The sequence below is a fragment of the Microbacterium sp. NPDC003461 genome (genome assembly GCF_053588335.1).
On record NZ_JBSFPT010000012.1, the window covers coordinates 1 to 56212 of the forward strand.

51 protein-coding genes and 4 tRNA genes (1 of these 55 cut by a window edge) are annotated in these 56212 nt (G+C 72.4%); 29 read left to right on the forward strand and 26 right to left on the reverse strand.

Going from position 1 to position 56212, the window contains the following annotated elements; genetic code table 11:
- The 3 genes from ACWDR7_RS06635 to ACWDR7_RS06645 form a co-directional block, all read right to left on the reverse strand.
- Positions 1 to 415 (reverse strand): biotin/lipoyl-containing protein (locus ACWDR7_RS06635; RefSeq protein ID WP_449854139.1); only part of this gene is annotated, 415 nt, incomplete at its 3' end.
- A gap of 99 nt (positions 416 to 514) precedes the next feature.
- Positions 515 to 1888, reverse strand: coding sequence for a dihydrolipoyl dehydrogenase (gene lpdA / locus ACWDR7_RS06640; RefSeq protein ID WP_449854140.1), 1374 nt, complete (start codon positions 1886 to 1888; stop codon positions 515 to 517).
- Positions 1889 to 1916: 28 nt separating this feature from the next.
- Positions 1917 to 3404, reverse strand: a complete 1488-nt coding sequence (locus ACWDR7_RS06645) for a leucyl aminopeptidase (RefSeq protein ID WP_449854141.1) — start codon at positions 3402 to 3404, stop codon at positions 1917 to 1919.
- A gap of 134 nt (positions 3405 to 3538) precedes the next feature.
- Between ACWDR7_RS06645 and ACWDR7_RS06650 the strand changes: the two genes are divergently transcribed.
- The 3 genes from ACWDR7_RS06650 to ACWDR7_RS06660 all read left to right on the forward strand — a co-directional run bounded on the left by ACWDR7_RS06650 (position 3539) and on the right by ACWDR7_RS06660 (position 6657).
- Positions 3539 to 4477 (forward strand): PAC2 family protein, encoded by a 939-nt coding sequence (locus ACWDR7_RS06650; RefSeq protein ID WP_449854142.1) that lies wholly within the window; start codon positions 3539 to 3541, stop codon positions 4475 to 4477.
- 150 nt (positions 4478 to 4627) lie between these two features.
- Positions 4628 to 5962, forward strand: a complete 1335-nt coding sequence (locus tag ACWDR7_RS06655; RefSeq protein WP_449854143.1) for an RNA polymerase sigma factor — start codon at positions 4628 to 4630, stop codon at positions 5960 to 5962.
- Positions 5959 to 6657 carry a coenzyme F420-0:L-glutamate ligase gene (locus ACWDR7_RS06660; RefSeq protein ID WP_449854144.1) on the forward strand — a complete coding sequence of 233 codons (699 nt, stop codon included), beginning with the start codon at positions 5959 to 5961 and terminating at the stop codon, positions 6655 to 6657. Before ACWDR7_RS06655 ends, ACWDR7_RS06660 begins: the two co-directional genes overlap by 4 nt.
- Before the next feature lie 70 nt (positions 6658 to 6727).
- On the opposite strand, the gene murJ is transcribed toward ACWDR7_RS06660, so the two are convergent.
- Together murJ and ACWDR7_RS06670 are read right to left on the reverse strand one after the other, a co-directional pair.
- Positions 6728 to 8323: a murein biosynthesis integral membrane protein MurJ gene (gene murJ, locus ACWDR7_RS06665; protein WP_449854145.1), complete on the reverse strand. Its 1596-nt coding sequence runs from the start codon at positions 8321 to 8323 to the stop codon at positions 6728 to 6730.
- Positions 8316 to 9371, reverse strand: a complete 1056-nt coding sequence (locus ACWDR7_RS06670) for a sugar-transfer associated ATP-grasp domain-containing protein (RefSeq protein WP_449854146.1) — start codon at positions 9369 to 9371, stop codon at positions 8316 to 8318. Before ACWDR7_RS06670 ends, murJ begins: the two co-directional genes overlap by 8 nt.
- A 128-nt stretch (positions 9372 to 9499) precedes the next feature.
- On the opposite strand from ACWDR7_RS06670, the gene ACWDR7_RS06675 reads away from it, so the two are divergent.
- The gene (locus ACWDR7_RS06675) at positions 9500 to 10534 is read left to right on the forward strand and encodes a sugar-transfer associated ATP-grasp domain-containing protein (RefSeq protein ID WP_449854147.1); all 1035 of its coding nucleotides are present in this window, start codon (positions 9500 to 9502) and stop codon (positions 10532 to 10534) included.
- A 10-nt stretch (positions 10535 to 10544) separates the two neighbouring features.
- Positions 10545 to 11999 carry an alanine racemase gene (locus ACWDR7_RS06680; RefSeq protein WP_449854148.1) on the forward strand — a complete coding sequence of 485 codons (1455 nt, stop codon included), beginning with the start codon at positions 10545 to 10547 and terminating at the stop codon, positions 11997 to 11999.
- A 53-nt stretch (positions 12000 to 12052) separates the two neighbouring features.
- Here ACWDR7_RS06680 and ACWDR7_RS06685 read toward each other — a convergent pair whose 3' ends face one another.
- Positions 12053 to 12259 carry a DUF7455 domain-containing protein gene (locus tag ACWDR7_RS06685; RefSeq protein ID WP_449854149.1) on the reverse strand — a complete coding sequence of 69 codons (207 nt, stop codon included), beginning with the start codon at positions 12257 to 12259 and terminating at the stop codon, positions 12053 to 12055.
- A gap of 194 nt (positions 12260 to 12453) precedes the next feature.
- On the opposite strand from ACWDR7_RS06685, the gene ACWDR7_RS06690 reads away from it, so the two are divergent.
- On the forward strand, positions 12454 to 14532 hold the full coding sequence (locus ACWDR7_RS06690; protein WP_449854150.1) for a DNA gyrase/topoisomerase IV subunit B: 2079 nt from the start codon (positions 12454 to 12456) through the stop codon (positions 14530 to 14532).
- Between the two features lie 103 nt (positions 14533 to 14635).
- Here the strand turns inward: ACWDR7_RS06690 and ACWDR7_RS06695 are convergent, their stop codons facing one another.
- Positions 14636 to 15625: a Clp protease N-terminal domain-containing protein gene (locus ACWDR7_RS06695; RefSeq protein ID WP_449854151.1), complete on the reverse strand. Its 990-nt coding sequence runs from the start codon at positions 15623 to 15625 to the stop codon at positions 14636 to 14638.
- Complete coding sequence (locus ACWDR7_RS06700) at positions 15622 to 15867, reverse strand: hypothetical protein (RefSeq protein ID WP_449854152.1); 246 nt, start codon at positions 15865 to 15867, stop codon at positions 15622 to 15624. Before ACWDR7_RS06700 ends, ACWDR7_RS06695 begins: the two co-directional genes overlap by 4 nt.
- 149 nt (positions 15868 to 16016) lie before the next feature.
- Between ACWDR7_RS06700 and ACWDR7_RS06705 the strand changes: the two genes are divergently transcribed.
- On the forward strand, positions 16017 to 16226 hold the full coding sequence (locus ACWDR7_RS06705; RefSeq protein WP_449854153.1) for a methyltransferase: 210 nt from the start codon (positions 16017 to 16019) through the stop codon (positions 16224 to 16226).
- A gap of 25 nt (positions 16227 to 16251) precedes the next feature.
- Here ACWDR7_RS06705 and ACWDR7_RS06710 read toward each other — a convergent pair whose 3' ends face one another.
- The gene (locus tag ACWDR7_RS06710; RefSeq protein ID WP_449854154.1) at positions 16252 to 18696 is read right to left on the reverse strand and encodes a DNA gyrase/topoisomerase IV subunit A; all 2445 of its coding nucleotides are present in this window, start codon (positions 18694 to 18696) and stop codon (positions 16252 to 16254) included.
- A gap of 136 nt (positions 18697 to 18832) precedes the next feature.
- Here ACWDR7_RS06710 and ACWDR7_RS06715 point away from each other — a divergent pair, with 136 nt between their 5' ends.
- Complete coding sequence (locus tag ACWDR7_RS06715) at positions 18833 to 19915, forward strand: alkaline phosphatase family protein (protein ID WP_449854155.1); 1083 nt, start codon at positions 18833 to 18835, stop codon at positions 19913 to 19915.
- On the opposite strand, the gene sepH is transcribed toward ACWDR7_RS06715, so the two are convergent.
- Complete coding sequence (gene sepH, locus ACWDR7_RS06720) at positions 19912 to 20949, reverse strand: septation protein SepH (RefSeq protein ID WP_449854156.1); 1038 nt, start codon at positions 20947 to 20949, stop codon at positions 19912 to 19914. The two genes, ACWDR7_RS06715 and sepH, sit on opposite strands and share 4 nt — an antisense overlap.
- 225 nt (positions 20950 to 21174) lie before the next feature.
- Here sepH and ACWDR7_RS06725 point away from each other — a divergent pair, with 225 nt between their 5' ends.
- On the forward strand, positions 21175 to 21468 hold the full coding sequence (locus ACWDR7_RS06725) for a DUF4193 domain-containing protein (RefSeq protein WP_449854157.1): 294 nt from the start codon (positions 21175 to 21177) through the stop codon (positions 21466 to 21468).
- Positions 21469 to 21536: 68 nt separating this feature from the next.
- Here the strand turns inward: ACWDR7_RS06725 and ACWDR7_RS06730 are convergent, their stop codons facing one another.
- Positions 21537 to 22013: a DUF3093 domain-containing protein gene (locus ACWDR7_RS06730; RefSeq protein WP_449854158.1), complete on the reverse strand. Its 477-nt coding sequence runs from the start codon at positions 22011 to 22013 to the stop codon at positions 21537 to 21539.
- 12 nt (positions 22014 to 22025) lie between these two features.
- On the opposite strand from ACWDR7_RS06730, the gene dut reads away from it, so the two are divergent.
- From dut to dxs, 5 genes are all read left to right on the forward strand, one after another.
- Positions 22026 to 22475 carry a dUTP diphosphatase gene (gene dut, locus ACWDR7_RS06735; RefSeq protein WP_449854159.1) on the forward strand — a complete coding sequence of 150 codons (450 nt, stop codon included), beginning with the start codon at positions 22026 to 22028 and terminating at the stop codon, positions 22473 to 22475.
- A gap of 32 nt (positions 22476 to 22507) precedes the next feature.
- Complete coding sequence (locus tag ACWDR7_RS06740; protein WP_449854201.1) at positions 22508 to 23101, forward strand: DUF3710 domain-containing protein; 594 nt, start codon at positions 22508 to 22510, stop codon at positions 23099 to 23101.
- A complete protein-coding gene (locus tag ACWDR7_RS06745; RefSeq protein WP_449854160.1) occupies positions 23098 to 23862 on the forward strand; it encodes a DUF3159 domain-containing protein in 765 nt (254 codons plus the stop codon). Before ACWDR7_RS06740 ends, ACWDR7_RS06745 begins: the two co-directional genes overlap by 4 nt.
- A 138-nt stretch (positions 23863 to 24000) precedes the next feature.
- Positions 24001 to 26874 (forward strand): aconitate hydratase, encoded by a 2874-nt coding sequence (locus ACWDR7_RS06750; protein WP_449854161.1) that lies wholly within the window; start codon positions 24001 to 24003, stop codon positions 26872 to 26874.
- Between the two features lie 139 nt (positions 26875 to 27013).
- Complete coding sequence (gene dxs / locus ACWDR7_RS06755) at positions 27014 to 28969, forward strand: 1-deoxy-D-xylulose-5-phosphate synthase (protein ID WP_449854162.1); 1956 nt, start codon at positions 27014 to 27016, stop codon at positions 28967 to 28969.
- A 59-nt stretch (positions 28970 to 29028) separates the two neighbouring features.
- On the opposite strand, the gene ACWDR7_RS06760 is transcribed toward dxs, so the two are convergent.
- The 4 genes from ACWDR7_RS06760 to ACWDR7_RS06775 all read right to left on the reverse strand — a co-directional run bounded on the left by ACWDR7_RS06760 (position 29029) and on the right by ACWDR7_RS06775 (position 34232).
- Complete coding sequence (locus ACWDR7_RS06760) at positions 29029 to 31170, reverse strand: 3-hydroxyacyl-CoA dehydrogenase NAD-binding domain-containing protein (RefSeq protein WP_449854202.1); 2142 nt, start codon at positions 31168 to 31170, stop codon at positions 29029 to 29031.
- 8 nt (positions 31171 to 31178) lie between these two features.
- Entirely contained in the window at positions 31179 to 32384 is a 1206-nt protein-coding gene (locus ACWDR7_RS06765) for a thiolase family protein (protein WP_449854163.1), read from the reverse strand.
- A gap of 74 nt (positions 32385 to 32458) precedes the next feature.
- Positions 32459 to 33658, reverse strand: a complete 1200-nt coding sequence (locus ACWDR7_RS06770; protein ID WP_449854164.1) for an HRDC domain-containing protein — start codon at positions 33656 to 33658, stop codon at positions 32459 to 32461.
- Positions 33651 to 34232 (reverse strand): DUF3000 domain-containing protein, encoded by a 582-nt coding sequence (locus ACWDR7_RS06775; protein ID WP_449854165.1) that lies wholly within the window; start codon positions 34230 to 34232, stop codon positions 33651 to 33653. Before ACWDR7_RS06775 ends, ACWDR7_RS06770 begins: the two co-directional genes overlap by 8 nt.
- 25 nt (positions 34233 to 34257) lie before the next feature.
- On the opposite strand from ACWDR7_RS06775, the gene ACWDR7_RS06780 reads away from it, so the two are divergent.
- The 8 genes from ACWDR7_RS06780 to ACWDR7_RS06815 all read left to right on the forward strand — a co-directional run bounded on the left by ACWDR7_RS06780 (position 34258) and on the right by ACWDR7_RS06815 (position 39297).
- Positions 34258 to 35460 carry an alpha/beta hydrolase gene (locus ACWDR7_RS06780; RefSeq protein ID WP_449854166.1) on the forward strand — a complete coding sequence of 401 codons (1203 nt, stop codon included), beginning with the start codon at positions 34258 to 34260 and terminating at the stop codon, positions 35458 to 35460.
- A 54-nt stretch (positions 35461 to 35514) separates the two neighbouring features.
- Positions 35515 to 36540 (forward strand): cell division protein ZapE, encoded by a 1026-nt coding sequence (zapE, locus tag ACWDR7_RS06785; RefSeq protein WP_449854167.1) that lies wholly within the window; start codon positions 35515 to 35517, stop codon positions 36538 to 36540.
- 191 nt (positions 36541 to 36731) lie between these two features.
- Entirely contained in the window at positions 36732 to 37973 is a 1242-nt protein-coding gene (locus ACWDR7_RS06790) for an ammonium transporter (protein WP_449854168.1), read from the forward strand.
- A 128-nt stretch (positions 37974 to 38101) separates the two neighbouring features.
- A complete protein-coding gene (locus ACWDR7_RS06795; protein WP_449854169.1) occupies positions 38102 to 38659 on the forward strand; it encodes a type II toxin-antitoxin system PemK/MazF family toxin in 558 nt (185 codons plus the stop codon).
- A gap of 106 nt (positions 38660 to 38765) precedes the next feature.
- A tRNA-Val gene (locus tag ACWDR7_RS06800) sits at positions 38766 to 38839 on the forward strand.
- Positions 38840 to 38998: 159 nt separating this feature from the next.
- Positions 38999 to 39071, forward strand: a tRNA-Gly gene (locus ACWDR7_RS06805).
- Positions 39072 to 39129: 58 nt separating this feature from the next.
- Positions 39130 to 39200 (forward strand) — tRNA-Cys (locus ACWDR7_RS06810).
- Between the two features lie 25 nt (positions 39201 to 39225).
- Positions 39226 to 39297 (forward strand) — tRNA-Val (locus tag ACWDR7_RS06815).
- An 84-nt stretch (positions 39298 to 39381) separates the two neighbouring features.
- On the opposite strand, the gene ACWDR7_RS06820 is transcribed toward ACWDR7_RS06815, so the two are convergent.
- The 6 genes from ACWDR7_RS06820 to ACWDR7_RS06845 all read right to left on the reverse strand — a co-directional run bounded on the left by ACWDR7_RS06820 (position 39382) and on the right by ACWDR7_RS06845 (position 44424).
- Positions 39382 to 39864 (reverse strand): DUF4383 domain-containing protein, encoded by a 483-nt coding sequence (locus ACWDR7_RS06820; RefSeq protein ID WP_449854170.1) that lies wholly within the window; start codon positions 39862 to 39864, stop codon positions 39382 to 39384.
- Between the two features lie 105 nt (positions 39865 to 39969).
- Positions 39970 to 41106: a baeRF2 domain-containing protein gene (locus tag ACWDR7_RS06825; protein ID WP_449854171.1), complete on the reverse strand. Its 1137-nt coding sequence runs from the start codon at positions 41104 to 41106 to the stop codon at positions 39970 to 39972.
- Positions 41099 to 41320: a hypothetical protein gene (locus tag ACWDR7_RS06830; RefSeq protein ID WP_449854172.1), complete on the reverse strand. Its 222-nt coding sequence runs from the start codon at positions 41318 to 41320 to the stop codon at positions 41099 to 41101. The genes ACWDR7_RS06825 and ACWDR7_RS06830 overlap by 8 nt, the downstream gene beginning before the upstream one ends.
- A gap of 125 nt (positions 41321 to 41445) precedes the next feature.
- The gene (locus ACWDR7_RS06835) at positions 41446 to 42570 is read right to left on the reverse strand and encodes an FAD-dependent oxidoreductase (protein WP_449854173.1); all 1125 of its coding nucleotides are present in this window, start codon (positions 42568 to 42570) and stop codon (positions 41446 to 41448) included.
- Complete coding sequence (locus ACWDR7_RS06840) at positions 42567 to 43280, reverse strand: methyltransferase domain-containing protein (RefSeq protein WP_449854174.1); 714 nt, start codon at positions 43278 to 43280, stop codon at positions 42567 to 42569. The genes ACWDR7_RS06835 and ACWDR7_RS06840 overlap by 4 nt, the downstream gene beginning before the upstream one ends.
- A 1-nt stretch (position 43281) precedes the next feature.
- Positions 43282 to 44424, reverse strand: coding sequence for a type III polyketide synthase (locus ACWDR7_RS06845; protein ID WP_449854175.1), 1143 nt, complete (start codon positions 44422 to 44424; stop codon positions 43282 to 43284).
- A gap of 188 nt (positions 44425 to 44612) precedes the next feature.
- Between ACWDR7_RS06845 and ACWDR7_RS06850 the strand changes: the two genes are divergently transcribed.
- Entirely contained in the window at positions 44613 to 44999 is a 387-nt protein-coding gene (locus tag ACWDR7_RS06850) for an ankyrin repeat domain-containing protein (protein ID WP_449854176.1), read from the forward strand.
- A gap of 34 nt (positions 45000 to 45033) precedes the next feature.
- On the opposite strand, the gene ACWDR7_RS06855 is transcribed toward ACWDR7_RS06850, so the two are convergent.
- Positions 45034 to 45795, reverse strand: coding sequence for an SDR family oxidoreductase (locus ACWDR7_RS06855; RefSeq protein WP_449854177.1), 762 nt, complete (start codon positions 45793 to 45795; stop codon positions 45034 to 45036).
- Positions 45796 to 45851: 56 nt separating this feature from the next.
- On the opposite strand from ACWDR7_RS06855, the gene ACWDR7_RS06860 reads away from it, so the two are divergent.
- From ACWDR7_RS06860 to ACWDR7_RS06870, 3 genes are read left to right on the forward strand one after another with little or no spacing between them, the layout of a single operon-like run.
- Positions 45852 to 46523, forward strand: coding sequence for an MmyB family transcriptional regulator (locus ACWDR7_RS06860; RefSeq protein WP_449854178.1), 672 nt, complete (start codon positions 45852 to 45854; stop codon positions 46521 to 46523).
- A gap of 54 nt (positions 46524 to 46577) precedes the next feature.
- Complete coding sequence (thrS, locus tag ACWDR7_RS06865; RefSeq protein ID WP_449854203.1) at positions 46578 to 48524, forward strand: threonine--tRNA ligase; 1947 nt, start codon at positions 46578 to 46580, stop codon at positions 48522 to 48524.
- A 23-nt stretch (positions 48525 to 48547) separates the two neighbouring features.
- A complete protein-coding gene (locus ACWDR7_RS06870; protein WP_449854204.1) occupies positions 48548 to 49096 on the forward strand; it encodes an HIT family protein in 549 nt (182 codons plus the stop codon).
- Between the two features lie 4 nt (positions 49097 to 49100).
- Here ACWDR7_RS06870 and ACWDR7_RS06875 read toward each other — a convergent pair whose 3' ends face one another.
- Positions 49101 to 50456: an aminotransferase class I/II-fold pyridoxal phosphate-dependent enzyme gene (locus tag ACWDR7_RS06875; protein ID WP_449854179.1), complete on the reverse strand. Its 1356-nt coding sequence runs from the start codon at positions 50454 to 50456 to the stop codon at positions 49101 to 49103.
- Positions 50457 to 50532: 76 nt separating this feature from the next.
- On the opposite strand from ACWDR7_RS06875, the gene pdxS reads away from it, so the two are divergent.
- Both pdxS and pdxT read left to right on the forward strand, forming a co-directional pair.
- Positions 50533 to 51420: a pyridoxal 5'-phosphate synthase lyase subunit PdxS gene (gene pdxS / locus ACWDR7_RS06880; protein ID WP_449854180.1), complete on the forward strand. Its 888-nt coding sequence runs from the start codon at positions 50533 to 50535 to the stop codon at positions 51418 to 51420.
- Complete coding sequence (gene pdxT, locus ACWDR7_RS06885) at positions 51414 to 52004, forward strand: pyridoxal 5'-phosphate synthase glutaminase subunit PdxT (protein WP_449854181.1); 591 nt, start codon at positions 51414 to 51416, stop codon at positions 52002 to 52004. Before pdxS ends, pdxT begins: the two co-directional genes overlap by 7 nt.
- A 179-nt stretch (positions 52005 to 52183) precedes the next feature.
- On the opposite strand, the gene pdxY is transcribed toward pdxT, so the two are convergent.
- The gene (gene pdxY, locus ACWDR7_RS06890) at positions 52184 to 53035 is read right to left on the reverse strand and encodes a pyridoxal kinase PdxY (RefSeq protein WP_449854182.1); all 852 of its coding nucleotides are present in this window, start codon (positions 53033 to 53035) and stop codon (positions 52184 to 52186) included.
- A gap of 26 nt (positions 53036 to 53061) precedes the next feature.
- On the opposite strand from pdxY, the gene ACWDR7_RS06895 reads away from it, so the two are divergent.
- Complete coding sequence (locus tag ACWDR7_RS06895; protein ID WP_449854183.1) at positions 53062 to 53964, forward strand: L,D-transpeptidase; 903 nt, start codon at positions 53062 to 53064, stop codon at positions 53962 to 53964.
- A gap of 9 nt (positions 53965 to 53973) precedes the next feature.
- Here ACWDR7_RS06895 and ACWDR7_RS06900 read toward each other — a convergent pair whose 3' ends face one another.
- Positions 53974 to 54681, reverse strand: coding sequence for an SOS response-associated peptidase (locus ACWDR7_RS06900; RefSeq protein ID WP_449854184.1), 708 nt, complete (start codon positions 54679 to 54681; stop codon positions 53974 to 53976).
- A gap of 89 nt (positions 54682 to 54770) precedes the next feature.
- Positions 54771 to 56212, reverse strand: partial view of an error-prone DNA polymerase gene (locus ACWDR7_RS06905; RefSeq protein ID WP_449854185.1) — the end only. The gene runs 1972 nt beyond the window's last position; 1442 of the gene's 3414 nt are visible here — the last part of the coding sequence; the start codon falls outside the window, past its right edge; it ends in the stop codon at positions 54771 to 54773.

The window sequence follows — 56212 nt, forward strand, 5'->3', positions numbered from 1 at the left end:
CGCCCAGCTCGGGCAGCACGATGTCGGTCGCGTCACCCGACGCGGCCGGAGCCGGGGCGGCCTCGGCGGCGGGGGAGTCCGCGGCGGGGGCCGTGGACGCCTCGACCGCGGGGGCGGGAGCGGCCTCGGCGGCCGGAGCGGCCTGGGCGGGGGCCTCGGGCGCGGCGGACGCGCCGCTGCCGTCGCCGATCTTGGCCAGGACGGCGCCCACCTCGACGGTGTCGTCCTCCTGGAAGAGGATCTCCTCGATCACGCCGCTCACCGGCGACGGGATCTCCGTGTCGACCTTGTCGGTCGAGACCTCGAGCAGGGCCTCATCCGCCTGCACGGTATCGCCCACCTGCTTCAGCCAGCGGGTGATGGTGCCCTCGGTGACGCTCTCGCCGAGCGCGGGGAGGACTACGGAAGTGCTCATGTCGAAGTCTCCTTCGTAAATGTCGATGACATGCCTAGCTTAGTGATCCGTCCCGCAGGTGCGGCACGCGCACGCGGGCGCGGGGCGGATCGGGGACGTTCAGAGTGTGTGGAGCGGCTTTCCCGCGAGGGCGAGGAACGCCTCGCCGAGGGCCTCGCTCTGCGTGGGATGCGCGTGGATGAGGGGCGCGATGTCCTCCGGATGCGCGTCCCACGCGACGGCCAGCTGCCCCTCGGTGATGAGCTCGCCCACGCGATCGCCCGCGAGGTGCACGCCGACGACGGGGCCGTCGACGCGACGCACGACCTTCACGAGCCCGCGCGTGCCGAGGATCTCGCTGCGCGCGTTGCCCGCCAGGTCGAACTCGGCCACCGCGACGCCCTCGGCGCCGTACCGCTCCTCAGCCGCCGCCTGCGTGAGGCCGACGGAGGCGAGCTCGGGGCTCGAGTACGTGACCCGGGGGATGTGGTTCTCGTCGATCGGCGCCGGCTCGAGGCCCGCGATCCGCTCGGCGACGAAGATGCCCTGCTGGAACCCGCGGTGAGCCAGCTGCAGGCCCGGGGTGATGTCGCCCACCGCCCACACGCCGGGCACGCTGGTGCGCAGCTGCGCGTCGACGGCGACGAAGCCGCGATCGAGCGCGACCCCGGCCTCCTCGAGACCCAGGCCCGACGTCGACGGCCCGCGACCCACGGCGACGAGCAGCACGTCGCCCTCCAGCGTCTCGCCGCCCTCCAGGGTGACGGTGACGCCGGACGCCGACTCGACGGCCGAGGCCACGCGCGCGGCGAGGCGCGACGCGATGCCGCGGCGGCGGAAGGCGCGCCCGAGCGCGGTGCTGAGCGCGGCGTCCTCGTTCGGGACGAGGCGGTCCAGGCCCTCGACGATCGTGACCTCGGCGCCCAGCGAGCGCCAGGCGCTGGCGAACTCGACGCCGATCACGCCGCCGCCCAGCACGACGGCCCGCTCCGGCACGCGGTCGAGCGCGAGGGCGCCCTCGCTCGTGAGGATGCGCTCGCCCGGCTCGATCCCGGGGATCGAGCGGCTGTGCGAGCCCGTGGCGAGCACGACGTCCGTGCCGCGGTACAGGTCGTCGCCCACGGCGACCGCGCGGTCGGCGGTGAGGGTGCCCGATCCCGAGACCACGGTGATGCCGCGCCGCGCGATGAGCCCCTCGAGGCCCTTCGTCTTCTTCTCGACGATCGCGCGGCGGTGCGCGAGCATCGCCGCGCCGTCGACCCCGTCAAGACTCGCGGACACGCCGGACGCCGAGGCCGAGCGCACGGTATCGGCGATCTCGGCGGCGTGCAGCAGGGCCTTGGTCGGGATGCAGCCGCGGTGCAGGCACGTGCCGCCGAGGCGGTCGCGCTCCACGAGCGCCACGGTCTTGCCCAGCTCGGCCGCCCGCAGCGCCGCGGCGTAGCCGCCGCTGCCGCCGCCCAGCACGACGATGTCGAAGGCGTGCTCTGTCATGCGGTCTCCGTCCGAGCGGTCGCGGCGGTCACCGCAGCTCGCCGCCCGCCGCGACGAAGTCGATGAGCGTGCGCACGGTGGCGCCCGTCGGCCCCTTGTCGGTGTAGCCGTAGGCGCTGCCGGCCGACATGGCCGAGCCGGCGATGTCGAGGTGCACCCAGGGGATGCGCGGCGCGTCGTCGCCCTCACCGGTGCGGCCCACGAAGCGCTGCAGGAACAGGCCGGCGAAGAGCGAACCCGCCTCGCGGTTGCCGACGTTCGCGTTCTGCATGTCGGCGATGCGCGAGTCGAGGTGCTCGTTGAGGTACTCCGGCAGCGGCAGCGCCCAGACCGGCTCGCCCGTGCGGTCGGAGGCGCGCAGGAAGGCGTCGACGGCTTCCTGATCGCCCATCACGCCCGTGTAGCGCGTGCCCAGCCCGATGACGATGGCACCGGTCAGGGTGGCGACGTCGACGATGACATCGGGCTGCTCGCGGCTCGCGGCGACGAGGCCGTCCGCCAGCACGAGGCGCCCCTCGGCGTCCGTGTTCGTGACCTCGACCGTCTGGCCGTCGAGCATGCGCAGCACGTCGCCGGGGCGGATCGCGCGCCCCGACGGCATGTTGTCGGCGAGGCACATCCATCCCGTCACCCGCACGGGCAGCTCGAGCTGCGCGGCGGCGCGGACGGCGGCCAGCACCTCCGCGGCGCCGGTCATGTCCTCGTTCATGCCCACCATCGATGCGGCGGGCTTGAGCGAGAGGCCGCCCGTGTCGAACGTGATGCCCTTGCCCACGAGCGCGACGTGGCGCTGCGCGCCCTCCGGCGCCCACTCCAGGCGCACGAGGCGCGGCGGGCGGTCCGATCCCTTGCCGACGCCGAGGATGCCGCCGAAGCCGCCCTCCTCGAGCGCCGCCTCGTCGTACACCGTGACGTCCACGGCCAGGCCCTCGACGGCGGCCACGGCCGACTCCGCCAGCTGTGCGGGGCTCTGCCACTCCGCGGGCGTCGAGACGAGGTCCTTCACGAGCGCCACGGCGTCGGCACCGGCGCGCACCGACGCGAGGTCGCCGTCGCTCGCGCCCTCGGGGGCGTGCACGACGATCCGCTTTGCGCGGCGCTTCTCGGCCGCCTTCTCGGCGTCGCCGGTCTTGTAGGTGTCGAAGCGGTAGGCGCCCAGCGCTGCGCCCTCGGCGGCCGCGCGCCACGCGTCCTCGACGTCCGACAGCACCGCCACGGCCACGGTGTCGAACCCGGTGAGCTGGCGGGCGCCCGCGCCCACGGCCTGCCGGATCGTCTCGAGGTCGGGGGAGGAGCCGAGGCCCACGACGGCGAGCGGCTTGGCCGCGACCTCGGGCACGTAGGCGCGCGCGCAGCTGCGCGCCGCGCCCGTGAATCCGACGGCCTCCAGCGCGTCCGCGAGGCCGGGGTAGGCGCCGAGCTCGGCCTCCTCGAGCGCCGGGATCGCGAGGATCAGCGCGTCGGCGTCATCGGAGGGGAAGGGGGCGTGCGTCAGCGAGAGCTCGGGGTGGGCCATGCGCTCCATCCTAGGTACGCCGCGTGCGCCACGGCCGTCGCCCCCGGGGGTCGCGGTTTTCGCCTCTGGCGTAAGGCGGCTCCCGCGCGGGCCGGGACGGCGACGGCGTCGCGCGCGCCTCGTAGCATGGACGCATGCCCCCCTTCGGTCCCCTGTACGAGCGAGTCGCCAATGCCCCGGTGGTGCCCGCCGGGCTGCCGCTGGTCGTGCTCATGACGGGCTTCACCGACGCGGGAGGCACCGTCTCGGGCGTCATCGAATACGTGCGCGAGGAGCTCGATCCGCGGCCGCTCGTGTCGTTCTCGAACGACGCGCTGCTGGACTACCGCGCCCGGCGGCCGATCGTCACGTTCGATCAGGACCACCTCACGGATTACCGGCCGCAGCGGCTGGAGCTCTCGCTCGTGCGCGACGCGCTCGGCCAGCCGTTCCTCGTGCTGGCCGGGTACGAGCCGGACTTCGGCTGGGACGCCTTCGCGGAGGCCGTGCTCGACCTCGGCGAGGAGTACGACGTGTCGTCGGTCACGTGGGTGCACGCGATCGCGATGCCGGTGCCGCACACGCGCACCCTCGGCGCGACCGTGAGCGGCACGCGCGGCGACCTCATCGAGGCGCACTCCATCTGGCGCCCGCACACGCAGGTGCCCGCCACCGTGGGCCACCTGCTCGAGATCCGGCTGAGCCAGGCCGGCGCGACGGTCACCGGCTTCGTGCTGCTCGTGCCGCACTACCTCGCCGACACCGACTACCCGGGTGCGACCGCGGCCGCGCTCGAGAAGCTCATGTCGGCGACGGGGCTGGTGTTCGCGCTCGACGACCTCCGCGAGGAGGACCGCGACTACGTGGAGCGCGTCGAGGAGCAGATCACCTCGAACGAGGAGCTCGAGCGGATGGTGCGCGGGCTCGAGGAGCGCTACGACGCCTACGCAGCCCGGCTCGCGAGCGGCGCCGCGCCGTCGGGCACGGGCACGTTCGACGAGGCGGCGCTGCCGAGCGCCGACGAGCTGGCCGCCGAGCTGGAGCGCTACCTCGCCTCGCGCCCGGCCGAGGACGACAAGGGCGCCTCCTCCTGACGAGCGGGGAATGTTCTCTAGGGCGCGCGGGTTATAATGTCAAGACGGACCCGATGTCGAGAGGCGCCTGACGCCACTTGACAAGGGTCCTACTAGTGCCCGAGAACATCCGGGGGCGTCGCGCACAGCGCCGTCGGTGAAAGGCGAGACGTGACCACTGCCACGAAGACTCCGCGCAAGAGCGCGGCCAAGACCACGGCGAAGGCGAGCGAGGAGGTCGTCGCCGACGAGACGACCGACGCCGCCGAGGCCGCTCCGAAGAAGGCGCCCGCCAAGCGCGCCGCCAAGAAGACCACCGCGGCGAAGGCGCCGGCGAAGAAGACCGCCGCCAAGAAGACCGCGCAGAAGGACGAGCCCGAGGACGTCGACGACGTCGCGACCGAGGAGGACGTCGTCGACGTCGCCGCCCCCGACACCGCCGCGGTTCCGGTCGTCGCCGAGGGCGAGGCCGACGACGCCGAGGACGACGCCGCCCCGAAGCCGACCACCGAGCCGCTGCCGACGGGCGCGATCGTCATCTCCCAGGCCGACGAGGAGGAGGTGCCGGTCTACTCCACGCAGATCACCGGCGCCACCGCCGACCCCGTCAAGGACTACCTCAAGCAGATCGGCAAGGTCCCGCTGCTGAACGCGGCGGAGGAGGTCGACCTCGCCATGCGCATCGAGGCGGGCCTGTTCGCCGAGGAGAAGCTGTCGAAGATGTCGGCGGCCGAGAAGTCGAGCCAGCTCGGCCTCGACCTGCAGTGGGTGGCCCGCGACGGCCAGCGCGCCAAGAGCCACCTGCTCGGGGCGAACCTGCGACTGGTCGTCTCGCTCGCCAAGCGCTACACGGGCCGCGGCATGCAGTTCCTCGACCTGATCCAGGAGGGCAACCTCGGTCTCATCCGCGCGGTCGAGAAGTTCGACTACACCAAGGGCTTCAAGTTCTCGACGTACGCGACGTGGTGGATCCGCCAGGCGATCACCCGCGCCATGGCCGACCAGGCGCGCACGATCCGCATCCCGGTGCACATGGTCGAGGTCATCAACAAGCTCGCCCGCGTGCAGCGCCAGATGCTGCAGGACCTGGGCCGCGAGCCCACGCCCGAGGAGCTGTCGAAGGAACTCGACATGACGCCCGAGAAGGTCGTCGAGGTGCAGAAGTACGGCCGCGAGCCGATCTCGCTGCACACCCCGCTCGGCGAGGACGGCGACAGCGAGTTCGGCGACCTCATCGAGGACACCGAGGCGGTCGTGCCGGCCGACGCGGTCGGCTTCACGATGCTGCAGCGTCAGCTCGAGAGTCTGCTCGACTCGCTCTCGGAGCGCGAGGCGGGCGTGATCCGCATGCGCTTCGGCCTGGGCGACGGCCAGCCGAAGACCCTCGACCAGATCGGCGACACGTTCGGCGTCACGCGCGAGCGGATCCGCCAGATCGAGTCGAAGACCATGGCCAAGCTGCGTCACCCGAGCCGCTCGCAGTCGCTGCGGGACTACCTCGAGTGAGCACGTCGGCGAACGAGGGCAAGGCCCTCGAGGTCGTCGTCGACGGCACGACGTATCAGCGCATCCCGCTCAAGACCCGGGTCATCATGCCCGGCGACGAGCTCGACGAGGTCATCGCGAGCTACGCCGCGGATCACGTGCGGGACGGCGACATCCTCTTCGTGACGGAGAAGATCGTCGCGATCATGCAGGGCCGCTCGTACCAGATGAGCGAGATCCAGGCGCGCCCGCTCGCGCGGTTCCTGTCGAAGTACGTCACCAAGACCGCGTACGGCATCGGCCTCGGCATCCCCGAGACGATGGAGTTCGCGCTGCGCGAGGTCGGCACGCCCCGCATCCTCTTCGCCGCGGCCGTGTCGGCCGTGACGAAGCTGTTCGGGCGCAGCGGTGACTTCTACCGCATCGCCGGCGACAAGGCGCGCGCGATCGACGGGCCCACGCCCGGCACGATCCCGCCGTACAACACGGCCGTCGTGCTCGGGCCCGAGCGTCCGCGCGAGGTCGCCGCGCACGTGCGCACGCTGCTGAAGGCCGATGCGCACGTCGCCGTGGTCGACATCAACGACCTGGGCGGCAACATCCTCGGCTCCACCCTGGGCCGCGAGGGCGAGAGGCTGCTCGTGCGGATCCTCAAGGACAACCCGCTCGGCCAGGGGCACCAGTCGACGCCGCTGGGCATCATCCGCACGGCGTGATCTTCGACGAAACCGGCCGGCTCCCTCGGGGGCCGGCCGGTTTCGCGTGCGGCGGGTGAGCGCCCTGCTGCTAGCGGCGGACGAGCCTGCGCACCATGTCGAACGCGGGTGTCAGCTCCGGCGTGCGGAACAGCGCGAGGATGGCGAGGTACACGCCGCCGACGACGGCCCCGATCGTGCACGTGCCGAGGACGCCCTGCAGCATGCCGGCCAGCATCCAACCGGACGTGCCGCCGCTGAGCAGGAAGACGCCCACTCCGGCGGCGGCGGCAGGCACGGCCGCGAGGCTGAACCGCACGATGGCCCAGATGGTCTCGGACATGCCGATCGTGCCGAGGCGGCGGTGGAGCAGCCAGCTGGCGAGGACGACCTGCACCATGCTCGACACCGCCTGCGCGAGCGCCACGCCCGCCGCGAGCAGCTCGGCCGGCAGCAGCCACTGGGCGGCGAGCGTCAGCAGGACCGCGACGCTGGCCTGGGCGAGCGTGAAGAAGAAGGGCGTGCGGGTGTCGCCGTACGCGTAGAACGTGCGCTGCACGATGAACTGCACCGCGAGCGGCACGAGGGCGAGGATGAAGGCGATGAGCACGGGCGCGCCCGCCACCGCGTCGGCGCGCGTGTCCGCCACGATCCGGACCGCCGGGATCGAGGCCGCCATCACGACCGCCGCCGACACCACGGCGAAGAGGCTGAGCACGCGGGTGCTGCGGCGGATGTCGTCGCGCACGAGATCGTCCTGACCGGCGGCGGCATGCCCGCTGAGGCGCGTGAAGTACGGTGTCCCGATCGACATGATCACGAGCGAGTACGGGAGCATGTACAGCAGCCAGCCGTTGTACCAGATGGTCGCCGACGCGTGCTGGCCCGAGGCGCCGGAGATCACCATCTGCTGCACCGTCGAGACGCCGAGACCCACGAGCAGCATGAGGAACGTCCAGCTGGCCAGGTGGCCGAGCCGCCCGAGCCCCATGCCGCGCCACCGGAAGTCGGGCCGCAGGTGCAGGCGGGTGCGGCGCCAGAACGCGACAAGGACGACCGTCTGCACGACGATGCCGAGCGTGGCGACGCCGGCGAGGACGGCGATCATCGCCGGGTCCCAGTCGGCCACGTCGTTGCGGCGCGCGCCGAACATCTGGATGAACAGGAGGAACCCGGCGATGGAGACGATGTTGTTCGCGATGGGCGCCCATGCGTACGGGCCGAAGACACCGCGCGCGTTGAGCGTCTCGCCGATCAGCGCGAACATGCCGTAGAAGAACACCTGCGGCAGGCACCAGTAGGAGAAGGCGGTGGCCAGGGCGTGCTGATCGGCCGACCACTGCGCGCCGAACACCTGCACGAGCAGCGGCGCGGCGACGAGCGAGAGCGCCGTGACGGCGAACAGCAGCACCGCCGCCAGCGTGAACAGCTTCGACAGCTGCGCGCGACCGCCGTCCTCGTGACCGCTCCACTGCACCACCTGCGGCACGATCACCGCCGTGAGCACGCCCGCGGAGATCACCTGGAAGACGTAGTTGGGCAGCTGGTTGGCGATCGTGAACGCGTCGGAGGCCTCGCCGATCGCGCCGATCGCCGTCACGAGCACCATGGCGCGCAGCAGCCCGGTGACGCGCGAGACGAGCGTCCCGACGGCGATCAGGGCGCTGGCTCGGCCGAGGCTAGCCATTCGCGTCGGAGCGGGCGCGGCGGGAGTCGACGATGTCGGCCCCGATCGCGTCGCGATAGCGGTGCAGCAGGCCCGTGCGCACGCCCGAGACCGAGGGCTTCATCTGGAACACGCTCGAATTGTGGTTGGCCTCGATGATCGCGGGCCCCTCCGGCGTGATCGCGATGTCCCAGCCGACGTAGGGCACGGTCGGCAGGCGACGGGCGGCGTCGTCGATCATCCGGAGCACCTCGTCGTACTGCGGCACGGCGAAGCCGCGGATCTCGGTGCCCGTCACGGGGTGGCGCTCGAAGACGTTGCTGTTCTTGTCGACGGCGGGGTACAGCGCCACGCCGTCGTCGTCGAGCATCGTGAACATGCCGCCACCGGCGAAGTTGTCGATCACCGAGCCGTTGCCGATCCGCAGCACCGAGGCGATGACGTGGAGCGTGTCCTGCGGGTCGCGGTAGGTGATCAGCCGCACGGTGTTGACGCTCTCGGGGTACAGAGCGGCCATGCGCTCGTCCTGGCGCAGGAACTCCTCGACGAGCGTCTGGCCGCCGCGCACGAGCTCGTCGCGCCAGGCGCCCGCGTCGGCGATTCCGGCCGTGTCGTGCGCCGTGATGCCCGCGCCGCCGAAGCCGTCGGCCGGCTTCGCCAGCACGCGCGCGTGGCGGTCGAGGAACGCGGCCACCTCGTCCGGCGTCGCGGTGCGCAGATCGAGCCAGTCCCGGCGGATGAGGTCGGCGAAGTCGCGGTAGAAGCGCGGCTTGTCCTCGAGCAGCGCGCGGGCCTGCATGCCGTTGAGCGTGCGGTTGAGTCGGAAGCCCTTCGGGTGCGTCATCCACGTCGCGCGCTCGCGCGCATTCAGCGTGCGGATGTCCCACACGGCGTAGTCGCGGAAGCCCATCTCGTAGCGCGCGGCGCACCACAGCATATCGGCGATGATGACCGGCAGCGGGGCGCGCGAGACCTTCTGCGACTGCCGGGCGAACTCGATCAGATTGCCCGGCTTGAGGCGGCGGGCCCGGTTCAGGAGGTAGCCGATCCGCAGGCCCGTCTGACTCATGGATGTCACGGTAACACGGGGCTCTCGGGGATCTTCGGAGCACCTCCTCGGTATAGTTGGCCCTTGCTCGCGTCGGCCGCCCGAGCCGCTCGCGGGGCCGCGAGAACCATCGAAGGAAGGTCATCCGCTTGCCCATCGACATCGCCCTGAAGGCACGTGCCTCCTACTTCGCGCGGCGCATCAAGGCCTTCAGCCCGGCGCGCGTGGCGACGTTCGCGCGACAGATCGCCGAAGAGCAGGGCAAGTGGATGCCGGCCGTGTTCGTCGACATGGTGTGGTGGGCCGCGTTCCACGACACGGCGTTCATCGACTACTACGAGGCCGACTTCGCGCTGCTGACGAAGGCCGAGCGCAAGACGTTCATGACCTCGGTGCTGCAGCACCACCTGGCCGTGGCGCTGAACGACCGCGAGGCCTCCCGCGAGCTCGAGAACAAGATCGCGTTCAACAAGCGCTTCGCGAAGTTCCTCGGGCGCGAGTGGATCGACCTGGGCGAGGTCGGCGCCGACGGGCTGCGCGAGTTCGCCTCGCGGCACCCCGTGATCATCGCCAAGGTGCCGGTGAGCCGCGAGGGCCACGGCGTGTTCCGCTACGACACCGCGGGCACAGACGACTGGGACGCGTTCCACCGGCGCCTGACCGAGGCGGGGCAGGTGCTCATCGAGCAGCCGATCGTGCAGCACCCGTACCTGGCCGGGTACTGCGCCGACACCGTGAACACCACCCGCGTCGCGACGTACTTCGACGGCACCGACGTGCACGTGCTCGTCGCGGTGCAGAAGTTCGGCCGCGGCTCCGTGAGCGACCAGTTCAGCTGGGGCGGCTTCTTCACGATGCTCGACGAGAACGGCCGCTCGCGCGGCCCGGGCTACACGGGCAAGAAGCTGAGCCGCTACGAGGTGCACCCCGACTCGGGCGCCTCGATCGTCGACTTCCAGGTGCCGCTGTGGGACCAGGTCGTCGCGCTCGTCGACGAGGCCGCACGCGTGGTCCCCGGCGTCCACTACGTCGGATGGGACGTCGCCGTGGGGCCCGAGGGACCCGTGCTCATCGAGGGCAACTGGGTGCCCGGCCTGTACGAGAACCGCGTGTCGGCCACCGGCATCCGGCAGGGCACGCGCCCGCGTCACGAGGCGGTCATGCCGGCCGCCCGACGTCGCTGAGAGGACCCGCATGTCGCGATCCGGATCGGGTGCCGGCGCGCACGCCGATGCCGGTGTGTGGCTGAGCGGGCGCGTGCTGCAGACGAAGCCGCTGCTCGCGGGCGAGGGCGTCTCGTACGGCTACCGCTTCCGCGCGACCCGCGACACGCGCGTCGCGCTCGTGACGGGCGGCTACGCCCAGGGCGTCGTGCGGGCACTCGGCGGCCACGCGACCGTGATGATCCGCGGCCGCGAGCTGCCGATCGTCGGGCGGGTGGCGATGGACGTGTGCGTCGTCGAGATCGGCGACGCCGAGGTCGAGGCGGGCGACGAGGCGGTCTTCCTCGGCCCGGGCCACCCGGGAGCGCTGGCCGCGTGGGCGCGCGCCACGGGCCTGACCGAGCACGAGCTCGCGGCGGGGGTGGCGCCGCGCGCGGGCGCGCCGCGCACGGAGGTCGAGCTGCGCGTGGACCTCGGCCGCCTGCGGCGCAACATCCGCGCGGTGCGCGAGCGGATGCTGCCGGCGGAGCTGATGGTGATCGTGAAGGACGACGCCTACGGGCTGGGCGTCGATGCCGTCGTGCCGGCCGCGGCGGACGAGGGCGCGTCGTGGTTCGGCGCCATCGACATCCCGAGCGCGCTGCGCGCCAAGCGGCTGCGGCCGGCCGCGCGCGTCTTCGCGTGGGCGACCGCGACCGACGTCGATGCCGCGCGGGCGCTGGAGGCCGGCCTCGAGCTGGGCGTGGGCGACACCGACTACCTGCAGCGGGTCGCGGCCCTCGCCGGCGGGCGAGGCGCCCCCGCCGCGGTCCACCTCAAGATCGACACGGGGCTGCACCGCAACGGCATCCGCCCCGAGGCCTGGCCCGAGGCCGTCGCCCTCGCGGCGCGCATGGAGGCCGAGGGGCGCATCCGCGTCGCGGGCGTGTGGACCCACATCGCGGAGGCCAGCGACGCGGAGGACGACGCCTCGCGCGCCGCGTTCGAGCGCGCCGTCGCGCAGGCGAGGGAGGCGGGGCTCGCGCCCGAGGTGCGCCACCTCGCCGCCAGCGCCGCCGCCTGGCACCGCCCCGAGTTCCGCTACGACCTCGTCCGCGTCGGCGCGTTCTGCTACGGCGTGCGCTCGGCCGACGGGCCCGAGCTCGAGGGCATCGAGCCCGTCGCGACGCTCGTCGCCCGCGTGACGAGCGTGACCGACGATCGGGTCACGGCGGGCGTCGGCGCGACCGATGGGCTGCTGTCGACGCTGGCCGGCCGCGTGCGTGTCGCGACGCCCGCCGGCCCGCGCGCGCTCCTGACGGTCGGGCCCGCGAGCATCGAGATCGAGGGCTGGGACGGCGCGGCGGTCGGCGACGAGGTGCGGATCTTCGGCGCGCCCGCCGACGGCGTGCCGAGCGCGACCGACCTTGCCGAGGCGATCGACACCGTGGGGGAGGAGCTGCTGCTGCGCATCTCGCCCCTCGTGCCCCGCGTCTACGGGGACTGAGACGAGAAGGCGCCCATCCGGATGATCCGGATGGGCGCCTCGTCTGCCTGGTCTCAGGCCTGAAGTCGCTCGGTCTCGTCGTGCCAGCTGGTGGCGACGGCGCGCAGCTTCTCCTCGTACTTGCGGCCGTGGTGCGCGCAGAACAGCAGCTCGCTGCCGTTGACCTCGGCGGCGATGTACGCCTGGGCGCCGCACGAGTCGCAGCGGTCGGCCGCCGTGAGGCGGTGGAGGACAGGAGCTTCAGCGGTTGCGGTTGTCATTGGTCTGCCTCCTCGTTTCGTGCCTGCACCGATGTTCCGATGCCTCACATATAACCACGCGACCCTGGGGATCCTGCCCGTTCGTCGGCATGTTTCGCTCAGCGCGTACGGGCGCGCGGATCGTGCGTGACGCGCGCGTGACGCGGGGAGTGTCTGCGAGGCCAGAGGGCGCGGCGCGGATAGCATCGAAGATTGTGACAGCCGAGTACTCCGCCCACCATCTGCAGGTCCTCGAAGGGCTGGAGGCCGTCCGGAAGCGCCCCGGAATGTACATCGGCTCGAACGGCTCCCCGGGCCTCATGCACTGCCTGTGGGAGATCATCGACAACTCCGTCGACGAGGCCGTCGCCGGCAACGGCGACCGGATCGACGTGATCCTGCACGCGGACGGCAGCGTCGAGGTGCGCGACCGCGGGCGCGGCGTGCCGGTCGACGTCGAGCCCCGCACGGGGCTGAGCGGCGTCGAGGTCGTGTACACCAAGCTCCACGCGGGCGGGAAGTTCGGCGGCGGCTCGTACGCGGCCTCCGGCGGACTGCACGGCGTCGGCGCCTCGGTGGTCAACGCGCTGAGCGAGCGCCTCGACGTCGAGGTGGACCGCGGCGGCAAGACCTACGCGATGTCGTTCCACCGCGGCGAGCCCGGCGTGTTCGCCGACAAGGGCGAGAAGCGCCCCGACGCCCCGTTCCGCCCGTTCGAGCAGTCGAGCGAGCTGAAGGTCGTGGGCAAGGTCGCCAAGGGCGTGACCGGCACGCGCGTGCGCTACTGGGCCGACCGCCAGATCTTCACGAAGGACGCGGCGTTCCAGCTCGACGACCTCATGACCCGCGCCCGCCAGACGGCGTTCCTCGTGCCGGGCCTCGAGATCGCGATCCGCGATGAGCGCGGCGACGAGCCCGTCGACACGTCGTTCCGGTACGACGGCGGCATCGCCGAGTTCGTCGACTACCTCGCGACCGACGCCCCCGTGACCGACACGTGGCGCCTGGAGGGCGCGGGCACCTTCACCGAGACGGTGCCGATGCTGCAGGCCGACGGATCCCTGCGATCCACCGAGGTGGAGCGCGAGTGCCGCGTCGACATCGCGCTGCGCTGGGGCACGGGCTACGACACGACGATCCGCTCGTTCGTCAACATCATCGCCACGCCCAAGGGCGGCACGCACCAGCAGGGCTTCGAGCAGGAGATGCTCAAGCAGCTGCGCGCCGAGGTGGAGAAGAACGCGCGCCGCCTGAAGGTGGGCAACGACAAGCTCGAGAAGGACGACGTGCTCGCCGGCCTCACGGCCGTGCTCACGGTCGAGCTGCCCGAGCCGCAGTTCGAGGGCCAGACCAAGGAGGTGCTCGGCACGCCCGCCGCGCGCCAGATCGTGGCGAAGGTCGTGCGCGAGTCGCTCAAGCAGCGCTTCGCCTCCACCAAGCGCGACGACAAGAGCCAGGTGTCGATGCTGCTCGACAAGGTCGTCGCGGAGATGAAGGCGCGCATCTCGGCGCGCACGCACAAGGAGACGCAGCGCCGCAAGAACGCGCTGGAGTCGTCGACCCTGCCGACCAAGCTCGTGGACTGCCGCACCAAGGAGACGGAGCGCAGCGAGCTGTTCATCGTCGAGGGCGACTCGGCGCTCGGCACCGCGCGCAAGGCGCGCGACAGCGAGTTCCAGGCGCTGCTGCCGATCCGCGGCAAGATCCTCAACGTGCAGAAGGCCTCGATCAGCGACATGCTCTCGAATGCCGAGTGCGCCTCGATCATCCAGGTCGTCGGCGCGGGATCGGGACGGTCGTTCGACATCGAGGCCGCCCGCTACGGCAAGGTGATCATGATGAGCGACGCCGACGTCGACGGCGCGCACATCCGCACCCTGCTGCTCACGCTCTTCTACCGCTACATGCGCCCGCTCATCGAGCACGGCCGGGTGTTCGCCGCCGTGCCGCCGCTGCACCGGGTGATCGTCATCAACCCCGGCTCCAAGCCGAACGAGACGATCTACACCTACAGCGAGCGCGAGCTGCACGCCCTGCTCGCCAAGCTCCGCAAGGCCGGCAAGCGGTGGCAGGAGCCCATCCAGCGCTACAAGGGCCTGGGCGAGATGGACGCGGATCAGCTGGCCGAGACGACGATGCAGAAGGACGGGCGCCTGCTGCGTCGCGTGCGGCTGGAGGACGCCGAGGCCGCCGGCCGCGTCTTCGAGATGCTCATGGGCAACGAGGTGGCCCCGCGGCGCGAGTTCATCGTCGACTCCGCCGACCGCCTGGACCGCGAGGCCATCGACGCTTGACGCGCGGCGGGTCAATGCCGCGCAGCGGCGTTGATGCGCCGCGGGTCAACATCGAGCGGAGCGCCCGCAGGGCGCGGAGTCGAGATGAAGACCGGTGTGGGGATCAGTGCCGCAGGGCGCGGCTGATCCCCGCGGCCGTGTTCTGCGCCTGCTGCCACACGAACAGGCGCGTGAGGGGGCGCAGGAGCACCGGCAGCAGCGGCACGCGCCGCGCTGCCGGGTTGCGCTCCCAGCCCGCCGTGACGCTCAGCTGCGAGCCCGAGGCGGCCGCCTCCACGGCGATCTCGATGCGGCGCGCATTCGCGCGAGGCAGGTCGGGGAAGGTGAAGCGCCACGCGACGCTCTCCGCATCGCGCCCGCCCAGGAACTCCGCGACGACGCGCGCGGTCTCGTGCCGGCGCCGGATCGGACGTCCGTCGGGGTGCTCGGTCGGCGACCACGCCGTCCACCGCGCGCCCGGCGCCGCGGCCGAGCCCTCCGCGCCGTCGACGCGGGCGATCGCGGCGTCCCACTCGGGCAGCCGCGCCGGATCCGTCAGCAGCCGCCGGACCTCCTGGGGCGAGGCGGGCACGAAGGCGGCTACGGTCGCCGCGAGGCGGTCGCGAGCGGCCGGGCGGGCGGCCGGGAGCCGGTCGGCCTCGTCCAGGCGTGCCGCGACCTGGTCCGCCGTCGTGCCCAGTCGCCGCAGCACGGCCGCGATCATGCCGCTCGGCTCGCGCAGGAGCTCGCGCAGCACCGCGCTCGCGTCGCCGCCCCCGCGGGCGCGGGAGGCGCGGTCGATGACGGCCATGGCCCGATCGGACCAGCGGTAGCCTTCGGTCGCGGGGAAGGTGATCCGCCCGGGCCGCGGCGGGGCGGCAGCCACGCCCAGCGAGGCGAGCTGCGCCGCGTGCTGGGCGGCCACCGCCTCGCGCGCGGCGTCGATCGTGATGCCGAGGCCGCGCAGCACCTGCCCGGCGGGCTGTTCGCTGAGCGTGAGGGCGAGCAGCAGGTGGTCGATGTCGGCGTCGCGCAGTCCCTGTCGCGAGGCCTCCTCCATCGCGGCGGTCGTGAGCGACAGGATCGTCGCGGCGGTGGTGGCGAGGCGGGTCATGCGGTCCTCCTGGGCACGTCGATGGACGGATCGATGCGGCGCGCGTACTTCTTGTGCACCGCCTGGCGCGTCACGCCCAGCGCGTCGGCCACGTCCTGCCAGCGCAGGCCGGCGCGCAGCGCCGCCTCCACCTGACGCAGCTCCAGCGCATCGGCCAGGGCGCGCAGCGAGGCGACGGCGCGCAGGCCGGCGCGGGGGTCGCTCGTGTCGGCCGCGACATCGGCGATCTGTCGGGAACCCATGCTGTCAACGTACGTTGCTAACGGGCCCGCTGTCAACCTGAGTTGCTCGTCCTGGCTCGCGTCGCCGCAGGGGTGGATCGGCGCCGCGCGGCGGCGTACCCTCGGGCGTGCGCGGTCGACGAGGACCGCGCGGACGGAAGGGGGAGCGGATGTCCATGACGCAGACCCGGTCGCTGTGGGTGGCCTACGGGCAGGCCGGCGCGGTCGGCACGATCCGGCGCGACGACGAGGGCTTCGTGGTGACGATGGCGGGACAGGACGAGCCGGTCGGCGCCTACCCGACGCTCGACGTCGCCAAGGGCGCCCTGTGCTCGCACCTGAAGCCGGGAACCGCGCGACCGGAGTTCCGCCGCCACTGAGCCCGGGGCGGCGATCCGCGCCGCGTCAGACGACCGTGCGGCCGATCGACGCGACCACGGCCTCGAGCGGCTGACCCGAGGCGTCGCGACGGGCGAGGGTCTCTGGCAGCTTGCGCGCCGAGCCCTGCGCGTCGACCGCGAGCGCCGGATCGGGGCCGACCCACGCGAGCGTGAGCCGGTCCTCGCCCTTCAGGAACGCGTGGGCGCGCACGCCGCCCGTGGCGCGGCCCTTCGCCGGGAACTCCGAGAAGTCGGTGATCTTCGCGCGCCCCGGATCCGTGCCCGCGAGGATCGCATCGGATCCCGACACCGTCACGACCACCGAGTCGTCGCCCGTGACGGCGCCGAAGAACACGACGCTCGACCCGGCGCCCAGCTTGATGCCGGCCATGCCTCCGGCCGCCGCGCCCTGCGGGCGCACGCTCGAGGCGGCGAAGCGCAGCAGCTGCGCGTCCTGGGTCACGAACACGAGCTCGGCCTCGTCCGGCGCGACGCCGGCACCCACGACCGCGTCGCCCGGCTTCAGCCCGATCACCTCGACCTCGGGCTTGGGCGCAAGTGCCGACGGCACGATGCGCTTCACGACGCCCTGCGCGGTGCCGAGCGCCACCGGCGTGTCGGAGTCGAGCGCGAGGATCGACACGATCTGCTCCGACTTGTCGACGAGGCCGATGTAGTCGCGCAGCTTCACGCCGCCGCCCAGCTGGATCGAATTGGTCGGCACGGAGGGGATGTCGATGGGGGAGAAGCGCATGACGCGACCGCGCGAGGTGAGGGCGCCGAGCTCGCCGCGGATCGTGCCCGCCGCGGTCGCGAGGACCGCATCGTGCTTGCTGCGACGGGCCGGTGCCGTGAGCTGCTGCCCGTCGGCCAGATCCAGTCGCACCGCGCGGCCCGTCGTGGACAGCGCCACGAGCGTCGGCCCGTCGGCGATCTGCAGATCGGGCGCCGCCTTCGACGAGCGCGGCGCGGCGGGCTTGGCGTTCATGAGCAGCGTGCGGCGCGGGGTGCCGAGCTTCTCGGCCGTGGCCTCGAGCTCCTCGGCCACCTTGCGGCGCAGCAGCACGTCCGATCCCAGCAGCTCCTCGAGCTGGGCGATCTCGGCCAGCAGCGCGTCGCGCTCCTGCTCCAGCTCGATGCGCGAGAACTTCGTGAGCCGGCGCAGGCGCAGCTCGAGGATGTACTCGGCCTGCACCTCGTCGAGGTCGAACACCTGGCACAGCCGGGTCCTGGCCTGCTCCGAGGTGTCGGACGAGCGGATCACCTGGATGACCTCGTCGATGTCGAGGATCGCGACGAGCAGTCCCCGCACGAGGTGCAGGCGCTCCTGGCGGCGGGCGAGGCGGAAGCGGCTGCGCCGCGTGACCACCTGGAGGCGGTGGTCGATGTAGACGCGCAGCAGCTCCTTCAGGCCGAGGGTGCGCGGTTGCCCGCCGACGAGGGCGACGTTGTTGAAGTTGAACGAGTCCTCGAGCGGGGTGAGCCGGTAGAGCAGCTCGAGCACGGCAGCGGGGTCGAAGCCGGTCTTGACGCTGATGACGAGGCGCAGCCCGTGGTGCCGATCCGTGAGGTCCTGCACATCGGCGACGCCCTGCAGCTTCTTCGACTGCACCGCGTCCTTCATCTTCTCGATGACGCGCTCGGGGCCGACCATGTACGGCAGCTCGGTGATGACGATGCCGGTGCGGCGGGGCCCGATCGGCTCGATCGACGCCTTGGCGCGCACCTTGATGGCGCCGCGGCCGGTCTCGTACGCGTCCCTGACGCCGTCCAGGCCCATGACGACGCCGCCGGAGGGGAAGTCGGGGCCCGGCACGAACTCCATGAGCTCGGCCGTCGTCGCCTCGGGGTTCTCGAGCAGGTGGATGGCGGCGTTCACGACCTCGATCAGGTTGTGCGGCGCCATGTTGGTCGCCATGCCGACCGCGATGCCACTCGCGCCGTTGACGAGCAGGTTCGGATAGGCGGCCGGCAGCACGTCGGGCTGCTGGAACTGGCCGTCGTAGTTGGGGACGAAGTCGACGACGTCCTCGTCGAGGTCCGCGGTGAGGGCGAGGGCCGGGGAGGCCAGGCGCGCCTCGGTGTAACGCGCGGCGGCGGGGCCGTCGTCGAGCGATCCGAAGTTGCCGTGCCCGTCGACGAGCGGCACGCGCATCGCGAAGTCCTGCGCCAGGCGCACGAGCGCGTCGTAGATCGCGGTGTCGCCGTGGGGGTGGAGCTTTCCCATCACCTCGCCGACGACGCGCGCGCTCTTGACGTGGCCGCGGTCGGGGCGCAGGCCCATCTCGGCCATCTGGTAGAGGATGCGGCGCTGCACCGGCTTGAGCCCGTCGCGCGCGTCGGGAAGGGCGCGGGAGTAGATGACGGAATACGCGTACTCGAGGTACGAGCCCTGCATCTCGGTCTCGAGGTCGATGTCCTCGATGCGCTCCTCGACCGGCTCGGCGGCGGGTGCCTGCTTGCGCGCCATTCAGCCCTCTCCTCGTGCGGTGGCGGCCGCGGATGCGCGGCGGGGGCCGGAAGTCCCGTTCGGGTGCTGTGCGAGACTGGCCCGGATGTCATCGATCGTACCTTCGGGTCCCGCGGCAGCCCGGAGCCTCACCGGGGTGGCGCCGGACCTGCTGGCGTCGCTGACCGGCCGCCCGTCGGGGCTGCCGGCGGCGCGATCCGCCGTGCTCTTCGTCGTCGACGGGCTCGGCGCGATCCCGCTGCGCGCGCACCGCGCGCACGCGCGCTTCCTCGCCGGGGCCATGGCGCGGCGCGACGTCGCGCGCACCGTCTTCCCCTCCACGACCGCGGCCGCGCTGACGAGCCTGCTGACGGGAGCCTGGCCGGGCGAGCACGGCCTGGTCGGCTATCGCGTGCTCGATCCCGAGCGCGGTGCGCTCGCGAACCAGCTGAACGGCTACGAGCGCGACGGCCTCGACCCGGATGCGTGGCAGCGCTGCGAGACCGTCTTCGAGGCCGCGGCCGCGGCGGGGCTGCGCCCCTTCGCCGTGAGCCTCGACAAGTACGCAGGCACCGGACTCACGCGCGCGATCATGCGCGGTGCGGAGTTCGTGGGGGAGAAGGACCTCGCCCAGCGGGTGCGCGTGTCCCTCGCGCTGGCCGAGCGCCACGAGGGCGGGCTTGTCTACTGCTACCTGCCGGAGCTCGATCAGGCCGGGCACAAGCACGGCGTCGCCTCGGACCGCTGGGTGGACGCTCTCGAGCGCGTCGACGGCGCGCTGCGTGCGGCCGAGCGGCTGCCGGACGGCATCGGCGCCGTCGTCACCTCCGATCACGGCATGGTCGACGTGCCGCGGCATCGTCACGTGCTGCTGCGCGACGGCGACCCGCGCCTCGACGGCGTGGCGCACCTCGGCGGCGAGCCGCGCATGCTGCACGTCTACGCCGAGCCGGGGCGCGACGTCGCGTCGCTGGCCGAGGCCTGGCGCGCGGGATCGGAGGGGACCGCGGACGTCGCGACGCGCGACGAGGCACTCGCCGCCGGGCTGTTCGGCCCCGCGGTGGCGGATCACGTGCGGGGCCGGATCGGCGACGTGCTCGTCGCGGCGCGCGGCACGTGGGCGTTCTACGACGACCGCCTCGCCGACAAGAAGCCGCAGGACATGATCGGCCAGCACGGATCGACGAGCCCCGAGGAGATGACAGTCCCGTTCATCCGCCTCGGCGCGTTCGCCGGCTAGTCGTCGCTGCGGGCGCCGAAGACGATCTCGTCCCACGACGGCATGGCGGCGCGACCGCGGCGGCGCGGCGACTCGGACTCGCGCTCCGGCTCGGGCTCCGGATCGCGCTTCTCGGGAGCCTCGGCCGGGCGGGTGGCCTCGTCCATGGCCTCGAACAGCGCGACCGGCGCGCTGCCCCTGGCGGGGTGCCGCGCGGCGCTCTCGTCCAGCTCGCTCATGGGGGCCGTCTCGCGCTGGCCGCGGCGGCGGCGCAGCGCCTCGAGCAGGTCGGCCGTCTCGGGCGACGTGCTGTGCTCCTCGGGCGCGCGGCGCGTGGCGGTGTCGCGCACCTCGCGGCTCGAGACGGCCGCGAGCGGCGCCGTTGCCTCGGGCTCGGCGTCGGGCAGGCGGCGCGGGCCGAACGCGTCGGTGTCGAACCGGCTGTCGTCCTTGGAGGGCGTGTCGAGCGCGCGCAGGCGCGGGATCAGTCCCTCGGGCAGCGGGCCCTGCCGCGACAGCTGGGTGGCGTCGGAGTTGAGCGGCGACAGCGCGCTGCGGCGGGGCTCGAACGACCAGCGGGCGTCGTGCTCGACCTCGCCGGCCGTGAACTCCAGCTTCACGATCCAGCCGCTGGGCTCCTTCCAGCTGGTCCAGCGCTCGCCCGTCGCGTGCAGGCTCGCGAGCTTGCCGCGGATCGCGACGCCGAACGTCGGGTTCGCGTCGCCGTCGAGCTCGCTGCCGATGAGCACGGGCACGGCGAGCGCCTGGCTCACGATGTGCTCGCGCTCGGCGACCACGGGTCCCTCGAAGCGCCGCACGTCATCGAGGTCGGCGCCGAGCAGCTCGGCCACCTCCTCGGCCGACATGCCGGCGCGGATGTGCTTCTGGATCTCGCGGGGGCTGGCGGCGGTGCGCGGCGCGGGCCGGGTCGTCGTGCTGGCCCGGCGGATCTCGGAGCGCAGCACGTCGTCGACGGCGACGGTGAAGCGCTCTCCCGACTCGTTCGCGAGGACGAGGGCGCCGTCCTCCGATCCGATGACCGTGAGCTGTTCCATGCGTGCTCCTTCCGCGCTCTGCGGTGACTCACATGCTGTCACGCTGCGGGCCCAACGCCGGGAATACCGTGGGCGTGCCGCGGGTTTCACCGGCAGCGATTGCTGTGGGTCCGCGGGGAGCCGCGTGTGCGTTTGCGAATCCGTTCCCGCTCATGCAGACTATCGCCGCCCCGCCGCACGGTTCGGGGCGCCTGAGCTCCAACGAAAGAAGTGTGACGCCCTCCGATGGCAACCGACTACGACGCCCCCCGCAAGTCCGAAGACGAGAGCAACGAGTCGATCGAGGCGCTCAAGGCCGCGCGGAACAACCCGCAGCCGGGGTCGGCCGACACGGAGGATGCCGACAATCCCGGTTTCGAGCTGGGCGGCGCCGATCTGTCCAACGTCGAGCTCGACGTCGTCGTGCTTCCCCCGCAGGAGGATGAGTTCACGTGCATGAACTGCTTCCTCGTGAAGCACCGCTCGCAGCTCGCCGAGGACGGCCCCAACGGCCTCATCTGCAAGGACTGCGCGGCCTGACCCGCGAACGCGAAGCGCCCGGCGCCTCCTCGGAGGCGGCCGGGCGCTTCGCCGTTGCGGGGACCGGATCAGGCGTGCTGGGCGAGCCGGATCGCGGCGGCCAGGCGCTCGGGCGTGCGCGACGAGATCGTCCACGAGCCCACGGGGTCGTCCGGGTCGGTGTTCGGCACGACGACGAGACCGTCGATCCCGCCGCGGATCAGGTGCCACCCGTGCGCGTCGATGTCGCGGCCGCGCGCCGCCTGGGCATCCGCGCCGGTGAGCGCCACGGGCTCGCCGAGGAAGCGCGCCTCGATGCGGGCGCGGCCCGCGCGCAGCTCGGTGCCGCGCACCTCGACGACGGGGGCGAGCCCCACGAGGAGCGCGACGACCGCGATCGCGACGGCGATGCCGATGCCCAGCGCCAGGGCGCGGTCGATCTGCACGAAGACAAGCGACGCCATCGGCGCGACGACGGCGGCCCCGCCCAGCAGCCGGAGCGAGGGGGAGAGGCGTTCGCGGTACGTCGCGCGCGACGACCGGGTCGGCGTTGATGTGATCTGCATTACCCTCGTTGCGTGACCGAAACCGTGGACGTGCCCATTGTCGCACCCGTGATCCCGGCCTACGCCCACCCCGACGACGCCGGCGCCGATCTGGTCGCCGCCGAGGCGGTGCGGCTGGAGCCGGGCGAGCGCGCGCTCGTGGGCACCGGGGTGCGCATCGCGCTGCCGGAGGGCCACGCGGCGTTCGTCGTGCCGCGCAGCGGGCTGGCGGCCAAGCACGGCATCACGATCGTGAACGCGCCCGGCACCGTCGATGCCGGCTATCGCGGAGAGATCAAGGTCGCGCTGCTGAACACCGACGCCCGCGAGGCGTACGACATCGCCGTGGGCGACCGCATCGCGCAGCTGATCGTGATGCCGGTGCCGCGGGCGCGCTTCGTGCCCGTCGAGGAGCTGCCGGAGAGCGGGCGCGGCGAGGGCGGGTTCGGATCCACCGGCTACCAGACAGGGGAGACCAAGTGAGCGACGACAACGCGGCCGAGGACGTCACGCCGGTGGCGCCGGCCGATGCCGAGGCGAGCGCCAAGTCGGCGCCGGTCGGGCGCGCCCAGAGCGGGCCGTTCGACGAGTCCGAGGCGAACGCGGTGCGGCCGTACATCGACCTGGGAGGGCTGAAGGTGCTGCCCCGCGAGGGCCTGAACCTGCGGCTCGAGGTCGAGGAGAAGACGAAGCGGATCGTCGCCATCGGCCTGGACTACGCGGGCTCGACGCTGCAGGTGCAGCCCTTCGCCGCGCCGCGGTCCACGGGCCTGTGGGGCGAGACGCGCGACCAGATCCGCGAGCAGGTGCGCCAGCAGGGCGGCCGCGTCGAGGAGCGCGGCGGCCCCTTCGGTCCCGAGCTGCTCGCCGAGGTGCCCACGGCCGACGCCGAGGGCGGCAAGGCGATGCGCCTGGCCCGCTTCGTGGGAGTGGACGGGCCGCGCTGGTTCCTGCGCGGCGTGATCGGCGGCGCGGCCGCGAGCGACCCCGCCGCGGCCGAGCAGGTCGAGGACCTCTTCCGCTCGCTCGTCGTGGTGCGCGGCGGCAACCCCATGCCGCCGCGCGACCTCATCCCGCTCAAGATGCCGCAGGCGCCGGGCGCGGCGTGAGCGATCCCGCAGCTCCGCGCGACCGCGACACGGCGGCCGGTCGGGAGTCCGCCGATCTCACCCCGCCGCCTGCCGCCTCGGATCTGCTGGGGCAGGCGTTCGGCGAGGCGGCGCGCCGCGCCGGCATCGACCCCGCCGAGGAAGCCACGGCCGGGGGCGTCGTCTGGAAGGCGATGGGCGGCTTCCGGGGCGTGCTCGAGTCGGTGCTGCCGAGCCTCGCGTTCGTCATCGTCTACACGTTCCGCCCCGAGCCGCTGTGGCTGTCGCTGGCGGTGTCGGTGGGTCTCGCGGCGCTGTTCACGATCGTGCGCTTCGCGCAGCGATCCACGCCGGCCGCGGCCCTCGGCGGGCTCGTCGCGGCGGGCTTCGCGGCCGCGCTGGCCCTGTTCACCGGCCAGGGCGAGCAGAACTTCCTGCCGGGGCTCGTGACCAATGCGGTGTACGGCACCGCCATCCTCGTCTCCGCGCTCGTCGGCTGGTCGGTGATCGGCCTCGCGGGCGGGTTCCTCGTGGGCGAGGGCACGGCGTGGCGCGCCGACCGGCGCAAGCGCCGCGCCTACTTCTGGCTCGCGATCGCGTGGGCGGCGCTGTTCTACGCCCGGCTCGCCGTGCAGCTGCCGCTCTACCTGTCGGGCGCCGTGGTCGAGCTCGGCACGGCGAAGCTGCTCATGGGGCTGCCGCTGTTCGCGCCCCTCGTGGCGGTCACGTGGCTCGCCGTGCGCGCCCTGTATGCGCGTGCCGACCGCGACGATCGTGCATAATGGATTTATCTTGACGTCAAGATAAATCGTCCCCCTCATCCGGCGACGACTGTTAGGTGCTCCTTGCTAGCCGCGGAGCCCTCGCAGGGGCAGGATGGGGAGGGAATTCCGCGGTCGATCCCGAAGGAGACGGAACCGGTGTCCACGGTGAACAGCTTCGGTGCCAAGAGCACCCTGACGGTCGGCAGCACCGACTATGAGATCTACCGCATCGATGCGGTCGAGGGCTACGAGGCGCTGCCCTTCAGCCTCAAGGTCCTCCTCGAGAACCTGCTCCGCACCGAGGACGGTGCGAACATCACCAAGGAGCAGATCAGCGCCCTCGGATCGTGGGATGCCGCGGCCGAGCCGAGCACGGAGATCCAGTTCACGCCCGCCCGCGTCGTGATGCAGGACTTCACGGGCGTGCCCTGCATCGTCGACCTCGCCACCATGCGCGAGGCCGTCACGGAGCTCGGCGGCGACCCCGACAAGATCAACCCGCTCTCGCCGGCCGAGATGGTCATCGACCACTCGGTGATCGCCGATCTGTTCGGCACCGAGAACGCGCTCGAGCGCAACGTCGAGATCGAGTACGAGCGCAACGGCGAGCGCTACCAGTTCCTGCGCTGGGGCCAGACCGCGTTCCAGGACTTCAAGGTCGTTCCCCCGGGCACCGGCATCGTCCACCAGGTGAACATCGAGCACCTGGCCAAGGTCGTCTACGACCGCCAGGTCGACGGCGTGCTGCGCGCCTACCCCGACACGTGCGTCGGCACCGACTCGCACACGACCATGGTCAACGGCCTCGGCGTGCTCGGCTGGGGCGTCGGCGGCATCGAGGCCGAGGCGGCCATGCTGGGCCAGCCCGTGTCGATGCTCATCCCGCGCGTGGTCGGCTTCAAGCTCACGGGCGACATCCCCGCTGGCGTGACCGCGACCGACGTGGTGCTCACGATCACCGACATGCTCCGCCAGCACGGCGTGGTCGGCAAGTTCGTCGAGTTCTACGGCGAGGGCGTCGCATCGGTGCCGCTGGCCAACCGCGCCACCATCGGCAACATGAGCCCCGAGTTCGGCTCGACCGCCGCCATCTTCCCGATCGACGACGTCACGCTCGACTACCTGCGCCTGACCGGCCGCGACGAGCAGACCGTCGCGCTCGTCGAGGCGTACGCCAAGGAGCAGCACCTCTGGCACGACCCGTCGCGCGAGCTCGTCTTCAGCGAGTACATGGAGCTCGACCTCTCGACGGTCGTCCCCTCGATCGCCGGCCCGAAGCGCCCGCAGGACCGCATCCTGCTGTCGGAGGCCAAGTCGCAGTTCGAGAAGGACATCCTCAGCTACGCGGGGATGCCGGACGACTCCGTCGAGGTCGAGGGCACGTTCCCCGCCTCCGACCCCGGCACCACCCCGGGCGTGGAGCACGAGCACATGCCGTCCAACGGCGTCTCCCACCAGCACGACGGCGAGCGCGAGCACCAGCACGTGGAGTCGATGCTCGTCAGCGGCGCGCCGCACGCCGCGTCGAAGCCCGTGAAGGTGACCACGCCCGAGGGCGAGTCGTACCTGCTCGACAACGGCGCCGTCACGCTCGCGGCCATCACCTCGTGCACGAACACGTCGAACCCGTCGGTCATGATCGCCGCCGGCCTCCTCGCCCGCAAGGCGCGCGAGAAGGGCCTGACGCGCAAGCCGTGGGTCAAGACGACGCTCGGCCCCGGCTCGAAGGTCGTCACCGACTACTACGAGAAGTCGGGCCTTGACAAGGACCTCGAGGGCCTCGGCTTCTACACCGTCGGCTACGGCTGCACGATCTGCATCGGCAACTCGGGCCCCCTCATCGAGGAGGTCTCGGAGGCCATCAACGAGAACGACCTGGCCGTCACGGCCGTTCTCTCGGGCAACCGCAACTTCGAGGGCCGCATCAGCCCCGACGTGAAGATGAACTACCTCGCCTCGCCGCCGCTCGTCGTGGCGTACGCGCTGGCCGGCTCGATGAACTTCGACTTCGAGACCGACCCGCTGGGCAAGGACGCGGACGGCAACGACGTGTTCCTCAAGGACGTGTGGCCCGCGCCCGACGAGGTGCAGGAGATCATCGACTCCTCGATCTCGCGCGACCAGTTCATCAAGCAGTACGCCACGGTATTCGACGGCGACGAGCGGTGGAAGTCGCTCGACACCCCGAGCGGCCCGATCTTCGAGTGGGACGAGAACTCGACCTACGTGCGCAAGGCGCCGTACTTCGAGGGCATGACGATGGCCCCGGAGCCCGTCTCCGACATCACCGGTGCCCGCGTGCTCGCGGCTCTCGGCGACTCGGTGACGACCGACCACATCAGCCCCGCGGGCTCGATCAAGGCCGGCACCCCCGCCGCGCAGTACCTCATGGAGCACGGCGTCGCCCAGCGCGACTTCAACTCCTACGGCTCGCGACGCGGCAACCACGAGGTGATGATCCGCGGCACGTTCGCGAACATCCGCCTCAAGAACGCGCTCGTCAAGGCGGTCAACGACGGCCAGCAGATCGAGGGTGGCTACACCCGCGACTTCACGCAGCCCGAGGGCCCGCAGTCGTTCATCTTCGATGCCGCGCAGAACTACGCCGCGCAGGAGACCCCGCTGGTCATCTTCGGCGGCAAGGAGTACGGCTCCGGGTCGTCGCGCGACTGGGCGGCCAAGGGCACGCGCCTGCTCGGCGTGAAGGCGGTCATCACCGAGAGCTTCGAGCGCATCCACCGCTCGAACCTCATCGGCATGGGCGTCGTGCCGCTGCAGTTCCCCGCCGGCGAGAGCTGGGAGTCGCTGGGCCTCGACGGGACCGAGATCGTCTCGATCTCGGGCCTCGAGCAGCTCAACGAGGGCGTCACCCCCAAGACGGTGCACGTCGTCGCCGAGCCGAGCGAGCACTCGCCCGAGGGCAAGCAGACGATCGAGTTCGACGCGATCGTCCGCATCGACACGCCCGGTGAGGCCGACTACTACCGCAACGGCGGCATCCTGCAGTACGTGCTGCGCAGCCTCGTCTGATCGCCCCGCGCGACGCACGCCCCGCTCGGCCTCGGCCGGGCGGGGCGCGCTGCGTCGCGGGAGGATTCGGGTCTGCCCCCTTGCGTTCTCGGCGGCTCCGTTCAGCCTGCGGGGAGGGGCCGCGGCGTAGGCTTTCCGCATGAGTCTTCTCGACGCGATCGGCGGGCCGCGCGATCTCGACGCGCTCTCCGATGCGCAGCTCGCGCAGCTCGCCGGCGAGATCCGCGAGTTCCTCATCGCGAATGTGGCCCGCACCGGCGGACACCTCGGCCCGAACCTCGGCGTGGTCGAGCTGACGATCGCGCTGCACCGCGTGTTCGACTCGCCGGACGATCCGATCATCTTCGACACCGGCCACCAGTCGTACGTGCACAAGCTGCTCACGGGCCGCAAGGACTTCACGAACCTTCGCGCCCGCGGGGGACTGGCGGGCTACCCGCAGCGCTCCGAGAGCCCGCACGACGTCGTGGAGTCGTCGCACGCCTCCAGCTCGCTGAGCTGGGCGGACGGCATCTCCCGCGCCTTCACGCGCACGGGGCGTGCGGATCGCCACGTCGTCGCCGTCGTGGGCGACGGCGCGCTCACGGGCGGCATGACGTGGGAGGCGCTCAACAACATCACCGACGACAACGACCGCAACCTCGTGATCGTCGTCAATGACAACGGCCGCTCCTACGCGCCCACGATCGGCGGGATGGCGCGCTACCTCAACCGCGTGCGCACGGGCGGCGTCTACCGCGACCTGGATGCGAAGTCGAGCCGGCTGGCCGACCGCCTGCTGGGCCCGGCCGGCCGCGCGCTCTACCGGGGCCTGCGCGGCGGCACGCGCGGCTTCCTCTCGCGCTTCACGAACAACCGCGCGCTGTACTCGCAACTCGACATCAAGTACCTCGGGCCCGTCGACGGGCACGACGTGAAGGCGCTGCGCGAGACGCTCGAGCTGGCGAAGTCGTACGGCGCCCCGGTGCTCGTGCACGCCATCACGGAGAAGGGCCGCGGCTACCAGCCGGCGCGCGACGACGAGGCCGACCAGTTCCACGCCGTCGGCCGCATCGACCCGCACACGGGCGAGCCGGTCTCGTCCTCGTCCTCGCAGAGCTGGACCGATGTCTTCGCCGACGAGCTCGTGCGGGTGGGGGAGCAGCGCCCCGAGGTCATCGCGATGACGGCGGCCATGCTGCGGCCGACGGGACTCGCGCCGTTCGCCGAGCGCTTCCCCGATCGCGTGTATGACGTGGGCATCGCCGAGCAGCACGCCGTCGCGTCGGCGGCGGGCCTCGCGTACGGCGGCCTGCATCCCGTCGTCGCGCTGTACTCGACCTTCGTGAACCGGGCGTTCGACCAGGTGCTCATGGACGTCGCGCTGCACAAGGCGGGCGTCACCTTCGTGCTCGACCGCGCCGGCGTGACCGGACCCGACGGGCCGAGCCACCATGGCATGTGGGACCTGGCGCTGCTCCACATCGTGCCGACCATCCGGATCGCCGCCCCGCGCGACGCCGAGCGGCTGCGCGAGGAGCTGCAGGAGGCCGTGGCGGTCTCGGACGCCCCCACCGTCGTCCGGTTCCCCAAGGGAAGCGTGGCGGCCTCGATCCCGGCCCTCGAGCGCCTGGACGACGGCGTGGACGTGCTCGCGCGCGGCACCGCGGAAGACGTGCTCATCGTCGGCATCGGTCCGTTCGCCCAGCTCGGACTGGATGTGGCCACGCGGCTGCGCGCGCAGGGGATCGGCGCGACCGTCGTCGACCCGCGCTGGGTCGTGCCGGTGCCGGACTCGATCGTCGAGCTCGCGGCGCGGCACCGTCTCGTCATCACGCTGGAGGACGGCCTGCGCGTCGGCGGCATCGGCACCCGCGTGCGCCAGGTGCTGCGCGAGGCCGGCGTCGACACAGCAGTGGACGAGCTCGGCCTGCCCGACGCGTTCCTCGACCACGCGTCCCGAGAGGAGATCCTCGAGGACGCCGGCCTGAGCGCGGCGAAGATCGCGCACGATGTCGTCTCGCAGGTGCTGGGCACCCGCATCCCCGTCGCGCGCCCCGAGGGCGCGAGCGGCCTGCCGGCTGTCACGGGCCCGGTCGAGAAGTCCCGGCAGTAGTTTTCTCGGAAACGCGAGACGGGAGGGATCCGTCGATCCCTCCCGTCTCGCGCGTGCGGTCAGCGCGATGCGATGCCGCGGATCGGGGGCGTGTGGAACGTCGAGCCGAAGACGCGCTCCGAGGCGCCGACACGGTCCAGGTAGGCCGTGGCGCCGCCGTCGATGAACGGCCAGCCGGCGCCGAGGATGAGCGCCAGGTCGATGTCCTCGACCTCCGGCACGACCTTCTCCTCGAGCATGATGTGGATCTCGCGGGCCAGCTCGTCCTCCACGCGTCGGAGGATCTCCTCCTCCGACGCCGGGCTCTTGCCGACGGTGAGCGCCTTCTGTGCCTGCTTCGTCCAGCCCGTGACGCGGCCGCCCTTGTCCTTCTCGACGACCTCGTCCAGCTCGGCGAGGGCGTGCAGGTTCGCCGACGCGTGGAAGCGGTCGGGGAAGTGACGCGCCATCGTGTCCTGCACGTGCGCGGCGACCTTCCAGCCCACGAGGTCGATGAGCTGGAACGGCGTCATCGGCAGGCCGAGCGGCGCGAACGCCTTCTCGACCGTCATGAGCGGCGTGCCCTCGTCGATCGCGCGCGCGGCCTCGCCCATGACCTTCGCCAGCAGGCGGTTCACGATGAAGCCCGGCGCGTCCGTGGTGCCGATCGCGTTCTTCTTCAGGTTCTTCGCGACGACGAAGCCCGTGCTGATGGCCTCGTCGCTGGCCTGCGGCGTGCGCACGACCTCGACGAGAGGCATCACGGCCACGGGGTTGAAGAAGTGGAAGCCGATGAGACGCTCGGGGTTGGACAGCACCGAGCCGATCTCCTCGACCGACAGCGACGACGTGTTCGTGGCGAGGATCGCCTCGGGCGAGACGATCGCCTCGATCTCGCGGAAGACGTCCTGCTTGACCTTCGTCTCCTCGAACACCGCCTCGATCACGAAGTCGCAGTCGGCGTACTCGCTCTTGTCGACGGTGCCGCGCACGAGCGCGCGCAGGCGGTTGGCCTCGTCGGCGTCGATGCGGCCCTTGCCCTCGAGCTTGCCGATCTCGTCGCGGATGTACGACAGGCCCCTGTCCACGCGCTCCTGCGACACGTCGGTGATGAGCACGGGCACCTGCAGGCGGCGCACGAACAGCAGCGCGAACTGGCTGGCCATGAGGCCCGCGCCGATGACGCCGACCTTGGTGACCTTGCGCGCGAGCGCCTTGTCGGGCGCGCCCACCGGGCGCTTCGCGCGCTTCTGCACGAGGTCGAAGGCGTACATCGAGGCGGCGAACTGGTCGCCTGTGACGAGGTCGGCGAGCGCCTCGTCCTCGCGGGCGAAGCCGTCCTCCTTCGAGCCCGAGCGCGCCTTGTCGAGCAGGTCCAGCGCCCGGTACGGCGACCGGGGGACGGTGCCGATGCGGCTCTCGAGCATGCCGCGCGCCATCTTGATGGCGATCGGCCACTTCGTGAGCTTCTCCATCTTGCCCGGCACGTTGCGCCGCTCGACCTTGACCGTGCCCTCGAGCACGCCGTCGGCCCAGTTCAGCGAGTCCTCGAGGTAGTTCGCCGGCGAGAACATGGCGTCGAAGATGCCCATCTCGTACGCCTGCGCCGCCTTGAGCGTGCGGTTCTGCTTGAGGGGGTTCGAGATGATCACCTCGAGCGCGTTCTCGATGCCGATGAGGTTCGGCAGCAGGTACGCGCCGCCCCAGCCGGGGATGATCCCGAGGAACACCTCGGGCAGCGCGATCGCCGCGGCGGACGAGTCGACGGTGCGGTACGTGGAGTTCAGCGCGATCTCCACGCCGCCGCCGAGCGCGAGCCCGTTCACGAACGAGAACGAGGGCACGCCCAGGTCGCTGAGCTTGCCGAGCACCTGGTGCCCGCGCTGAGCGATGAGGAGCGCGCTCTCGCGCCCGTCGAGCGCCGTGATCTGCGAGAGGTCGGCGCCGGCGGCGAAGATGTACGGCTTGCCGGTGATGGCGACGGCCTGGATCTCGCCGGCGGCGGCCCGGTGCTTGAGATCCTCCAGCACGCCGTTCAGCTCGGTCAGCGTGCGCGGCCCGAGGGTGTTCGGGCGGGTGTGGTCGCGGCCGTTGTGCAGCGTGATGAGCGCGAGCACGCGTCCGCTGGGAAGGGTCACATCACGCACGAGCGAGTGCGTGACGACCTCGTCCTCGGAGGCGGCGTCGAGCGTCGAGAAGTCGATCGATTCGTAGTCGGTCATGCGTCCGGTCACTTCCGCTTCTTGCCGGTGTAGTGGGGGTTCTCCCAGATCACGGAGCCGCCCTGGCCCAGGCCCACGCACATGGCCGTGAGGCCGTAGCGGACGTCGGGGCGCTCGGCGAACTGGGCCGCGAGCTGGATCATCAGGCGCACGCCGGACGCGGCCAGCGGGTGACCGAGGGCGATCGCGCCCCCCCACTGGTTCACGCGCGGGTCCTCGTCGTCGATCCCGAAGTGATCGAGGAACGACAGCACCTGGATCGCGAAGGCCTCGTTCAGCTCGAACAGGCCGATGTCGTCGATCGTCAGGCCCGCCTTGGCGAGCGCCTTCTCGGTCGAGGGGATCGGGCCGATGCCCATGATCTCGGGCTGCACGCCGGAGAACGCGAACGACACCATGCGCATCTTGGGCGTCAGGCCCAGCTCCTTCACGGCGCTGCCGCCGGCGAGCAGGCTGATCGTGGCGCCGTCGGTGAGGGGCGACGAGGTGCCGGCCGTCACGCGGCCGTGCGGGCGGAACGGCGTCTTGAGGCTCGCGAGACCCTCGAGCGTCGTCTCGGGGCGGCGGCCCTCGTCCTCGGTCGCGAGCGCCCAGGCGCCGTCGGCGCCGGTGGTGGCCACGGGCACGAGGTCGGGCTGGATCTTGCCGGCCTCGTAAGCGGCCTGCACCTTCTGCTGGCTGCGCATGCCGAACCGATCGGCGCGCTCCTTCGTGAGGTGCGGGAAGCGGTCGTGGATCCGCTCGGCCGTGACACCCATGTTGAGCGCGCCCGGGTCGACCATCCGCTCCGCGACGAAGCGCGGGTTGGGGTCGGCGTTGGCGCCGATCGGGTGGCGACCCATGTGCTCGACGCCGCCCGCGAGGGCGAGGTCGTACATGCCGACGCCGATCGAGGCGCCCATGGTCGTGACGGCCGTCATGGCGCCGGCGCACATGCGCTCGATCGCCAGGCCGGGCACGGTCTGGGGGAGACCCGCGAGGATCGCGGTGCTGCGCCCCAGCGTCAGTCCCTGGTCGCCCGTCTGCGACGTCGCGGCGATCGCCACGTCATCGATCCGGTCCTTCGGCACATCCGCGTTGCGCTCCATGAGCCCGATCATCGCCTTCACGACGAGATCGTCCGCGCGGGTGTTCCAGTACATGCCCTTCTCGCCGGCGCGCCCGAAGGGCGTCCTGACACCGTCGACGAAGTAGACATCCGAGAGCTCGGCCACTCTGCCTCCCAAGATTCGAGTGATCCCAGCCTATGGGGATCCTGCAACGCCGGGGCCAACCGGTTGGGGAGTACCTACGAAGCCGCGTCCGCCGGTTCGGGGGCCTCTTGCACCGGATGGACAAACGCCTCCGCGATGATGGGCGCGGTGAGTTCCACCTGCCACGGCCGCGCGCCGAGCGCCCGCAGCGCGTCGGCGACGGCGTCGGCCGTGATCGGCGTCGGCGGCTCCCACGCCACGCGCCGCAGCACCTCGGGCGTGAGCAGGTTCTCGGTGGGCATCTCGATGCGCTCGGCGAGCTCGGCGACGGCCGGGCGGGCCGAGCGCAGCCGCGCGTCGGCCTCCGGGTTGCGGTCGCGCCACGCCTTGGGCGGCGGCAGCGTGTCGGATCCCGGGAGGCGGTCCGGCGGCAGGTCGCTCGTCGTGCGGCCCGCATCGAGCGCCGCCCACCAGCGATCGAGCTGGGTGCGGCTGGCGCGGCCGGTGAAGTCCTTCAGGGCCGCGAGCTGCGCCTTCGAGGTGGGCGCGGCGAGCACCGCGGCCACGAGGGCGCGGTCGGGCACGAGGCGCCCGGGTGCGACGTCCTGCTCCTGCGCCAGCCGCTCGCGCGAGAGCCACAGCTCGCGGGCGATCGCCAGGCCGCGGCGGCCGCGCACCTGGTGCAGGCCGCTGAGGCGCCGCCACGGATCCGCGCGCGGCGGCTTGGGCTCGCGCAGGCGCACCTCCTCGAACTCCTGGCGCGCCCACTCGGTCTTCCCCGACGCCTCGAGAGCCTCGACGAGGACGTCGCGCACGTCGACGAGGTGCTCGACGTCGAGGGCCGCGTACTCGAGCCAGGCCTGCGGCAGGGGGCGCGTGGACCAGTCGGCGGCGGAGTGCTCCTTCTTCAGCACGACGCCGATGGCCTGCTCCGTGACCGCGGCGAGCCCCACGCGGGGCCAGCCGAGCAGGCGCGCCGACAGCTCGGTGTCGAAGATCGACGGCGGGCGCAGGCCCAGCTCGGCGAGCGAGGGCAGGTCCTGACTCGCGGCGTGAAGCACCCACTCGACGTCGCCGATCGCCGCCTGCAGCGCGGAGAAATCGCCGATCGGCGGCGGATCGAACAGAAACAGCCCCGCGCCGCGACGGAACATCTGCACGAGATAGGCGCGCTGGGAGTAGCGGAAGCCCGACGCGCGCTCCACGTCCACGGCCACCGGGCCCTCGCCTCCGGCGATCCGCTCGGCCGCCTCCGCCAGCCCCTCCGGGGTGTCGATCACCCGGTATTCAGTCACGTTCCGCCTTCCTGGCCCCGAAGACCGCGATCTGCTCGGATCCCGGGGGCAGACCGGCGATCATGCACACGAGCTCGGCCCACGCCTCGACGTGATCGCGCGGGTCGCCCTCGGGTGTCCACGACGCGCGCAACTCGATCTGCGCGCCGTCTCCCTCCTCGGCGAGCCCGCCGAACCCCGTCGAGAGGATCTTCGTGGCCGTGCCCGATGCCGAATGGTACGCCGCCCCGCGCGTCTCCAGTGCATCGATGAGCCAGGACCACGTCACATCCGCCAGCAGGGGATCCGTCCCGATCTCGGGCTCGAGCGGCGCCTGCGCGAATGAGACGATGCGGAACGGGCCGCCCCACGACGACGGCTCGTCGGGGTCGTGCAGCAGGATGAAGCGGCCCGTGCCGTAGGGGGAGTCGCCGTGCTCGTCGGGGCGGACGTCGCCGGCGACGGCCAGGGAGAACGGCGCGACGCCCTGCGGCGAGGGGATCTCGCGCACGGAGAAGTCGCTGCGGAACGCGGCGGCCCGCAGGCGCGCCTCCGCGTGGGCGAAGGCGTACGGAACCGGACCGTGGTCTGTCACGCCGACAGATTAGAGTGAGGGGGTCATGAAGCTCTCCAGGCGCGCCGCACCCCTCGGCGTCGGGCTGCTGCTCGCCGCGACCGGCATCGGGCTGGTCGCCGGCGCGATCGGCACGGTCGCCGCGCGCATCGCCCGCGTGGCGCGCGTCGTCGTGACCCCGGCCATGCGGGTGGCCGACGTCGAGGTTCACGCCGTCGACACCGCGGCCCAGACCATCACGCTCTCGCGCACGCCCGACACGGAGCTGCCCGGCCGCTACGGGCTGTTCACGAGCGGGACGACCGACTACCTCAAGATCGGCGCCGTGCTGCGCAGCGACGACGAGACGGTGACCCGCAAGCTCCTCACGCACATCGGGCGCGGCGCCTCGATCGGCCGGCCCGCCGCCTTCAGCGGCTGGTACTTCGAGTCCCCGGCCGAGCTGCACGTGCCGTACCGGGAGGTCGAGGTGACCACGCCGATCGGCGACGCCCCGGCGTGGCTCGTGCCGGCGGGCGTCGGCGAGGAGAGCACGGGCGAGACGTGGGCGGTCGTCGTGCACGGCCGCGGCACGCAGCGCGCCGAGACGATCCGCGCCGTCCCGGCTTTCCGCGAGGCGGGCATCACGTCGCTGCTGATCTCGTACCGCAACGACGGCGTCGCCCCCAAGAGCACGACGGGTCTCTACGGGCTCGGGACGACCGAGTGGCCCGACGTGGAGGCCGCGATCGAGTTCGCGCTCGCGCACGGCGCGCGGCGCATCGTTCTGATGGGCTGGTCGATGGGCGGAGCCATCGCGCTGCAGACGCTCGTGAACACGGCGCACCACGACGCGATCGCCGGTCTCATCCTGGAGTCCCCGGTCGTCGACTGGCGCACCGTGCTGCGCTTCCAGGCGCGCGCCATGGGCATGCCGCCGCTCGCCGCCAGCGCGACGATGGGGATGCTCGAATCGGGCATCGCGTCGCGCGTGCACCGGATCGGGCGGGTCATCGACTTCGATGCGCTCGACATGGTCGCCCGCGGCGTGGAGCTGGACCGTCCGATCCTCATCCTGCACAGCGACGACGACGGATACGTGCCGGCGGACGCCTCGCGGCGCCTGGCGGAGCTGCGTCCCGACATCGTGACGCTCGTGCCGTTCACGACCGCACGCCACACCAAGCTCTGGAACTACGACGAGGCGCGCTGGAACACCGCGATCCGCGACTGGCTGGCCGCGAACGCCCTCGCGCCTGAGACGGACTGAGCGCGCCGGCTCCCGCGCACCGGGGGAGCCGTGCCCCCGGTAGACTCGGGCATCATGACCCAGGCCCCCGCCGGCATCGCCACCGTCCGCCTCGCGGAGCGTCAGCCTCAGCTGACGGGGGAGGAGATGCTCGGGAGCCTCGTGCCCCCGCCGCAGTTCGACGACGCGACGTTCGAGTCCTACCGCGTCGACGCCGACCACCCCTCCCAGCAGGAGGCGAAGGAGCTGCTGTCGGCGTTCGCGATGGGCGCCCAGCCCGCCAAGCGCGGGCTCTTCTCGCGCAAGCCGAAGGCGCCCGAGACGAAGCCGGGCGTCTACCTGGACGGCGGCTTCGGCGTGGGCAAGACCCACCTGCTGGCCGCGATCTATCACGCCGTGCCCGCCCGCCGGAAGTACTTCGGATCGTTCATCGAGTACACGGCCCTCGTGGGCGCGCTCGGCTACAAGAACACCGTCGAGCTGCTGCGCGGCTCGGCGCTGCTGTGCATCGACGAGTTCGAGCTCGACGACCCGGGCGACACGATGGTCATGACGCGCCTGCTCGGCGAGCTCGTCGCGACCGGCACGCGCCTGGCGGCCACGAGCAACACCCCGCCGAACGCGCTGGGCGAGGGCCGCTTCGCCGCGCAGGACTTCCTGCGCGAGATCCACGCGATGGCCGACAGCTTCCAGACGATCCGCATCGACGGCGTCGACTTCCGCCAGCGCTCGCTCGACGGCGAGGCGCGCGTGCTGGGGGATGACGAGTACGCCCCGGCCCTCGCGGCCGTCGGCGGCACCGTCTCGGACGACGGCTTCGAGGAGCTGATCGCGCACCTCGCGCACGTGCACCCCTCCCGCTACATCCGGCTCATCGACGGCATCCGCGCCGTGGGGCTGCGAGACGTGCGGCGCATCACGGATCAGTCGGAGGCGCTGCGCTTCGTCGCGTTCGTCGACCGCGTGTACGACGCGCAGCTGCCGATCCGCGCCACCGGGGCGCCGCTGCACGAGGTGTTCAGCGACGAGATGCTCGCCGGCGGGTACCGCAAGAAGTACCTGCGCGCGATCTCGCGCCTGGTCGCCTCCACGCATTCCTGAGCGATCCGGGAGCGGATGCGCGGCGGCGCGAAACGTGGAATTAACGTGCGGGCGGGTGACGTAACAGGCCCGTAACCCGCGCGGGTGCCCGGTGGTAAATCGCGCAGGACAGGATCGGAGCGATCCGGTCGAGCGCTCCATATCGACCTCAGCTCACCGGTGTCCTGCTACCCGAACCACTAAGGAAACACATGAGCGACGGACAACTCGCCTGGACGATGATCGCCACGGCGCTGGTGCTTTTCATGACGCCCGGTGTGGCGTTCTTCTACGGCGGTCTGGTCAAGGCCAAGAGCGTCGTGAGCATGATGATGATGAGCTTCGGCGCGCTGGGTCTCATCGCCGTGCTCTGGGTGCTGTACGGCTTCAACATGACCGCGGTCGACAGCCCGTGGGCGTTCGCCGGCAACCCCTTCTCCGACTTCGGCCTCGCGTCGCTGGCCACGACCGACACGACGGGCGAGGGCCTCGTGCTCTCGGCGTTCGGCGCGACGTTCGCCATCATCACCGTCGCCCTGATCTCGGGCGCGATCGCCGACCGCGCAAAGTTCTGGTCGTGGATGCTCTTCGCCGGCCTGTGGGCCACGATCGTGTACTTCCCCGTCGCGGCCTGGGTGTGGGGCGGCGGCTGGATCTACAGCCTCGGCGAGATGATGTTCCCCGAGTCGGGCGTCGCCGTCATCGACTGGGCGGGCGGCACCGCGGTGCACATCAACGCGGGTGCCGCGGCCCTGGCGCTGGCGCTCGTGCTCGGCAAGCGCGTCGGCTTCCAGAAGGGCATCAACAAGCCGCACAGCGTGCCGCTGGTGATGCTCGGCGCCTCGGTGCTGTGGTTCGGCTGGTTCGGCTTCAACGCCGGCCTCACGGCCGCGCCCCTCGGTGAGGACGGCAACGTCGGCACGGGCCTGATCATCGTCAACACGCTCGTGGCCCCGGCCGCGGCGGTCATCGGCTGGATCGCAGTCGAGAAGTTCAAGGACGGCAAGTCCACCTCCGTGGGCGCCGCCTCGGGCGCCGTCGCCGGTCTCGTCGCCATCACCCCGGCGTGCGCCAACCTGACGCCGCTCGCGGCGATCATCCTCGGCCTCATCGCCGGCGCCGTCTGCGCCCTCGCGATCGAGCTCAAGTGGAAGCTGGGCTACGACGACTCGCTCGACGTGGTCGGCGTGCACCTGGTCGGCGGCCTCATCGGAACGCTGTACCTCGGCTTCGCGGCGATCGACACCGGCCTGTTCACGGGCGGCGGCTTCGAGCAGCTCGTGGTGCAGTTCATCGGCGCCGTCGGCACGCTCGTCTACTCGTTCGTCATCGCCTGGATCCTGGGCTTCGCGATCGAGAAGACGATCGGCTTCCGCATCAAGAACGAGGACGAGCTCGCCGGTGTCGACACGGTCGTGCACGGCGAGGAGGGCTACGCGTACGAGGTCAAGTGACCTCCTCCGCCAGCGATTCCCGAGCGAGGGCGTCCCGGTTCCGGCCGGGGCGCCCTGGCTCGTGCGTGCGCCGCGGCGGCGCGCACGCGACAGCCGCCGCGGTGCGGGGGCGACAGTAGGCTCTCGGCATGGCCCGCAACGGAATCCTCGGCGCCCTGGCCGGCGCCGCGCTCGACCTGCTCGCCTCCGCGCTGCGCAAGGACGGCGGGGGCGGTGCGCGGCGCGCTCCCACCCGGCGACGCCGCACCTCCGAGGAGCTGCCGTCGCTGTCGACGACCGACACCGTCGAGGTCAACCCGCACGGGGTGCCCGACCTGCGCCTGAGCTACGCGCCGGACCGCGACGGCGCGCCCGACGCCGGCGAGGTCGTGTGGACATGGGTGCCGTACGAGGAGGGCGACGGCCGCGGCAAGGACCGCCCCGTGCTCGTGATCGGCGCTCACACGGCCGATCGCGTCTACGCCATCAAGCTCACGAGCCGCTCGCACGACGGCGATCGGGAGTTCCTGCCGCTCGGATCCGGGCCGTGGGATGCGAAGGGGCGGCCGTCGTGGGCCGACCTCGACCAGCTCTACAGCGTGCACGTCGGCGGCATGCGCCGCGAGGCGGCCGCGCTCGATCTCGAGCACTTCACGCTCGTCGCGCGGCGGCTGCAGCAGCGCTACGGCTGGTCGGCGGGGGAGTGAGCGCGTCGCCGTGACGCGCGCGGGATCCGCCGGTGTGGGGAGTCGCGTCGCGGATCGGGTAGTATCGATGTCGGCCCGCTCGCGGGCCCCCTCCGCATCGCGGATCGGGCGATTGGCGCAGTTGGTTAGCGCGCTTCCTTCACACGGAAGAGGTCGTGGGTTCGAGTCCCGCATCGCCCACCGAAACCTTGGAAACCCCCTGGCCACCCGGCCGGGGGGTTTCTCGTTGCGGCGGCGCAGGTGAACGGAGCGTGACGCGCCCGAGATGCGGGCTCGGTTTGGAGCCGCGACGGGAATCGCCTATAGTCATATGAGTCGCCGGGGAGATCCGGAGACAACGCGGATGTAGCGCAGTTGGTAGCGCATCACCTTGCCAAGGTGAGGGTCGCGAGTTCGAGTCTCGTCATCCGCTCGAGTGCAGGGCCTCCTTCGGGAGGAGCCCGGCATGCGGGTAAATTCGAATCCCCCGCGGTGGCGTGGCCGAGAGGCTAGGCACCGGCCTGCAAAGCCGTTTACACGGGTTCGAATCCCGTCGCCACCTCGTTAAAATTGAACAGCTCTCTTGAGCGCGATTAGCGCAGCGGTAGCGCGCTTCCCTGACACGGAAGAGGTCACTGGTTCGATCCCAGTATCGCGCACCGAACGAAACCCCCGGCCCGCCTGGGGTTTTCTGCGTTGCGGGGCTGAGGATGCGGGGAGGGGACGATCCCTCCCCGCATCGCTCAGACGGCCAGGTGCTCGTCGCCGCCGCGCCGGCGCGAGGCGTGCGAGCGGCCCAGCAGCACGCCGAGCGCGATCATGGTGACCGCGAGCACGAGGTGCAGCCAGTTGTCGGCCGTGTTGAGGGGCACGAAGTTTGCGCCGTGGTCGTGCGGCACGAACAGGCCGTACAGCCAGATCACGGCGTACACGGCGCCGCCCCAGATGAGGTACTGCTTGGAGGCGCCGAAGGCGCGCGCCACGGCGACGCCGGCGACGCCGTAGAGCAGGTGGACGATGTTGTGCAGGATCGAGACCTGGAAGATCCCGAGCAGCATCGCCTCCGACTCGTGCCCGGCGAACTGCATCGTCTCCATGCCGGTCGTCAGACCGGGGATGAACCCGCCGATCCCGACGATCAGGAAGACGACCCCGTAGACGAGGGCGACCTTCTGCACGGGCGTCTCCGCGAAGCGCCCGGTTCCTGCGTTCCGTGCCGTGGTCATGATGTGTCCTCTCTCGCTCGCGGCCGATCCGCGGTAGCTCAGGCAAGCACCGCCGGGCGGGCACCGGCGAGGGCCTTGACGCGGATGGTCGCTTCGGGCAGGGCCTCAGTCGGCGCGCGCATCGCCGTCGCTCCAGCGCAGCGCGGCCAGCGGGGGCGGCGTCTCGAGCTGCGGCCGCGGGGCGTCGTCGGGCAGGCCGTTCTCCTCCACGACGAGCACCCGCGCGCCCGAGAGCAGCGCCGCGCGGGCGAGCGCCTCGGCGAGGGGGACGGGCGCGATCCGCTCGGCGCCGACCGCCTCCCCGTCGGCCACCCACGGCGGGCCGTCGAGCGCGTCGAGGGTCTCGGTCGCGTCGAGCATCCGCGCGTCCAGGAGCAGCGTGTCGACCCGCGCCTGCTGCAGGGCGGCGATCACCTCGGCGGTGCCGCGGGCGCCCGACGCGCCGCCGCCGGCCGATGCCCGGTCGACGACCGCATCCAGATCCGCGCGCATCGCGCGGTCGATGGCCTCGGCGATGGCGGTGTCGCGCGCCGCGCCGTCGGCGCCCGCCGCCCGCGTGTGGGCGTCGACCTCGACCACGCGACCGGCCAGCGCGGGGCCGAGCTGGTCGCGCAGCAGCTGCCGCGCGCGCACGTCGCCCGCGATCACGACGAACCGTGGCGCGTGCTCGCGCGCGAGGCGCTCGACGGCCTCGGCCACCTCGCCCTGGGTCTGCGCCCAGATCTCCTCGGAGTGCTGCTGGTACCGCAGGTGCGACCAGCCGCCGGCCTGCACCTTGGGCAGGCTGTCGGTGCGGCCCTCGACGTCCTCCGACGCCTCGATGCGCGCCCGGCCCGCGCGCTCCACCCGCACCTGCGCGCCCTCGCGGCCCGTCTCGACGACGAGGTAGCGCAGGTCGGCGGCGCGATGGCGCAGCAGCGGCAGCACGCACGGCAAGGGGCCGTGCCCGATGAGCTCCGGCCCGAGGCGGGGCCCCAGGAATCGCTCGTCCGCCTCGATCTGTCCGTCCCGCGCCAGCAGGTAGCGCACCGAGGGGCTGGGCAGCCCGCCGTCCTCGTCGAGCGCCTCCTGGATCGCCTCGACATCGCGCGGGGGTGCGGCGCACTCGGCGAGCCGATCCGTCACGGTGCGCCGGCGGGATCGTTCGGTGGGCTGCGGCTCGTCGCCGTGCCCCTCGACGTAGGCGTACGTCCACGGCCCCTCCTGGGCCAGCAGCGCGGCGAGGTCCACGCCGTCAGTCATCGGCCGCCTCCTCGTCGCCGCGCTCGCCGGCGTCGTCGCCGCGGAAGGCCCGCTCCACCTCCGGGTCGTCGGTGTCGTCGGGCAGCGGCTCGCTCTCGCGGAACGGCTCGGCGTGCGGGCTGCCGTGGCCCTGCACCATGCCGCGCGTCTCCTGCTCGAGCTGCTCGTCGACCCGGGGACCGTGCGTCGTGTTGCCACGCTGGGCGTCGCTCATGTCGTCTCCCTTCGTCGGTGTCCCTCGACGCTAGGTCGGGGGCGGCAGCGGGAGCGATCGGGTTGACGGCCCGAGGGGCGGTCGCTAGGCGTGTCGGCGCGGACGGGGAGGCGGTGGCGGTCGGGTCAGATGCCCTGCATCGTGAACGCCCGCGCGAGCGCGGTGCGCGCCGGCGGCCGGGCCAGCACGCGGACGGCCGCGTCCCGGGCGAGCCGGCGCGTGCCGCTGACCGGGGCGCCCATGGCCATGTTGAAGGCCGCGCGCCGCATGGCGACGCCGGCCGCGCGTCGCCGCCGCGCCTCGTAGCCGAGGAACGGCGCCGGCGGCGCGCCCCGCTCGAGGGCGTCGAGGAGGGTCGCGGCGAGGTCGACGGCACCCACCCAGCCGAGGTTCATGCCCTGCCCGCCGATCGGGCTCACCTCGTGGGCCGCGTCGCCGACGAGCGCCACGCGACCGAGAGCGATCCGCTCGCTCACCCGCTGGCGCGCCGCGAACGGGCTGGGCGCGCTGAGGCGGCGCTCCGCCACGCGCACGCCGACGCGCCGACTCAGGAGCGCGGCGAACGCCTCGGCGTCGTCGGGGGCGGCGGCGCGCGGCACCCGGATCACCCAGCGGCGCAGCCCGCCGGGCAGGGGGAACGACTCGACCACGCCGTCGGGCTCCAGGTGGATGACGGCCTCGTCCTCGGCCGCGCCGCGCCACCCGTAGGCGTCGGCCATCACGTAGTCGGCCGCGCCGCCGCGGGGCCGGGTGGCGATCGCCAGCATGTCGCGCACCGGGCTGCGCACGCCGTCGGCGGCGACGACGTAGCGGGCCGCGAGCGGATCGGATCCGGTGAGGTCGAGTCGGACGTCGCCGGCGGACTGCCGCAGGCCCGTCACGGCCCGGCCGCGCCGCAGCGCCCCGGGAGCCAACGCGGCCAGCCGCTCCTCGAGCAGCGACTCGGTGCGGTCCTGCGGCAGCGAGAGCACGGGCCGTCCCTCGAACCGCAGCCGGCCGAGTTCGCGCTCACCGCACAGCGCCAGCCCGCGGCGGATCGGTGCGGCCTCCGCGCGCACGGCACGCCCCACACCGGCGCCGTCGAGGGCGGCCAGCCCCGGCGGATGCACACCGATCGCGCGCGGCAGCCCCGCCGGGCGCTCTCGGCGCTCGCAGACGGCGACGTCCACGCCGTCGCGCGCGAGCAGGCACGCGAGCAGCAGGCCGACGGGCCCGGCTCCGACGACGGCGACGTCGGCGGAGCGGCTCACGTCGCGCCCCACACGAGCTCCCACCGCGAGGGGAACCCGCGCCGCACGCGCCATCCCCGGGGCGCCAGCGCGGCGGCCTCGTCGGCCGTGCGGCTGCGGCGGATCGAGGTGAGCCCGTCCGGGCGGATGTAGGTGCCGCGCAGCGGGCCCGCCTGCAGCGGCCAGGTGGCGGCGGCGAAGGCGGCGTACGCGAACCGCGAGCGCTCGATGTCGGCGTGCACCGCGAAGCCTCCGGGAGCCACGAGAGCCACGGTGTCGTCGAGGAGCCCCTCGACCTCGTGGTCGCTGAGGTGGTGCAGCACGTGGTTCGACACGACGACGTCGAACCGCTCGCCCGCCACGCGCAGATCGCGCGTGGACGCGGCGCGCAGCTCGAGGCCCGGCGCGGCGGCGCGACGACGGGCGTAGTCGATGGCGCGCGGATCGGGATCGATCGCGACGACGCGCACCTCGCGGTCGTCGCGCCGCGCCCAGCGCAGCAGGCGGCGCGGCAGGTCGGCCCCTCCCGTGCCCACGTCCAGCACCCGGCAGGGGCGATCCCGAGGCAGCCGCGGCCGGATCCACCGCCGGTAGATGGCGGGCTGGCCGGAGACGACCGCGTTGACGAGCGGAAAGCGCCGGTAGGTGCGCTCGAGGGCGCGGAGGTCGCAGGCAGGATCGTCCATGAGCTCGCGGGCCTCCGCGTCGCGCTCGGCGAGGAAGGCCGGCATCTCAGCCCCGCACGGTGAGCAGCGCGGACTCGACCGTGAGGCCGGGGCCGAACGCCATGGCGGCCACGCGGTCGCCGTCGGCGGCGGGGGAGTCGAGCACGCGGCGCAGCACGAACATGACCGTGGCGCTCGACATGTTGCCGTACTCGCGCAGCACCGCGCGCGGCGGCGCGAGCTGATCCTCGCGCAGCCCCAGGGCCGATTCCACGCGATCGAGGATGCTCCGCCCGCCCGGGTGCACGGCCCAGTGCGCGATGGCGTCCGCGGCGGTGCCGGCCTCGAGCGCCGACGCGAGCTCGCGCTCGTGGGCGAAGAGGGGCTCGACGGCGCCGATGACGTGCTCGCCGATGATCGAGGGCACGGCGTTCGACAGGCCGATCTCGAAGCCGTGGTCGCCGATCCGCCAGGCCATGTCGCCCTCGCCCTCCGGCGTGATCCGCGTGGCGAAGCGATCCAGCCGCAGCACGCGGGTGCCGGGCACGGGCGGGCAGCTCGTGACGACGCCGGCGGCGGCACCGTCGGCGAAGAGGGAGGTGGCGACGATCGTGTCCGGATCGTCGGACGCGCGAAGGTGCAGCGTGCACAGCTCGACGCTGATGACGAGCACGACGGCCCGCGGATCGGCCTTGCACAGCTGCGCCGCGAGCCGCAGGGCCGGCATGGCGGCGTAGCAGCCCATGAAGCCCAGGTGGTAGCGCTGCACACCCGGGCGCATGCCGAGCTCGCGGGCCACCTGGAAGTCGGGGCCGGGCGCGTAGAAGCCCGTGCACGAGACGGTGATGACGTGGGTGACGCGATCGGCCTCGAGCCCGGCCGACTCCAGCGCCGCCCGGCCGGCGTCGACGTAGAGGCGGCTCGCGTGCGCCGCGTAGACGTCGTTGCGGGCGCGGGTGCCCGGCAGCAGCAGCTCGCCGGAGGCCTGGTCGAAGAACACCGGCGCCTCGCCGTCCTCTCGGGGGCGCCTGCTCAGCTCCTCGAGCACCGTGTGCCGCGTCTCGATCCCCGATTCCCGGAAGGCGGTGGACACGATCCGGCTGCCGAGTCGGCTCAGTCCGGGTTGGGCGGCGAAGACGTCGCGCACCTCGTCCTGGACGAGCACGGTCGGGGGCACGACGGTGGACAGTCCCTGGAGCGTCACGGTCATGGCCGCGAGCGTAGTGAGGGGCCGGCGGGGTCGGCAGGGGCTTGCATCCCGGCGGCCGACCTGGTTGGCGGGCGTCGCGCCCACGTGCCGCCCGCGATCCACTGACGCGCCCGCGGCGGGGCGCCGATCTCGTTACCCTGAAGGGACGGGCCGCCACACCGGCCGGCGCGAGGCGAGCGGAGGACGAGATGAGCGACGAGACGCGCGACGACGAGCTGCCCGACGACGTGATCGAGTTCGCGAACCGCCTCTTCGACCTCGCGCGCGAGGGCGACGAGCGCCTGCTCGGCTACGTCGACGAGGGCGTGAGCGCCGACCTCACCAACGCGGCCGGCGACACGCTCCTCATGCTCGCGGCGTACAACGGGCACCTCGCCCTCGTCGAGGGGCTCATCGCCCGCGGCGCCGACGTGAACCGCCTGAACGACCGCGGCCAGTCGCCCGTGGCGGGCGCGGTGTTCAAGGGCCACGACGAGGTCACCGCCGCGCTCGCCGCGGCCGGCGCCGACCTCGACGCCGGCACGCCGAGCGCCCGCGCCACGGCCGACATGTTCGGCCGCCAGCTGCCCGGCTGATCCGTTCAGTCGCGGGTCTGCCCGGCTGATCCGTTCAGTCGCGGGCGTGCGGATCGGTGGCGTTGACCGCCTCCACCACCTGGTCGTACTCCTCGCGCACCTCGGCGAACCGCAGGAACTTCACACGCTCGACGAGGATCTCGTGCGCCTCGGGCTCGGTCTCGAGCAGCGAGAGCACCTCGTCGGCGAACTCGTCGAGCGGCATCGCGAGCGGGTTCTCGGCCTGGCCGGGCATGAGATCGGTCTGCACCGAGGGCGGCACGATCTCGGTGACCGCCACGCCCGTGCCCTCCAGCTGGAGGCGGATCGACTCGCTCAGCATGTGCACGAACGCCTTGCTCGCGTTGTAGGTGGGCGTGGGCCGCAGCGGCACCGAGGCCAGGCCGCTCGAGACGGTGACGATCGTGGCGGCGGGGCGGGAGCGCAGGTGCTCGACGAACGCGGCGATGAGCCGGATCGGGCCGAGCACGTTCGTCGTCACGATGCGCTCGGCGGTGTCGAGGAACGCCGGCGTGCGCCAGTCCTCGGGGACCATGATGCCCGCCATGAGGACGACGGCGTTCACCTCGGGCCAGCGCGCGATGACCTCGGCCGAGGCGGCGCGGACGCGCTCGGGGTCGGTGGTGTCGATCCGCACGGTGCCGAAGCCGTGCTCGGCGGCGAGGCGGCCGAGCAGCTCCTGCCGCCGGCCGCCGATGATCACGGTGCTGCCGCGGTCCTGCAGGCGGCGCGCGAGGGCGAGCCCGATGCCGCTGGTGGCGCCGGGGATGAAGACGGTGTCTCGTGTGATGTCCATGCGCTCCAGCGTGCGCGCGCCGCGCGAGCGGCGGGAGAGACCCGCCCAGCACCCAGATGCTGCAGGCGCTCGCCCGCACGCTGCGGCTCACGGCCGACGAGCGCGACTACGTCTTCCGCTTGGCCGGGCACGCGGCGCCGGATCGGTCCGGCGACGCCGGGCACGTCGCGCCCGGCCTGATGCGCGTGCTCGACCGCCTCGACGACACGCCCGCGCTCATCCTGACGAGCCTGGGCGAGACGCTCGTCGCCAACCGGCCGGCGGTCGCGCTGTTCGGTGATCACACCGCCCGCACGGGCTGGGACCGCAGCGACATCCATCGCTGGTTCGCCGATCCGGCCTCGCGCACCCTGTATCCCGAGGACGATCGCGAGCGGCAGTCGCGCGCGCTCGTGGCCAACCTGCGCGCGGCGTACGGGCTCGGGGGCGCGCGCTCGCGGGCGGGCGAGCTCGTGCGCGTGCTGCGCGCTGCGAGCGCGGAGTTCGCCGGCCTATGGGAGCGGCACGAGGTGGCGCGCCGCTTCGAGGACCACAAGACGCTCGTGCATCCCGAGCTGGGGCCGATCGACGTGGATTGCCAGGCGCTGTTCACCGAGGACCAGTCGCAGACGCTCCTCGTGCTCACGGCGCCGCCGCGCACCGAGGCGTGGGAGAAGCTGCGCCTGCTCGCCGTGCTGGGCCAGCAGCGCTTCGCGGGCGCGCCGGGCGCGACCCCCGCCGCGCCGTAGGATTGACGGGTGAGCACCGGATTCGATCTGTTCCCCGACAAGAACGTCGTCGCCATGCGCGTCGACGGCACCCTGAAGGACCTCGCGACGGAGGTCACGGACACGCAGACGGTCGAGCCGGTGACGATCGACAGCCAGGACGGCCTGAACATCCTGCGCCACTCGACGGCGCACGTGCTCGCGCAGGCGGTGCAGACGATCAACCCCGCCGCGAAGCTGGGCATCGGGCCGTTCATCCAGGACGGCTTCTACTACGACTTCGGCGTGGACGAGCCCTTCACGCCCGAGGACCTCAAGGCGATCAAGCGCGAGATGCAGCGCATCGTCAAGGAGGGCCAGCGCTTCGTGCGCCGCGCCGTGACCGACGACGAGGCACGCGCCGAGCTCGCCGACGAGCCGTTCAAGCTCGAGCTCATCGGGCTGAAGGGCGGCACGAAGGAGGCCGCGGAGGGCGCCTCGGTCGAGGTGGGCGCCGGCGAGCTGACGATCTACGACAACGTCGACGCCAAGACGGGCGAGACGAAGTGGAAGGACCTCTGCCGCGGCCCGCACGTGCCCTCGACCCGCATGGTCGGCAACGGCTGGGACATCCTGCGCATCGCCGGCGCCTACTGGCGCGGCAGCGAGAAGAACCCGCAGCTGCAGCGCATCTACGGCACCGCGTGGCCCAGCAAGGACGAGCTCGTCGCCTACAAGGACCGCCTGGCCGAGGCCGCGCGCCGCGACCACCGCAAGCTCGGGCGCGAGATGGACCTGTTCTCGTTCCCGGACGAGATCGGCTCCGGCCTGTCGGTGTGGCACCCCAAGGGCGGCATCGTGCGCGGCGAGATGGAGCAGCACGCCCGCCGCCGTCACATCGAGAACGGCTACAGCTACGTCTACACGCCCCACATCACGAAGAAGGATCTCTTCGTCACCTCGAACCACCTCGTCACCTACGGCGAGGGCATGTGGCCCCCGATCCGCATGGACGAGGAGCGCGACGACGAGGGCAACGTCACCAAGCAGGGCGTCGACTACTACCTGAAGCCGATGAACTGCCCGATGCACATCCTCATCTACCGCGAGAAGGCGCGCTCGTACCGCGAGCTGCCGCTGCGCCTGGCCGAGAACGGCACGGTCTACCGCAACGAGCTCTCCGGCGCGCTGCACGGCCTCACGCGCGTGCGCGGCTTCACGCAGGACGATGCGCACATCTTCGTCACCCGCGAGCAGATCGCCGAGGAGGTCGCCCACGTGCTGGCCTTCGAGATCGACCTGCTGAAGGACTTCGGCCTCACCGACTTCCGGCTCGAGCTGTCGATGCGCGACGACGAGAAGGAGAAGTGGATCGGCGACGAGGAGATCTGGGCCACCGCCACCGACGCGCTCCGCGACGTCGCGCGGTCCACGGGCCTCGACCTCGTCGAGGAACCGGGCGAGGCCGCGTTCTACGGCCCGAAGATCGACCTCAAGGTGACCGACGCGATCGGCCGCTCGTGGCAGCTGTCGACCGTGCAGCTGGACTTCAACCTGCCCGAGCGCTTCGAACTCGAGTACACGGCGGCCGACGGATCCAAGCAGCGCCCGATCATGATCCACCGCGCGCTGTTCGGATCGATCGAGCGGTTCTTCGCGATCCTGCTCGAGCACTACGCGGGCGACTTCCCGGTGTGGCTCGCGCCCGTGCAGGTGATGGGCGTGCCCGTCGCGGACGAGTACGGCGACTACCTGCAGGACGTCGTGAACCGGCTCAGGGCGGCCGGCGTGCGCGCCGAGGTCGACCACTCGGACGACCGCATGCAGAAGAAGATCCGCACGCACACGACGAGCAAGGTGCCGCTCATCCTCATCGCGGGGGAGCAGGACCGCTCGGCCGGCACGGTGTCGTTCCGCTTCCGCGACGGCTCGCAGCGCAACGGCGTGCCGGTGGATGAGGCCGTCGCGCTCGTGACGGGGCTCATCGCGGCGAAGAAGCTCGTGCTCACCGATGCCGACGCGGCACTCGAGGGGGCGGCGTGACGGGGGAGGACACCCCCGACCCGATCCGGGAGGAGTTCCTCCAGGTCGAGCCCGAGAGCGACTTCGGCCGCGTGCCCGACGCGTTCCAGCGGCTGTGGACGCCGCACCGCATGGCGTACATCAATGCCGGCGCCGACGTGAACCGCGGCAGCGGGTGCCCGTTCTGCGCGGCGCCGTCGCGCTCCGACGAGGACGGGCTCATCGTGCACCGCGGCGAGCACGCGTTCGTGCTGCTGAACCTCTTCCCGTACAACTCCGGTCACCTGCTCGTCTGCCCGTACCGGCACGTGGGTCAGTACGACGAGGCCACGATCGAGGAGACGGCGGAGATCGCGTACCTCACGCAGGTGGCGATGGGCGTGCTGCGCACGACGTCGCGCTGCGACGGCTTCAACATCGGCATGAACCAGGGCCAGGTGGCCGGCGCGGGCGTGGAGGAGCACCTGCACCAGCACATCGTGCCGCGCTGGGCCAGCGACGCGAACTTCTTCCCGATCATCGCGAAGACGAAGGCGCTGCCGCAGCTGCTGGGAGACGTCCGCACCGCGATCGCCGACGCCTGGCCCGCCTGATCCCTCAGCCGCGGGAGGCGGCGGCGATGTCGGCCGCGAGTCGCTCCTGGGCGGCGTCGTCGAGGTGGTGCGCGGTCACCCGCAGGTGGCGGGACGGGGCGGCGGCGCCGAGCGCGAACTCGTCGCCGGACCGGACGAGCCAGCCGCGCGCCCGCAGGCGCTCGGCGGCGTCGCGCGCGGGCGCGCCGACCGGCACCCACAGGCTCAGCCCGTCGCCGGGCGTGACCGCCATGCCGTGCGCGCGCAGGCGGGCGGCGAGGGCGGCGTTGCGCGCCGCGTAGTGCGCGCCGGCGCCCTCGATCGCCTCGCGGGTGGCGCGTTCGGACAGCAGGACGTGCGCGAGACGCTGGAGCAGGTGGCTCACCCAGGTCGTGCCGGGGCTGAGGCGCAGGGCGAGGCGGTCGGCGGTGTGCGGATCGGACGCCACGATCGCGAGCGACATGTCGGGGCCGAGGAACTTCGACACCGAGCGCACGAGCGCCCACCGGCGGTGGTCGGGACCGATCATCGAGCGGTACGGGTGCCGCGAGAGCAGCGAGTAGTGGTCGTCCTCGATGACGACCACGTACGGGTGCTCCGTCAGCACCTCGCGCAGCGCCGCGGCGCGCGCCTCGGACAGGCTCGCACCGGTCGGGTTCTGCGCCCGCGGCGTGCACACGACGGCCCGGGCGCCGTCGGCCAGCGCGGCGCGGAGCCCGTCGACGGTCATGCCCTCGTCGTCGACCGGAACCGGGATGGGCCGGTAGCCGGCGAGCCGCGCCGTGCGGATGGTCGCGAGATAGCAGGGGTCCTCGAGCGCGACGGCGTCGTCGCGCGTGAGCGCCTGCGCGAGCAGCCGCTCGACGGCATCGAACGCGCCGTTTGTGATCGTCAGCCGCATCGGATCCGGCACGTCGGGCGCGAGCCACTCCCGCGCCCACGCCTCGAGGCCCGGATCGATCACGCCATCGCCGTAGAGCACCGGGCGCGGCGCGAGGCGGGCGAGCGCGGGCTCGAGGCTCGGCAGCAGCGCGGGGTCGGGGTTCGCGGCGCCGACGTCGCGCAGCTCCGGGGCGCCCGGGCCCGGAACCGCCGAGGCGAACCCCTCCTGGGCGACGGGCGGGGCGCCCGCGATGCGGGTGCCGCCGCGGCCCTGCGAGACGACGAGCCCGGCCTGGGCGAGCTGGCGGTAGGCGGCGACGGCGGTGTTGCGGTTCACGCCGAGCTGCGCGGCCAGCGTGCGGACGGGCGGCAGGGCGTCGCCGGCGCGCAGCTCGCCGCGCTCCACGAGTCCGCGCACCGCATCGGCGATCTCGCCGGCCGTGCCACCCGTGATGCGCGGCGCGGTGGCCGCCGCGCCCGAGATGTCGCCGTGTGTCATCGTCGCCCAGCCTATGCGCCGCACGGTGCTACGTTATGGCCTAGGCCAAATCGGCCGGAGCGTGAGGAGAAGCAGGATGTCGGAGACCACCGGAACCGCGCGGGTCAAGCGCGGACTCGCCGAGATGCTCAAGGGCGGGGTCATCATGGACGTCGTCACCGCCGACCAGGCGAGGATCGCCGAGGACGCCGGCGCCGTCGCCGTGATGGCGCTCGAGCGCGTGCCCGCCGACATCCGGGCGCAGGGCGGGGTGGCCCGCATGAGCGATCCGGACCTCATCGACGGGATCATCGAGGCCGTCTCGATCCCCGTCATGGCGAAGGCGCGCATCGGGCACTTCGTCGAGGCGCAGGTGCTGCAGCAGCTCGGCGTCGACTACATCGACGAGTCCGAGGTGCTCTCGCCCGCCGACTACGCGAACCACATCGACAAGTGGGGCTTCACCGTGCCGTTCGTCTGCGGCGCGACGAACCTCGGCGAGGCGCTGCGGCGCATCACGGAGGGTGCGGCGATGATCCGCTCGAAGGGCGAGGCCGGCACGGGCGACGTCTCCGAGGCCACCCGCCACATCCGGCAGATCACCGGCGAGATCCGCGCGCTGGCGGCCAAGAGCGACGACGAGCTGTACGTCGCCGCGAAGGAGCTGCAGGCGCCCTACGAGCTGGTGGCCGAGGTCGCGCGCACCGGATCGCTTCCGGTCGTGCTGTTCACCGCCGGTGGCGTCGCCACCCCCGCGGACGCGGCGATGATGATGCAGCTCGGCGCGGACGGCGTGTTCGTCGGGTCCGGGATCTTCAAGTCGGGCGACCCGGCCGCCCGGGCGGCGGCGATCGTGAAGGCGACGACGTTCCACGACGACCCGTCGGTGATCGCCGAGGTCTCGCGCGGGCTGGGCGAGGCGATGGTCGGCATCAACGTGGCCGACGTGCCGGCGCCCCACCGGCTCGCCGAGCGCGGATGGTGAGCGCACCCGTCGTCGGCGTGCTCGCGCTGCAGGGGGATGTGCGCGAGCACGAGCGCGTGCTCGAGGGGCTCGGCGCGCGCGTGGTGCGCGTGCGCCGAGAGCCGGAGCTGCGCGAGGTCGGCGGGCTCGTGATCCCGGGCGGCGAGTCGAGCGTCATCGACAAGCTCGCGCGCTCGTTCGGCGTGCGAGACGCGATCGTCGAGCGGATCCGTGCCGGGATGCCCGTGTACGGCACGTGCGCGGGTCTCATCCTGCTGGCGGATCGGATCGCGGACGGCATCGAGGGACAGCAGACCTTCGGCGGCCTCGACGCGACGGTGCGGCGCAACGCGTTCGGGCGGCAGACGGAGTCTTTCGAGGCCGCGCTGGAGGTGCCCGCGCTGGGGGAGGCGCCCGTGCACGCGGCCTTCATCCGCGCGCCCGTGGTCGAGGGGATCGGCGCGGGCGTCGACGCGCTGGCGAGGACGCCGGACGGGCGGATCGTCGCGGTGGAGCAGGGGCCGTTGCTCGGCACGGCCTTCCACCCCGAGGTGACGGGTGACACGCGCTTCCACGCGCGGTTCCTCGAGCGCGTGCGGGTTTAGCGCCGTGGCTCGACGCGGATGCGGGCGGTTGCGGTGGTCGCTTCAGCTCCGGCGCTGCGCGCCTCCGTACAGCAACCGTGGGGTAGGCGTCGGTTGACGCCGATCGGTTGCTGAACGGAGCGGCCGGAGGCCGCGGAGATGAAGCGACAAGTCGAACCCGGGCGCCGAGGGCGGCGCGATCAGCGGACCCGACGGACCTCGAACTCCAGGCGCGGGCTCGCGTAGTGCTCCTGCGCCTCGACGAGGTGGAGCTCCTTCGAGCCGGCGGCGTGCGTCTGCTCCAGCAGGCCGAACACGCTCGAGGCCGTGCGGGCGAGGGCGTCGGCCGCGTCGCGCGTGCGCACGTAGTGCGAGGTGAACAGCGCGGCCGTGACGTCGCCCGATCCGTTCGCCTTCATCGGCAGGTACGGCGTCTGCACGATCCACGCTCCGGCGTCGTCGATCGCCATCATCTCGATCGTGCCGTCCTCGCGATCCGGGCGCTCGACGCTCGTGACCAGCACGGTCCGCGGCCCCATCGCGCGGGCGAGGTCGGCCGAGGCGAGCGTCGACTCGATCGTGTCGGGCTCGGTGCCGGTGAGGAAGCCGAGCTCGAACTGGTTGGGCGTGATGATGTCGGCCACGGGCACGACCTTGTCGCGCAGCAGGTCGGGGATCGCCGGGGCGACGAAGCAGCCCGACCGCGCGTTGCCCATGACCGGGTCGCACGCGTACAGCGCCGCCGGGTTGGCGGCCTTCACGCGCGCGACGGCGTCGATGATGACGTCGGCGATGCCCTCGGAGCCCTGGTAGCCGCTCAGCACGGCGTCGAGTTCGCCGAACGCGCCGCGCTCCTCGACGCCCGTGATGACGTCGGCGACGTCCTTCGGGTCCATCACGGGCCCACGCCACGCGCCGTACCCGGTGTGGTTGGAGAAGTTCACCGTGTAGACGGGAAGCACCTCCACGCCGATGCGCTGCATGGGGAAAACGGCGGCGGAGTTGCCCGCGTGACCGTAGGCCACGGCGGACTGGATGGACAGGATCTTCATCCTTCCGATGATGTCACGATGGAGGGGTGACGGATCGCATCTCGACGCGCACGCGGATGATTCTCGCGGCGGTGGGCGTGCTCGCCCTCGTCGCGGTGGCGCTCGCCCTCGTGCTGTGGCCGCGAGCGGCGGAGACCGAGACAGCGCCGACGCCGAGCGCGACGGCGACGCAGGCCGAGACGCCCACTCCCACGCCGACGCCCACCCCCACACCCACAGGCCCGGCGGCGGACACGGCCGCCTACGACCTGACCGGTCTGTCCGCCGCGCAGGTGTTCACCGTGAACGCCCGGATCCCGCTCGACGATGCGCCCTCCGAGCCCACGCTGCCGCTCGTGGCGCAGGCACGCGATGTTGCGCCCGTCTTCGCCGAACCCGGCGGCGAGCCCGTCGCCGTGCTGCCGCGGGAACAGCAGCACGGTGGCGTCGTCGTTCCGGTCGTGAGGCAGGAGGAGCACTGGGTCGAGGTGCTGCTCTCGGGGCGTCAGGGTGTGCCGCCCGAGGGCTCGGCCGCCCAGACCGCCGGCTGGCTGCGCGCGGCAGACGTGGAGATCTCTTCGAACCCCTACGCCGTGGAGGTGAGCATCTCCGGCCAGACCATCGACATCGTCCACGACGATCAGCACGAGCGGGTCGCCGAGTCCTTCGCATGGGGTGTGGAGGCGACGCCGACGCCCCTGGGTCGCTCGTACATCATGACGACGGCTGTGACCGACCTCGCGTACGCCAGGGGCAACCCGATCGTGTACCTCTCGGTGCAGTCGCCGACGCTTGCCCGCTTCGGCGCGTCGGATGCGGCCGTCACGGCCTTTCACTACCACGACGCCAGGGAGGGCGCGATCTCGAACGGCTGCATCCGTGTGGGCGCCGAGACCATCACACGCCTGGCGCAGCTGCCGCCGGGCACACCGGTGCACATCCGCCCCTGACGAGGGCGCTCACACCGGATCGATGAGCGCGGGGGAGTCGTTGCGCACGTTGCCGACCGCGCGGTCGACGGGGTGGAAGGCGAGCGTGTCGGCGATGCGGGGCGCGTCGTCGAGGACGGCGTCGAGCACGTCGCGCGGGCGGTCGACGGCCGGGTCGAGCCACGCGTCGGCGTGGTCGGCGTCGAGGAACACCGGCATGCGCCCGTGGATCGAGCCGAGCGATCCGATCGCGTCACGGGTGAGGATCGTGAAGCTCAGCACCCAGCGGTCCGGATCGTCGTCGGTCTTGGTCTTGTCGCGCCACCACTCGTACAGGCCCGCGAACAGCAGCGGCGAGCCGTCGGCGGGATGGATGAAGTGGGGCACCTTGCCCGTCTGCTGCTCCTGCCACTCGTAGTAGCCGGTGGCCGGGACGATGGCGCGACGCCGGGCGAGCGCGTTCTGGAACATGCGCTTCTGCTCCAGATCCTCGGCCCTGGCATTGAAGGCGCGCGCGCCGATCGACAGATCCTTCGCCCACGAGGGCACGAGGCCCCAGCGGGCGCGCTCGAGCCGGCGCACGGGCCGCTCGGCCTTGACCGAGTCGAGCACGATGCCCACCTGAGCGGTGGGCGCGATGTTGTACGACGGCTCCGGCAGGTCGTCGGCGACCAGATCGACCCTCAGCTCGCTGACGAGCTCCCCACCGACGTTCGCCACGACGAATCTCCCGCACATGCCGCCAGGCTACGCCGTGCCGCCGACGTTCCGGCGCGCGCGGTGTCTCGCGTGCCCCGGCACATCCGCGCCGCCCGGGCTGCCGCCCCTCAGCGGAAGTCGCGCGAGCGGTGCCCGATGCCGACGCGGAGGGCCTCGAAGCCGTCGGCGACGATGTTGACGACGCCCTCGGGCGAGCGCTCCAGGATGCCGCGGGCGATGAGCGCCGGGCTGTCGCGCACGACGGCGCGGAACCGCGTCCACGCCCCCGTGGAGCAGATGACGTTGATGAGGCCGAACTCGTCCTCGAGGTTGAGGAACGTCACGCCCGAGGCGGTGGCGGGCCGCTGGCGGTGCGTCACGAGCCCGGCGACCTCCACGCGCCGCCCCGTCTCGTGCGTGCGCAGCCCCGCGGAGGTGACGACGCCCCGGGCGTCGAGCGCACCGCGGAAGTGCGTGAGGGGGTGGTCGTCGGTCGACACGCCCGTGGCCCACAGGTCGCTCGCGAGCCGCTCGTAGCTCGTCGGATCGGGGAACAGCGGCGGCTGCACGGCCTGCACCGTGCCCGGCAGGTACTCGGGCCGGTCCTGCGCCGCGGCCCCCGCGATCCACAGGGCCTCGCGCGTGGCGTGCCCGAGCGACGCGAATGCCCCCGCCGTGGCGAGCGCCTCGAGCTGGTTCTCGCTCACCCCCGTGCGGCGCACGAGATCGTGCATCGACGCGAAGGGGCCGTGCGCGTCACGCTCGGCCGCGATGGCCCTGGCGGTGCGCAGGCCCACGCCCGTGACGCCGGCCAGCCCCAGCCGCACGGCGAAGCCGCCGTCGCGGCGGTGCGCGGCCGACTCGTCGGGCGCGGCCGGATCGAACGGCGGCGGCTCCCCGTCGAACGAGCGCAGGCACGCGTCCCGGCCCGTCGGACCGTGCCGATCCGGATCGAGCGGCTCGAGCGTCTCCTGCGCGCCCGAGAGGTTGATGTCGGGCCGGTGCACGACGACGCCGTGGCGGCGGGCATCGGCCGTGAGCGTGGCGGCGGAGTAGAACCCCATGGGCTGCGCGCGCAGCAGGCCGGCGAGGAAGGCGGCCGGGTAGTGCAGCTTGATCCACGAGCTGGCGTAGACGAGCAGGCCGAACGAGAGGGAGTGCGACTCGGCGAAGCCGAAGTTCGCGAACGCCTGGATCTGCGCGTAGATCGCGTCGGCGGCCTCGTCCGACAGGCCGTTGCGCTTCATGCCCGCGTAGAGCTTGTCGCGGATCTTCTCGATCCGCTCCAGGCCGCGCTTCGACCCCATGGCGCGGCGCAGCAGATCGGCGTCCTCGCCCGTGCAGTCGCCGATGACCATCGCCATCTGCATCAGCTGCTCCTGGAAGATCGGCACGCCGTGCGTGCGCTCCAGCACCGGCTTCAGCTTGGGGTGCGGGTAGGTGGTGGGCTCGACGCCCATCTTGCGGCGCACGAAGGGGTGCACCGCGCCGCCCTGGATGGGGCCGGGCCGGATGAGCGCGATCTGGATGACGAGGTCGTAGAAGCGGCGCGGCTGCAGCCGGGGGAGCA

Bases quoted from the DNA above. Each gene is read 5' to 3' on its own strand.
- lpdA (WP_449854140.1), bottom strand. From the start codon at position 1,888: ATGACAGAGCACGCCTTCGACATCGTCGTGCTGGGCGGCGGCAGCGGC.
- ACWDR7_RS06645 (WP_449854141.1), bottom strand. From the start codon at position 3,404: ATGGCCCACCCCGAGCTCTCGCTGACGCACGCCCCCTTCCCCTCCGAT.
- ACWDR7_RS06650 (WP_449854142.1), top strand. From the start codon at position 3,539: ATGCCCCCCTTCGGTCCCCTGTACGAGCGAGTCGCCAATGCCCCGGTG.
- murJ (WP_449854145.1), bottom strand. From the start codon at position 8,323: ATGGCTAGCCTCGGCCGAGCCAGCGCCCTGATCGCCGTCGGGACGCTC.
- ACWDR7_RS06670 (WP_449854146.1), bottom strand. From the start codon at position 9,371: ATGAGTCAGACGGGCCTGCGGATCGGCTACCTCCTGAACCGGGCCCGC.
- ACWDR7_RS06680 (WP_449854148.1), top strand. From the start codon at position 10,545: ATGTCGCGATCCGGATCGGGTGCCGGCGCGCACGCCGATGCCGGTGTG.
- ACWDR7_RS06685 (WP_449854149.1), bottom strand. From the start codon at position 12,259: ATGACAACCGCAACCGCTGAAGCTCCTGTCCTCCACCGCCTCACGGCG.
- ACWDR7_RS06695 (WP_449854151.1), bottom strand. From the start codon at position 15,625: ATGACCCGCCTCGCCACCACCGCCGCGACGATCCTGTCGCTCACGACC.
- ACWDR7_RS06700 (WP_449854152.1), bottom strand. From the start codon at position 15,867: ATGGGTTCCCGACAGATCGCCGATGTCGCGGCCGACACGAGCGACCCC.
- ACWDR7_RS06705 (WP_449854153.1), top strand. From the start codon at position 16,017: ATGTCCATGACGCAGACCCGGTCGCTGTGGGTGGCCTACGGGCAGGCC.
- ACWDR7_RS06710 (WP_449854154.1), bottom strand. From the start codon at position 18,696: ATGGCGCGCAAGCAGGCACCCGCCGCCGAGCCGGTCGAGGAGCGCATC.
- sepH (WP_449854156.1), bottom strand. From the start codon at position 20,949: ATGGAACAGCTCACGGTCATCGGATCGGAGGACGGCGCCCTCGTCCTC.
- ACWDR7_RS06725 (WP_449854157.1), top strand. From the start codon at position 21,175: ATGGCAACCGACTACGACGCCCCCCGCAAGTCCGAAGACGAGAGCAAC.
- ACWDR7_RS06730 (WP_449854158.1), bottom strand. From the start codon at position 22,013: ATGCAGATCACATCAACGCCGACCCGGTCGTCGCGCGCGACGTACCGC.
- dxs (WP_449854162.1), top strand. From the start codon at position 27,014: ATGAGTCTTCTCGACGCGATCGGCGGGCCGCGCGATCTCGACGCGCTC.
- ACWDR7_RS06760 (WP_449854202.1), bottom strand. From the start codon at position 31,170: ATGACCGACTACGAATCGATCGACTTCTCGACGCTCGACGCCGCCTCC.
- ACWDR7_RS06780 (WP_449854166.1), top strand. From the start codon at position 34,258: ATGAAGCTCTCCAGGCGCGCCGCACCCCTCGGCGTCGGGCTGCTGCTC.
- zapE (WP_449854167.1), top strand. From the start codon at position 35,515: ATGACCCAGGCCCCCGCCGGCATCGCCACCGTCCGCCTCGCGGAGCGT.
- ACWDR7_RS06790 (WP_449854168.1), top strand. From the start codon at position 36,732: ATGAGCGACGGACAACTCGCCTGGACGATGATCGCCACGGCGCTGGTG.
- ACWDR7_RS06795 (WP_449854169.1), top strand. From the start codon at position 38,102: ATGGCCCGCAACGGAATCCTCGGCGCCCTGGCCGGCGCCGCGCTCGAC.
- ACWDR7_RS06820 (WP_449854170.1), bottom strand. From the start codon at position 39,864: ATGACCACGGCACGGAACGCAGGAACCGGGCGCTTCGCGGAGACGCCC.
- ACWDR7_RS06825 (WP_449854171.1), bottom strand. From the start codon at position 41,106: ATGACTGACGGCGTGGACCTCGCCGCGCTGCTGGCCCAGGAGGGGCCG.
- ACWDR7_RS06830 (WP_449854172.1), bottom strand. From the start codon at position 41,320: ATGAGCGACGCCCAGCGTGGCAACACGACGCACGGTCCCCGGGTCGAC.
- ACWDR7_RS06840 (WP_449854174.1), bottom strand. From the start codon at position 43,280: ATGCCGGCCTTCCTCGCCGAGCGCGACGCGGAGGCCCGCGAGCTCATG.
- ACWDR7_RS06845 (WP_449854175.1), bottom strand. From the start codon at position 44,424: ATGACCGTGACGCTCCAGGGACTGTCCACCGTCGTGCCCCCGACCGTG.
- ACWDR7_RS06850 (WP_449854176.1), top strand. From the start codon at position 44,613: ATGAGCGACGAGACGCGCGACGACGAGCTGCCCGACGACGTGATCGAG.
- ACWDR7_RS06855 (WP_449854177.1), bottom strand. From the start codon at position 45,795: ATGGACATCACACGAGACACCGTCTTCATCCCCGGCGCCACCAGCGGC.
- ACWDR7_RS06860 (WP_449854178.1), top strand. From the start codon at position 45,852: ATGCTGCAGGCGCTCGCCCGCACGCTGCGGCTCACGGCCGACGAGCGC.
- thrS (WP_449854203.1), top strand. From the start codon at position 46,578: ATGCGCGTCGACGGCACCCTGAAGGACCTCGCGACGGAGGTCACGGAC.
- ACWDR7_RS06875 (WP_449854179.1), bottom strand. From the start codon at position 50,456: ATGACACACGGCGACATCTCGGGCGCGGCGGCCACCGCGCCGCGCATC.
- pdxS (WP_449854180.1), top strand. From the start codon at position 50,533: ATGTCGGAGACCACCGGAACCGCGCGGGTCAAGCGCGGACTCGCCGAG.
- pdxT (WP_449854181.1), top strand. From the start codon at position 51,414: ATGGTGAGCGCACCCGTCGTCGGCGTGCTCGCGCTGCAGGGGGATGTG.
- pdxY (WP_449854182.1), bottom strand. From the start codon at position 53,035: ATGAAGATCCTGTCCATCCAGTCCGCCGTGGCCTACGGTCACGCGGGC.
- ACWDR7_RS06900 (WP_449854184.1), bottom strand. From the start codon at position 54,681: ATGTGCGGGAGATTCGTCGTGGCGAACGTCGGTGGGGAGCTCGTCAGC.